This is a genomic window from Streptomyces sp. TAA040, from assembly GCF_000424845.1.
In genome coordinates this window covers 57,517-114,358 of record NZ_AUKR01000017.1, presented here as the reverse complement: position 1 = coordinate 114,358, position 56,842 = coordinate 57,517, and the positions used below count along the sequence as shown (strand labels likewise).

The window sequence follows — 56,842 nt, the reverse complement described above, 5'->3', positions numbered from 1 at the left end:
AGCCGGAGCACCGCGACGGACTACTCGGCCTCTTCCCCCTCGGGGCGGCTTTCGATCTCCTGCAAGGTGACGTGCAGGTGGTGCTCCATCGCCGCGACCGCCTGCGCCGGATCACCGGTCAGCACGGCGTCGAGCAGTTCCTCGTGCTCGGTGGCCGAGCCCGCGGGGTCGGCCCCGGTGGCGAGGTAGCGCCGGTGGCTCTCCTCCCGGCTCTTGGCGAGTGAGCGCTCCAGGGCGTCCAGGATCTGGGTCAGGCTGACGTTGCCCGAGGCCGCCACCAGCGCCTGGTGGAAGGCGAAGTCCGTGCGTATGCGGGTGGGCATGTCGAGCGGGTCGGCGCGCTGCTCGGCGATCGCCTCACGGGCACGGGCGATGTGCGGCAGGGCCTGCGGCTTCTCCGGGCCCGCGAGGCGCTGCGCGGCGAGTCGGGCGCCGTGCACCTCCAGCGCTTTGCGGATCTCGGTGAACTCGATCAGGGCGCGTTTGTCGCGCAGGAACGCGAGCGCGACGAACTCCTCCACCGGCAGCGCGTTCGGCGAGGCGACGACGGCCGGCTTGCCCTGGCGGCGCTGCACAAGGCCGCGCGCCTCCAGCGTCTTCATCGCTTCCCTGAGGACCACCCGGCTCACCCCGAACCGTGCCGCGAGCTCACCTTCCGGAGGTAGTTGGTCACCCGGTGTGACGTCCGGGCCCACGCACAGTTCCTCGATGAACTCCGCGACCTGGGCGGTCAGCGAACGCGGCTGGGCGCGCATCCCGTCGCCCCGCGCCGTCGGCAGCGCGGATGCTCCCTCCGCCGTGTCTCCCAACGTCCTCGCCCCTTAGTCGAATCGGCCTTCACCTGTGAGCTTACTCAGTGGCTTGCGCGGTGCGTACGGACCGATGCCGAGCGTAGACGTTCGCCCGCAGGTGTTGACTACGTAGCAGCTTATATTACAAGCTTTCCCCGTTCGGCGGCGTGTGGAAGACCTGTCGCCGTCCGCACGCACGTGGCGACGGAGGGCGCAGTGAACAGCACCGACCAGCAGATCTGCATGGGCGCGTGGAACGGACCGGGGGCCGAAGCCGGTGCCGTGGCGCCCCCGATCTATCAGACGAGCCTCTTCACCAAGCCGACCTTCGAGGAGTTCGTACGGCAGCAGGCCGCCGAGCACGAGAACTTCGTCTACAGCCGCGGAACCAACCCGACGGTCGCCTTCCTGGAGGAGCGTCTTGCTCTGCTCGAGGGCGGCGAGGCCGCTAAGTGCTTCGCCTCCGGCATGGGCGCGATCAGCGCCGTCCTCGCCGGACTGCTCCGCAGCGGTGACCACGTGCTCTTCGTCAACACCGTCTACGGCCCGACGACCGAACTCGCCCGACACCTCGAGCGCTTCGGGGTCGAGCACACGGTCCTCACCGACCCGGCCGCCGACGTCGAGGAGCACGTCCGGGAGAACACGGCGCTCATCTACGTCGAGAGCCCGGGAACCATGCTCATGAAAGTCGTGGACGTCCGGGCGCTGACCACGGTCGCGCGACGCCGCGGCATCCGCACCGTCATGGACAACACCTGGTCCACACCGCTCTACCAGAAGCCGCTCGCGGCCGGCGTGGACCTCGTCGTCCACTCCCTGACCAAGTACATCGGCGGACACAGCGACGTCATCGGCGGTGCGGTGATCGGCTCCCGGGACCTGGTCCGCGCACTCTTCCACCAGGGCCACCAGTTGTTCGGGGCCGTCATGTCCGCGATGGAGGCGTCCCTCGTCCTCCGCGGACTGCGGACCCTCCCGGTGCGGATGGAGCAGCACCAACGCAACGCGCTGAGCGTCATCGACCATCTGCGCGCGCGCCCCGAGGTCGTCACCGTCCACCACCCGTACGCGGACCACAGCCCGGACGAGGACGTGATCACGTCCCAGTTCAGCGGCTTCTCCGGACTCCTCAGCTTCGAACTTCGGGAGGGCACCTTCGCGCGCGTCTCCCGGTTCATCGACGCCCTGAGCCTCTTTCGGATCGGCCCGAGCTGGGGCGGCTACGAGAGCCTCGTGACGTCACCGTCGCGCTCCACCGACGACCCGGCCTCCGCCCCGTGGCCTGGCCTGATCCGGCTCTCCGTGGGCCTCGAGGGCGCGCAGAGCCAGACCGATGACCTCGACCGGGCCTTCACCCGGATCGCCCGCTGACGGCGTCGCTACGCCCTCACCCACCCTGCCCGAGAGGAAACAATGAAGTTCCCACAGGACACGGCGTCGGCCGACGAGGCTGAGAACCGTCCGCTCCCCCGACCCCGCCCGGCCGTGGCGCTCATTCCGGTGGCCCTCACCGTGGTGATCCTCGTCGGCGGCATCGGGATCATGGAGTTCCCCGCGGAACTGATGCTCGTCTTCGCGGCCATCACGTTCACGATCTTCTCCGCCTGCCACGGCGTCGGCCTGGATCAGGTCCTCACGGACATGGGCGAGAAGATCAAGCGAGCCCTGACGGGCATCCTCATCCTGCTGAGCATCGGGATACTGATCGGCACCTGGATGATCGCGGGCACTGTCCCGCTCATGGTCGACTACGGCCTCGAAATCATCGACCCGTCGTACCTGTACGTCCTGTCCTTCGTGGTCACCGCCCTCGTGGCCACGTTCACGGGAACGTCCTGGGGCGCGGCGGGCACGGTCGGCGTCGCCCTGATGGGCGTCGCCTCCACGATGGACGTCTCACTGGCGATCACCGCCGGTGCCGTGGTGTCGGGTGCCTACTTCGGCGACAAGCTCTCACCGCTCTCCGACACCACGAACGTGAGCGCGCTGGCGGCCGGCGCCAACATCTACGAGCACATCCGGCACATGCTCTACACGTCGGTGCCGTCGTCGCTCCTCGCGACGGTGGTCTTCCTGATCGCCGGGATCTCGATCGACGCGGGGTCGGTCGACCTCGACGTCATCGACGGCACCGTCGACGAGTTGCAGGGACTCTTCACCCTCAACCCGGTACTGCTCCTGCCGCCTGCCGTGGTCCTCGTGGGCTCGATCATGCGCAAGCCCCCGCTGATCGTGCTCTTCCTGTCCTCGATGACCGCCGCCGTCCTCGCCGTCCTCGTCCAGGGCTTCAGCATCGGCGACACGCTGAACGCCGCCGTCTCCGGTTTCACCACCGACATGCTGACCTCCGACGTCTCGGACCCCCTCACCGAGTTGGTCAACCGCGGTGGCCTGCAATCGATGTACAGCTCGGCGTTCTTCGTCTTCTGCGCGTTCTTCTTCGCCGCGGCGCTGGAGAACTCCGGCGTGCTCCGCGTCCTGCTCAGCAAGCTGATCGACACGTTGCGCTCGACTGGCAGCCTCGTGACGGCCACGCTGCTCTCCGGCTTCACCGTCATCAACGGCACCTCGAACGCGCTGGTCACCTACTTCCTCATCAACGACCTCTACGGCGAAGCATTCCGGAAGCGGAACCTGCACCCGACCAACCTCTCGCGGAGCATGGAGGACTCGGTCACCCTCACCGAGGTCCTCATGCCCTGGACCGTCTCCGGCGCCTTCATCGCGGGGACGCTGGGCGTGGCGAACTTCGACTTCCTGCCATGGGCCGTCTTCTGCTGGAGCGGCATCGTCTTCTCCGCGCTGCTGGCCTACCTGTCGCCCGTCACCCGCGACTTCGGCATCCGCCGGCTGGAGCCGGAGCAGGGAGCGGAACCCCGCGAGGTGCCGGTCGAGAACTGACGCGCGCGTCGCCCGCTCCCGGCCCTGTGCCCCGGGCGGCCCCGGAACCAGCCGGCCTGGGGATGGCGCTCACGTCCCTCTAGCGGTACGCCTTCGGGCGTCATGGTTCCGGGGCTCTGTCGGTGGGGCTGCGCCCAGTGCGAGTGTCGCGCTGACCAGTGAGACGGCTGCGAGGGCGAGGAAGACTGCCGGGTACCCCCCGAGGGGCCCTGCGAGCGCGGTTCCGATGAAGGGTGCGAGGCCGGTGGCGAGAGTGACGGGGGCGCTGAGGATGCCGGTGAGGTGGCCGTAGTGGCGGGTTCCCCAGCGGTCGGGGACGGCGGTGGCCTGGAGCAGGGTGAGGTTGCCGCGCACGGCGCCCGCGAGTATCGAGAGGGCGGTCAACAGGGGGACCGGACCCGGAACGAGCGCGAGAGCTGCGGTGGTGAGGCTGCCCGCCGTGATGAGGAGGGTGGTGCGGGCCGTGACGCCTGTTCGGCGGGCGACGGGGGCGTAGAAGATGCGGCCGAGGGTTTGGCCGAGTCCGCCGAGCCCGAGTGCCCAGGCTGCTTCGGTTGGCGTGGCGCCGCGTTCGGTCATCAGGGGAACGAGGCCGATGACCACGGCGTAGACCGTGACAGCTGAGAACGTGAGCGCCAGGGCGAGCATGACGAAAGAGCGTGTTCCGGCGATGGGCCTGTCGGCGGCAGGAGCCGGCCCGGTCGCGCTGGACGCGGGTGGCGGCGGAGGCCAAGACGCGCGAAGAGCCAGTGCGTGGGTGGGGACGGTGATCAAGGCGAGGAGGAGGGCCAGGACGCCGTAGGTGGCACGCCAGCTGAGCTCTTCCACGAGCGCCGAGGTCAGGGGCGCGAAGAGCGTGCTGGCCAGCCCGCCGGCGAGGGTGACGAGCGTGAGGGCGCGGAGCCGGTCGGTGCCCCACCAGCGGGTCAGGGCGGCGAAGGCCGGCGGGTAGAAGGTCGCCGCCATCGCGACGCCGGCGCCCATCCAGCCTGCGACGAAGACGGCGAAGCCGGGGGCAGTGGCGATGACGCCGAGAGAGACCGCGGCAAGAACGGAGCCGGCCGTCATCACCGCTCGTGGACCCCGACGGTCCAGTTTCCGTCCGATCGGGATACCGGCGAGTGCGGAGACGAGGAGGGCGACGGAGAAGGCGCCGGTTGCTGCGGTGGGGGACCAGCCGGTGTCATCGGTGATATGGGTGAGAAGGACGGGGAAGGCGTAGTAGAGGACACCCCAGCTGGTGATCTGCGTGACGCACAGGGCGGGCAGCACGCCACGCGGTCGCGACCGGTCACCTGCCCCCGCCGCGACCGCGGTGGTTCCGGCGGCGTTCATCGGAGTTCAGCAGCCGCCACTCGCGGACACTGCGGGCGTGGTCTGAGGGTCGGTCGGGGCGCCGCAGCGGCCGCCTTCGTCCTCCTGCGCCGTATCGGGCTCGTCGAAGAGCCCGGCGCCGCCGCAGACTCCGGTCTCGGCCAGGATCAACTCGACTCGTGCGGCGGCTTCGTGGTCGCCTGCGAGGGCGGCGGCGACGGAGCGGACCTGCTCGTAGCCGGTCATGGCGAGGAAGGTGGGGGCGCGACCGTAGCTCTTCATGCCGACCAGGTAGACGTCCTGTTCGGGGTGGGAGAGCTCCTTGGCACCGTGGGGGTAGACGGTGCCGCAGGAGTGGACGTTGGGGTCGATGAGCGGGGCGACCTCGACCGGCGCCTGGAGCCGTTCGTCGAGAGCGATGCGCAGCTCGGAGATGGGGGAGAGGTCGGGGCGGAAGCCGGTGAGGACGATGACTTCGTCGACGGGGCCGAGTCGCCGTCCGTCGTCCGCGGTCAGTACCAAGCGGCCTCCGTCCGAGGCGACTTCGGCCGTGCGGAAGCCGGTGACGGCAGTGGCGTATCCGTCGTCGACGGCTGCCCTGGCGCGCAGGCCGAGGGCGCCTCGTGCGGGAATCTGGTCGGCGTCGCCGCCACCGAAGGTGTTCCCCCCGATGCCGCGGCGCAGCACCCAGCTGGCGTGTGTACCGGGGGCTTGCTCGGCGAGGCGGGCCAGGCCGGCGAGGACGGTGAACGCGGAGGCGCCCGAGCCGACGACGGCTGTGCGCTTTCCCGCGTAACGGTCGCGTACGGCTGGGTCGTTCAGGTCGGGCACCCGGTAGGAGATCTGCCCGGCCGCCCGGCCTTCACCGAGTGCGGGAAGGCCGTCGCCGCCCAGCGGATTGGGGGTGTCCCAGGTGCCTGAGGCGTCGAGGACGGCGCGTGCGCTGACACGCTCCTCCGTCCCGTCGGCCGTGGTGAGGTGCAGGACGAAGGGTTGCCCCTCGCGGTCGGCGTCGACCACGCGGTCCCGGCCTGCACGGGAGACGCCGGTGACGCGGGCACCGAACCGCACCCGCTCACCCAGGACTTCGGCCAGCGGCTGGAGGTACTGCTCCGCCCAGTCCGCGCCGGAGGGGTAGCCGGCCCCGTCAGGGCGGCTCCATCCCGTGGGCGTCAGGAGCTCCTCGGCCACGGGGTCGATGACCTCGTCCCAGGTCGAGAAGAGCCGCACGTGGCCCCAATCGCGCACGGCGGTGCCCGCAGTGGGGCCCGCTTCCAGGACGAGGGGTTCGAGGCCGCGCTCCAGGAGGTGAGCGGCGGCGGCCAGCCCGGTGGGACCGGCACCGATCACCGCGGTCGGCAAGGGGGCGTCAGCGGACGTGGTCACGTCGCTTCTCCTCTACTTCGACGGGCATTGATCTCGCGACGCCCAGAATGACACTTGTATCGACAGGCGTCAACATAGATAGAAATCTAATCAGGGATCGGGGGTGCCCGTTGCCCGCCTCTGACGGAGCGCCCCCTCACGGCGGATGAAGCCACGCGGACTCCCGCGACGTTCACGGCGCTCCCGTCCGGCTGCGGCTGTTCTCCCGGGTCGCTTCACACCAGGTGGGGAGCCTCCCCGGAAACATCGGCAGCCCGGCCCCGCGCCAGTGCGTGGGCTTCCGCTCCATCGGCCGTCGCGAGCGCACCGGGTGCCATCGCGGGGCCCGGCAGGACGTGGCGCCGGCCGAGCGCCGCAGCGCCGTCGTCAGCTGAGCCGCTCGGTCATGTCGCGGGTGGCCTCGCGGGCGGGTCGGCCCACGCCGACGAGGGCGCGTCCGTCGATGCCGTCGGCGAGGAAGCACGGGGGACGCCCCACGTGCCGGTGCCGGTCTCCACCCGCAGCAGTCCGCCCTCGCGGTGTACGACGCGGGTGCGGGCCGACTCCTGCCTTCCCGCCGAAGGCGGTTCAGGCGCGGTGAGCGCGAGAGCCGGCGTTCACTCCGTGTCGTCCGGGCATTCGAGTCGGTAGCCCATGCCGCGGATGGTGTCGATGGTGCAGCAGCAGGAGTCGACAGTGGCGAGTTTCGCTCTGAGCCGCTTGACGTGGACGGTGAGGGTGTTGGTGTCGGTGACTTCCGAACCCCAGAGTTCACGCAGTACCTGGGTGCGCGAGACGACCTGGTTGGGATGCTGCATGAGATAGCGCAGCAACGCGAATTCACGCAGCGGCAGCTTGACCAGCCGCCCCCTGACACGTACGTGCAACCCGGCGGGATCAAGCTCGATGTCACCGACGCGCAGACGCTCGGCCGGGTCACCGGAATCGGACGTGCGGCGCAGCAGGGGGAGGAGTTCCGCGAGCCGGTAGGGGCGGGCGACGAGTGCGGTGGCCCCCGCGGACAGCGCCCCGACCGCCTCTGCGGCATGTTCTGTCCCCACGCCGATGACGACGGGTGAGGAGCTGAGCCGGAGAAGAAGCCCGGTCACGGTGGCCGCGTCCACCACGGGCAGAGGCGCCCCGAGCAGCACCATGGCCGGCCGTCCGATGCCCGCTTGCAGCAGGGCCTCGGCCCCGTCCCGGCAGACCGTCACGGATATCCCGGCAGCGGTCAGGCCGGCGGCGACCTCTGCGGCGAGCGTCTGATCCGCCTCTGCCAACAGCACTGAGGCGCCTGCCCCGACCGTTGTCCGGTGGCTGCTGCGGTTGCCGGGTTGCGGCTCGGCTTCGGGCGTCACCGTGGTCATCCTTCCCCTTTCCGAGATAAGCCGTGGGGCGTCTTCCGAGAGAAGCCGTGGGGCGTCGCCCCCTGCGGGCGCGCGTCAGCCGAACCGGCCGGTGATGTAGTCCTCGGTGCGCGGGTCGGCCGGGTTCTCGAAGATCCGCTGGGTGGTGTCGTATTCGACCAGGCTTCCGAAGCGCTGGCCGTCGTCGGCGTCGGTTCCCGCGGTGAAGAACGCGGTGTAGTCCGAGACGCGCGCGGCCTGCTGCATGTTGTGCGTGACGATGACGATGGTGTAGGAGCGCGACAGGATGTCCATCAAGTCCTCGATCCGCGCGGTGGCGATCGGGTCGAGTGCGGAGCAGGGCTCGTCCATGAGGATGACCTCGGGCTTCACCGCGATGGCCCGCGCGATGCACAGGCGCTGCTGCTGCCCGCCGGAGAGTGCCAGGGCGCTGTCCTTGAGCTTGTCCTTGACCTCGTCCCACAGCGCCGCGCCGGTGAGGGCCTCTTCGACGATGTCGTCCAGGTTCTCCTTCACGCCGTTGACGCGGGGGCCGTAGGCGATGTTGTCGTAGATGGCCTTGGGGAACGGGTTGGGTTTCTGGAAGACCATGCCGATGCGGCGGCGCACCTCGATCGGGTCGACTTCGGCGCCGTAGAGGTCCTCACCGTGGTAGGAGACGTTCCCGGCCACCCGGGCGCCCGGGATGAGGTCGTTCATCCGGTTGAAGCAACGCAGCACGGTGGACTTGCCGCACCCCGAAGGACCGATCATGGCGGTGATCTGGCGGTGGCCCACGGTCATCGAGACGTCCCGGACGGCCTGGTGGCTCCCGTACCAGATGTCGAGACCGGAGACCTCGAACACGGGATCGGCGAGGGAGGGCTCGCTGCGGGTGTGGCGGCGTCCCCCGACGGTGACGGCCAGGCCGCCGGCTTCCCGGCGGTCCGTCGCCGTCGCCGGAAGCGGGCATGCAGGCGACGTGGAAGGGGCGGTGTCGGACATCGGTGCTCCCCGGTGGGTTGCGGCAGGACCCTGCGCGGACGAGGCGGGTACGGACGGAGTGGGCATGGCAGTCACCAGCGCTTGCTGTAGCGGTTGCGGAGCCAGATGGCGGCGCCGTTCATCAACAGGAGCAGACCGAGCAGCAGGATGATGGCGGCGGAAGCCAGGTGGTGGAACTCCTCCCGGGACTGGCTGATCCAGTTGTAGATCTGCACCGGCAGCACCGTGTAGGAGCTCTGCAACCCTTCGGGGTTGAACATCACGAAGGTCACTGCGCCGAGCATGATCACGGGCGCCGCCTCGCCGATGGCGCGCGACAGGGCGAGGATGGAGCCGGTGGCCATGCCGGGGACCGCGGCCGGCAGCACCTGGCGGCTGACCGTCTGCCAGCGGGTGGCGCCCAGCGCCAGCGAGGCATGACGGATGGACTGCGGAACAGCTCTGATGGCTTCTCTGGAGGCGATGATCACTACGGGCAGTACCAGCAGCGAAAGCGTCATAGCAGCGGTGAGCACCGTCGTGCCGAGTCCGAACTGGCGGGCGAGGAGGCCGAGCCCCAGGATGCCGTAGATGATCGACGGCACCGCGGCGAGATTCTGGATGTTCAGCTCGATCACACGGTTGTACCAGCGCTCGGAGTCGGCGTACTCCTCCAGGTAGATGGCGGCCATGACGCCGGTGGGCAGGCAGAACAGAGCGGTGAAGCTGATCACCCAGATCGTGCCCATGATGGCCGACTGCGCACCGGCCGTCTCCGGCTTGGTGACGGAGGGGAAGTTGGACCACAGCCGGGAGTCCAGCCGGGGCGCTGCCTCGATGGCCACGTAGGTGAGCAGGGAGAGCAGGAAGATGACGCCGACGGAGAGGCAGCCCAGCAGGAGCCAGCGGAAGATGCTCTCCCCGGGGCGGAAGCCCGGCCCGACAAGGCTGGGCCGCCCAGTGGGCGCGGCTGCGGGTTCCTCGACGAGAGTGGGGGTGCTCATTCGTACACCTCCCGGTATTTGCGAACCAGTCGGATGCTGACCATGTTCATCGCGAATGTCGCCAGGAACAGGAGTGCACCGACCGCGAAGATCGTGTTGTACGAGATCGAGCCGACCGGTACGTCTCCGGAGGCGGCTCGGGCGATGAACGCGGTCATGGTCTCCATCTCGACCAGGGGGTTGAGGGTGAACTGGGGCTGGGAGCCGGCGGCGATCAGCACGATCATCGTCTCGCCGACGGCTCGGGAGATGCCCAGCACACAGGCGGCGACGATTCCGGAGAGAGCTGCAGGGACCACGACCCGCACGGAGACCAGCCGCTTTCCCGAGCCGAGCGCGTAGGCGCCGTCTCGTAGCGAGTGCGGGACCGCGGACATGGCGTCCTCGGTGAGCGAGGCGATCGTCGGGACGATCATCACGCCCATGACGAGTCCCGCTGCCAAGCCGTTGCGGACCTCAAGCACCCAGCCCTCGGGGAAGATGTCCCGGAGCAGCGGCGTGACGAACGCAAGGGCGAAGAAGCCGTAGACCACGGTGGGGATGCCGGCGAGGACTTCGAGGCTGGGCTTGAGCAGCTTGCGGGTCCGAGGGGCGGCGTACTCGCTGAGGTAGACGGCCGCGCCCACTCCGACGGGGATGGCGACCAGCAGCGCCGTCACGGTGATGACCAGGGTGGCCGCCACCAGGGGGAGGACTCCGAAGCTCTTGTCGGCGAAGAGCGGCGTCCAGGCCGTGTCCGTGAAGAACTCCACCGGGCTGACCAGCGTGAAGAAGTCGACGGCCGGCGGGATGAGCGAGACGACGATGCCGATGGTGGTGGCCACCGAGACCAGCGCCGCAGCCAGTAGCAGAGTCTTGATCACGGCTTCGCCGTGCCGGGGGCGGCTCCGCCGCAGGGACCGGCTCGCGGTCCCTGCGGCGGGCGCCTCGGTCGGGCTGGTCACTCGGAGGCCTTCTTCAGCGTTTCGAGGGAGTTCTCCAGCTCCTTCTCCTGCCCGGCGTTGAGCGGGATGAACTGTGCCTGCTCGGCGATGTCCGCGTGGTTGTCGACGTAGAACTCGACGAAGTCCAGGACCTGCGGCTTCTTGAGCCCGGCATCCGACGGATAGATGTAGAGCTGACGGCCGAGCGGCGCGTAGCTCCCGTCCTGGGTCGACTCCACACTGGGGGTCACACAGCCTTCGCCCCCGTCGATGTCGAGGAGCTTGAGGTTGTCGGCGTTCTCCTCGTAGTAGGAGAAGCCGAAGTAACCCATCCCGCCCTTGGAGCCGGACACGCCCTGGACGGTGACGTTGTCGTCCTCACTGCCGCTGTAGTCGGTCCGCGAGGCTCCCTCTTCACCGTTGATGGCATCGGTGAAGTAGTCGAACGTGCCGGAGTCGGTGCCCGCACCGAAGAGCTTGAGGGGCTCGTCGGGGAACTCGGGGTCGACCTGGTCCCAGTTGTTCACCTTCGAGTCGGGTTCCCAGATCTTCTTGAGCTGCTCCGTCGTGAGGCACTCCACCCAGTCGTTGTCCTTGTGAACGACCACGCTCAGAGCGTCGTTGGCAATCGAGAAGCGCTCGTACTTGACGTCGTTCTCCCCGCAGGTAGCGATCTCCTCGTCCTTGATTTCCCGGGAGGCATCCGAGATGTCCGTCTCGCCGACGCAGAACTTCTTGAACCCCCCACCGGTGCCGGAGGTGGCCACGGTGACCTGCACACCGGGCTGCTCGGCGGCGTAGATCTCGGCAGCGGCGCTGGTGAGTGGGGCGACAGTGCTGGAACCGTCGATCTGGACCTTCCCTGACAGCTCCTCACCGTCTCCGTCACCACTGCTTCCTGCGTCGTCACCGCCGCACGCCGACAGGGCGAGGGCCGTGGTGAGGGTGAGGACTGCTGCCCCGAGGGTCTTGCTGCGGCCGTGGAACACTCTCACGTATTCGATCCTTGGGCTCGGGCCGGTAGGCGCTTCCGGCGTGGAGGGGAGATGTGGGGCACCCCGCGAACACTTAGATCGAAGCCCGCCTATATGAACACGCGGTGTACGGGTCGTGTCATGAGACCAAACCATAGCCGTGTATCTATATAGACGATCACCTTTCCATGGGCGGGCCCACGGAAGGGTTCGGGAGGGTGAAAGCAAGGGCCCGCCGCCTCGAATCGAGGAGGCGGGCCCTTGTGGGGAAGTCAGCCGACGGGGTGGTCCAAGAGGTCCCGCACTGCGCGCAGGCCTTCGGGGTCCACGGAGAAGTACGACCAGGTCCCGCGCCGTTCGCGCCGGAGCAGGCCGGCGCCCGTCATGATCTTGAGGTGGTGGCTCACTGTCGGCTGACGCAAGCCGAGGCAATCCGTGAGGTCGCAGACGCAGGCCTCTCCCTCAGGCGCCAGCTGGATGAGTCTGAGCAGTTGAAGGCGAGTGGGGTCGGCGATCGCCTTCAGTCTGCTTGCCATCAACTCCGCCCGCTCGCGATCGATCAGCGAACAAGCCAGTCCGGCGACACACTCGCCGGTTTCGCTCTCCGGCGGATCCTCGACGGCGGAGGAAGGCGTGACAGTGACACTCATCTATCCAGATTACGTCGTGCAAATCGTACCTACGTCACATTTTACCCGAGTAAGGATGAGTTCACTTGGCGTTCACTCGTCTCGCTGTGTGGGTAGGGGCGGTGTCCAACGGCCACGGGCGCTCAATGCGAGGACTCCGGGGATCACGTCATGTGGAGGGGCGGAGGGGTGGAGGTGCGGTCGCTCGTCGCCGCGCCCGCACGGGCGGCGAGACTGCCCGGTGCTGCCCTATGTAGTTCGATGCATATACCGTCGAAGGCATGGGTGAGGAGTGCGTGATCGAGGGGGAGCCCGAGGTGGGCTTGCCCCGCGTCGGCGGATCGTTCTGCTGACGGTCTTCCGCAAGACGCGTATGCGTGAAGCAGCCGGGATCGAACGAGCCCATCAGGCGCAGAAGGTCTGCGAGGCCGAGCACGAGTCGGCGCAACACCTCTATGACCGCACCAGGGAGGCGTGATGAACCACAGCCAGTGGAAGACGCGTCGCACCAGGCAGCTTCTGGGTGAAGCTGCCTGGTGCGACCAGGAGTATCTCGACGCCCGTCTTGCGGGAGACCTCGGGCAGGCGGTCCACGACCGTCGTGTCGAGCTGGGTCTGTCCCAGACAGAACTGGCTGAGCTCGCGGGAATGACCCAGCCGCAGGTGTCCCGCGTCGAAGGAGGTGACACGGTGCCCACGCTCCCGCTGCTGCGTCGCCTGGCCAAGGCCCTCAACGGCTCACTCAACGTGGCCCTGGGCTCAGGTGCCTCCCGCGTCACGTTCGTTCCCGACGCGGCCTGACGTCTGCGGCTCAATGGGCGAAATGGGCAGACTTCGCTCCGGTTGTGCAGGCACTCGTGGTTGCGAAGGGCCATCTGCTGCTGCTTCCCGAAGTGTCGTCGCTTGGCTGTTTTGCTCCAGCCTTGTGATGCGTGCGCCTCCCCGAGTGGGCTGACGGCGAATCAAGGTTCGCCCTTCGTGGTCGAGGTGGGGTCGAAGCGTGGTTGCGGCTCTCGGACGTGCATACCTGCTCGCTGCGCAGGGCCCCCTTCCCGAGTGCTGCTTCGCCTCGGTCCGCGGACGGCCAGCAGGCAGATCGAGGACGGCCCTCCCAGTGCTGTGGACGTATGCTCCACGTCCTTCGCTGTGGCGTCCAAGGCTGCGGGGGATACCGCGCCGGTCTTGTGGAGGTCGCCGAACGTCGGAGCTGAGGGGCTGCTATGGATGGGAACTTGGGTTCTGGTGTCACGTGCGCGGTCCGCATTGTTCTGCCATCCGGTGAGTCGTGCGCCTCGCGAATGTCGTGCCCGTAGTGGGCCTGAGGTCAGAGCGACCAAGGGGTCTGCGGTGAAACGGTCGAGGAACTCGCCACAGGTGAAGGTGGTAGCCGTGGGTCCTTCAGGAGCGGCCGGCCTGCCTGTCGAGGTGGGTCAGGGCGGGCCGGTCGGATTGATCAGGAAGAGGTCCGGCCGTCTGGCGTGCTCTGCACCATTCGCCACAGGGCGTGGAGCTCCTGGCCTTCTTGGGGCAGGAGCTCAGGGCGGCGTGGTGCAAGGCGCCGCGCGGGCGGTGTTGAGGCGGGACGGGCCGGCGCTCCGTCGCGTCAGCGGAGGGCGGGTCGGCTGGGTGTGAAGCAGCGACCGGATCATGTCCGCGGGAGTGGCGGTCCGTTCGGTGCGGACGCCTCGCGGTCCGTACTCCCGTGGCGCGTCGGAGGGCGCGATAGGGCACGATCTGACACGGGCTCTTTGGTGGCCTGGCGGAGCGGGCGGTCCGTACCGTTTGGGACGTTGCAAGTCTCACACCCGTCCACTTCGTCGGGGTTTCGTCTGCTACGCGCCCCGCAGATGCATGATGCGGGTCACTCGAAATGCGTCTCGCTATGTGGGCAGGTGGGGCGTCCAGCGGTCACGGGCGGTCAATGCGAGGGCGTCAGGAGCTGCTCGGGTGGCTCTTGTGGCACGCGAGTGGCACGCGGGCCTTCCGCGGTGTGGGTAGCAAACAACCCCCAGGTCGCTGACCTGGGGGTTCGGGGTGGAGCGGGCGACGAGAATCGAACTCGCGCTCTGAGCTTGGGAAGCTCATGTTCTACCATTAAACTACGCCCGCGTGCGGCTGATCCTGTGCTGTATCCAGGGCGACCGACGCCGCATACTCTACCTCATGGCGGCCCCTCGGCGCACTGACCGGGGGCCTGTCAGAGGTGTCTGCGACGGTGGTTACGAGAGTCGCGGCGGAGCGCGGTGAGATCGGTGCGATTGCGTCGCCGGAGTGTGGCGCGGGAGTGCGGGGTGGCGTTCCGCAAGAGAGCTGGAGCCGTACGGTGAGTCCCGGAGTGCCGGGATAACGGGGTTGCTTTCGTCCCCTATCGTGGCTTTTGTCATCCACGATCTGGGGAGAGTTACGCGATGGAGACCACTGTCGTCCGCTGCGCCGAAGGCCATGTGTTCAGCACCGGCTCGTTCCCGATGCAGCAGTTGGGCACGGACCGGATCGGCCCGGGCCGGCTGCTGCGGTGCCCGCGCTGCGCACGTCTGCGGCAGGCGGTGCCGGTGCGGGGCCGCCAGGGCTGAGTCCCGGCCGTGACGGCGACCGTCGCACCGTCGCGGGGCGGTAGCCGCCACGGCCGGGACTCGCGAGGGGCCCGGTCCGCCGGGCGCGCACCGGCTACGCGTACTCTCGGCTCGTGCTTCTCTCAGACAAGGACCTCCGGGCCGAGATCGACACCGGTCGGGTGCGGATCGACCCGTACGACCCGGCGATGGTGCAGCCGTCGAGTATCGACGTGCGCATGGATCGCTTCTTCCGGGTCTTCGAGAATCACCGCTACCCCCACATCGACCCGGCGGTCGAGCAGTCCGACCTGACGCGGCTCATCGAGCCGGAGGGCGACGAGCCGTTCATCCTGCACCCCGGCGAATTCGTGCTGGCCTCGACGTACGAGGTGGTCTCGCTGCCGGACGACATCGCCTCCCGGCTGGAGGGCAAGAGTTCGCTGGGACGTCTGGGGCTGCTGACGCACTCCACCGCGGGTTTCATCGACCCCGGCTTCTCGGGGCACGTGACGCTGGAGCTGAGCAACGTCGCCACCCTGCCGATAAAGCTGTGGCCGGGCATGAAGATCGGCCAGCTGTGCATGTTCCGGCTGACCTCGCCGGCCGAGTTCCCCTACGGCTCTGCCCGCTACGGTTCCCGGTACCAGGGCCAGCGCGGGCCCACGCCCTCGCGGTCGTTCCAGAACTTCCACCGTACGCAGGTCTGACCGCGCTGTGAGCGCGGCGGCCGGGTCGGCGGCGGGTGAGGAGCGGGAGCGGCTCACGTACGGGCGGTTCGGTGAAGCCGTGCGCGAACTGGCCCAGGCCGTGGCGGACGACGGCTATGTTCCGGACGTCGTTCTCTCGATCGCCCGCGGCGGTGTGTTCGTGGCCGGAGGACTGGCCCATGCGCTCGACTGCAAGAACCTCCACCTGGTCAACGTGGAGTTCTGCACCGGTGTCGGCACCACGTTGGAGATGCCGGTGATGCTCGCACCGGTGCCGAACGTCACCGACTTCTCGGCGAAGCGGGTGCTGATCGCGGACGACGTCGCCGACACCGGGCGGACGCTCGAACTGGTCCACGACTTCTGCTGCGGCCATGTCGCGGAGGTGCGCAGCGCCGTGGTCTACGAGAAGGCGCAGTCACTGGTGAAGTGCGAGTACGTCTGGAAGCGCACGGCCCGGTGGGTCGACTTCCCGTGGAGTGTCGAGCCGCCGGTCGTGCGGCGCGACGGCGGAGGGGACGGCCGGGGCGAAGGCTGCCGCGGGAACCGGCGCGATGGCCGCGGGGGCCCGCGGGACCGAGCAGGACGAGGCGCGTTCGCCGTCCGTGCCGCTGCCGCTGCGGCTGCCGCTCACGGGGCCCGGCGGGGAGCGCACGCCGGTGGCGGGTCTCCGCCGCCCGGCAGGGGGCGGCGGAGACCCGTCAGAGTCCGCCGAGCTTGATCAGGAACAGCAGGGCGAGCAACTGGATCGCCGAGGCGCCGAGTGCCTTGACCCAGGGCAGGTCGTGCGAGCGGCTGACCATCGAGGTGAACAGCGCGCCCGCGGCGATCCAGGTCAGCCAGCCGACGATCTGGACCGGTGCCGCGGTGCCGCCCATGAAGACCGCGAGCAGCAGCCGGGGCGCGTCGGTGATCGACATGACCAGCATGGCGAGGCCGACGGTCGGTGCCCAGGCGCCGTCGCCGCCGAACTGGCGCGCCAGGGTGTGGGTCACCGTGCCCAGCACCAGGCTGGAGAGGACCACCGCCACGCCGGTGATCAGGACGTACGGAACGGCGTCGGAGAGGGGCACCTTCAGGACGTCCTCGCGGGCGTCCTCCAGTCCGAAGACGGCGAGCAGGCCGTACAGGAAGGTGACGAGGATCGCGGGCAACCAGACGCTGTGGTCGCGCATCTGCCAGAAGGTGGCGTTCGGCCGCAGCACGATGCCGCTCAGCAACTGCTTCCAGTGCAGCTTCGGCGCGGCGGCCGGGGTGTTGGTGCCGCCCGCGGCGTAGGTGGAGCCGTGGGTGAAGTCGCCGTCCGGACCGCCGCCGCGGGTGTGCCCGGCGCCGCCCGGCGGGAAGCCCGGCTCCTCGCCGATGCGGAACTGCTGCGTGTGGCCGGGGTTGTTGGCGTGGGGGTCCGGCCCGGAGGGTGCGGCGAAGTACTCGGGTTCACCGTTCCCGCCCGGTTGCCACGGGGTCGGGCCGCCGCCGTGCGCCGACCGAGCGTCGGCGCCCTGAGGCGGCCCCGGGCGGCCGTACGGCGGGTACGGGCCATCGGGTTGCTGCGGGGCGCCCTGAGGGGGGTACGGCGCCTGCGGTTGCCTTGTGTTGCGCGGGTCCCGGCCGCGTCCCATCCTGAATCCAGCCACGCTGTCGAACGTACCGCGTTCCCGGCTCCGGGAGCGCCACCGGGCGGCCCGATCGGGTCGCATTGTGGCCGGTTCGGTACATCCCGTAGGAGCCGGACCGTAAGGGACGTGGCTGGTCAGCGCGGCGTCCGAGCCGGGCGGCGCCGTTCACCGCGGTCCGCTGCTCCAGGCGCGGGAGTAATGGGGCGGTGGAGGAGGACGGGACGTGTGGGGCGTGTGCGGCTGTGGAGGACAGGACGGTCCTCAGGGGAGCCGGACCGCCAGGGTGACGATGGCGCCAGGATCGGCGGAGCCGATGGTCAGCCGGTCCGTCGTGAGTTGCGCGAGCCACAGGCCGCGTCCGCCGGGGCCGCCGTCGAGCCCCGGCAGCAGTTCCGGGATGACATCGGGGGAGAAGCCCGGACCGGTGTCGGTGACCTGGGCCTCCAGCTCGCCGTCGATACGGCGCAGCAGCAGTCTGCCCTCTCCGCCGGCGTGCTCGATGGCGTTGGTCGCGATCTCGTCCACCGCGAGGACGAACTCGCCGCGCCGCGGTTCGGTCAGCCCGGTCCAGGCGGCGCACTCCTCGACTCCGAAGCGCAGTTGGGGCAGCGTGCGGGCGGTGAACCGCCGCTTGAGCAACTGGTGCTCGGGGCGCCTGGAACGGGAACCGGTCTCCGCTAGCATCCGCATCCCGCTTCCCCCACGACCAGTTCGAGGCAGGGCAGGGCCTCCGCGCCGATCCTGCGCAGGGTCGCCGCCTGGGCGGGGGCGCAGCGCACCCGCAGGTGGCGGTGGGGGCTGTCCGAGGCGAGGAGCAGCAGGTCGGCGGCGCAACCGATGCTGAGGAAGGCGAGCTGGCTCAGGTCGACGGTGAAGGCATCCGAGCGCCGGCTCTGGAGAAGCCCGTCGCGCAGTGCTTCGGTGAAGGCGACCCTGGTGTTGACGTCGGCCTGGCCGATCAGCGTGATGCTTCCCTCGGCGCATACGGTGCGCAGGATGCCGAGGCCCGCGAGGACCCTGCGGGGGGACGCGCAGCACATGCCGGCCGGCACCTCCTGGAGGGAGCGACGGGCACGGCGTGCGCACGGCCCGCCGGGGCGCGGCCGCGGTGTCGGCGCGGAGTCGCGAAGCGGACGGGCCGCCTGTTCGACAGGCATAGGGGTGAGATTAGGTCTCGGCACACCGGAACCACAGATGTGAGCGATCGTCATCTCGAATATCGCGAGGAATGACCGAAACAGAGCACTCTCTGATCATCATTGGCGTCAATTATTCGACGTGTCGGTCATCGCTCCCAACCGTCCCGGACGCCGTCACCGTCCCGGACGTCCGCCGGCGAGGGCGATGGCACGGTGGCGGGCCGAGGGGCTCGCCACCGTGCCTCGGCGGACTACTTCGCCGGTTCGGGTTGCGGGGCGTCGGCGGGGGAGCCGGCGTCACCGCCGCTTTCCGGGCCGTCCTCGGGACCGGACGGGTCCGCCGGGGTGCGCACCGAGTCGAGCAGCAACTGCGCCACGTCCACGACCTGGACGGACTCCTTGGCCGCCCCGTCGTTCTTCTTCCCGTTCACCGAGTCGGTCAGCATCACGAGACAGAACGGGCAGGCGGTGGAGACGATGTCCGGGTCGAGGGCGAGCGCCTCGTCCACGCGCTCGTTGTTGACGCGCTTGCCGATCCGCTCCTCCATCCACATCCGGGCACCGCCGGCGCCGCAGCAGAAGCCGCGCTCCTTGTGGCGGTGCATCTCCTCGTTGCGCAGTCCGGGGACCTTGCCGATGATCTCGCGTGGCGGGGTGTAGACCTGGTTGTGGCGTCCCAGGTAGCAGGGGTCGTGGTAGGTGATGAGGCCCTCTACCGGCGTGACCGGGACGAGCCTGCCCTCGTCGACCAGGTGCTGGAGCAGCTGCGTGTGGTGGATGACCTCGTAGTGCCCGCCGAGTTGGGGGTACTCGTTGGCGATCGTGTTGAAGCAGTGCGGGCAGGTGGCGACGATCTTCTTCTTGGACTTCGGCACCGTCACGCCCTCATCCTCGCCGAAGGCGGCGTTGAGGTTCTGGACGTTCTCCTCGCCCAACTGCTGGAAGAGGAACTCGTTGCCCAGGCGGCGGGCCGAGTCACCGGTGCACTTCTCGTCGCCGCCCATGATCGCGAAGTTCACCCCGGCGATGTGCAGCAGTTCGGCGAAGGCCTTGGTGGTCTTCTTCGCGCGGTCCTCCAGAGCACCGGCGCAGCCGACCCAGTACAGGTAGTCGACCTCGGTGAGATCCTCGACCGTCTTGCCGACGACGGGGACCTGGAAGCCGGTCTCCTGCTCGATCTCCTTGGTCCACTCCAGCCGCTGCTTCTTGGCCAGGCCCCAGGGGTTGCCCTTCTTCTCCAGGTTCTTGAGCATCGTGCCGGCCTCACTGGGGAACGCGCTCTCGATCATCACCTGGTACCGGCGCATGTCGACGATGTGGTCGATGTGCTCGATGTCCACCGGGCACTGCTCCACGCAGGCGCCGCAGGTGGTGCACGACCACAGGACGTCGGGGTCGATGACGCCGTTCTCCTCGGCCGTGCCGACCAGGGGGCGCTCGGCCTCGGCGAGGGCGCTCGCGGGCACGTCCTTGAGCTGCTCCGCGGTCGCCTTCTCCTCGCCCTCCATGGTCTTGCCGCCCCCGGCCAGCAGGTACGGGGCCTTGGCGTGCGCGTGGTCGCGCAGCGACATGATCAGCAGCTTCGGGGAGAGGGGCTTGCCGGTGTTCCACGCGGGGCACTGGGACTGGCAGCGACCGCACTCGGTGCAGGTGGAGAAGTCCAGGATGCCCTTCCAGGAGAAGTGCTCCACCTGGGAGGCGCCGAACTTCGTCTCCTCGGCGTTCTCGTCCTCGTCGTCGAAGACCGTCTCGAAGTCGATCTCCCTGCCGCCGGAGGTCATCGGCTGGAGCGCGCCGAGGGCGGTGCCGCCCTGCGCGTCGCGCTTGAACCAGATGTTCGGGAAGGCGAGGAAGCGGTGCCAGGCGACACCCATGTTGGTGTTGAGGCTGACGGTGATCATCCAGATCATCGTGGTGCCCAGCTTCACCATCGCCCAGAAGTAGACGAGGTTCTGCAGCGCCGCCACGCTCAGCCCGTCGAAGAGGGCGACCAGCGGATACGAGACGAAATACGCCGGCTCGTAGGACTCCACGCCGTGCAGGGCGCCCTCCAGGCCGCGCAGGACGAGGATGGCGAGGCCGATGACGAAGATGACGTACTCCACGAAGTACGCCTGCCAGGCCTTCGAGCCGGTGAAGCGGGACTTGCGGCCCGCCCGGCTCGGCAGGTTGAGCAGCCGGATCACCATCAGGGTGCCGATGCCCAGCGTGGTCATCAGGCCGATGAACTCGATGTACATCTCGTACGGCAGGAAGCCGCCCAGCAGCGGCAGTGTCCAGTCGGCCTGGAAGAGCTGCCCGTACGCGTTGACGATGGTCGGCGGCAGGGTCAGGAAGCCGATCGCCACGAACCAGTGGGCGACCCCGACCACGGCCCACCGGTTCATCCGGGTGTGGCCGAGAAACTCCTTGACCAGCGTGGCCGTGCGCAGCTTCCAGTCGTCGGTACGCGTGCCGGCGGGCACGGGTTGGCCGAGCTTGACGAAGTGGTAGATCTGGGCGACGGCGCGAGCGATGAGCGCAACACCGACCGCAGTCAGGGCCAGCGTGACGATGATCGCGGCGAGTTGCATGACGGCTCCTCGAACCTGCCGGGGCGATGCCTGCGAACACAGGCTTACTAAGCGGTAACTTATCCAGTCCGTATGAGACTACCCAGTATCCGCCCGGGGCTGTAGCGCGCCATGCGGTGATCTGTGTCGCTCAGGTTCGGCTTACCCCGACCGTCCCACACCCGCCCCCGCCTGCGCTCCGCCGCCCCGCCGTCCGCTCGCGGGGCGGGCGGGGGCGCAGCCGCGGCCCCAGAGACCCCGACCGTGCAGGAGGCCGTCGGGGCGTCATGGGGTGAGGCCGTGCCGGCTCCACGGGGTGCGGCTGTCACAGTGTCACTCCTCGGGTGCGGAGCCAGTCCACCGGGTCGACGGCCGAGCCGTGGCGCGGTGTCCGGCGCACCTCGAAGTGCAGGTGCGGGCCGCTGGAGTTGCCCGTGCTGCCGGAGAGGGCGATCTGCTGTCCCGGGTGCACCCACTGCCCCGGCTCCGCCTGGAGGCGGGAGAGGTGGGCGTACTGGGTGTAGTGGCCGTCGTTGTGCCGCACCAGCAGCCGGTGGCCGAACGGTCCGCCGCAGCCCGCCGCGGCGACGACCCCGGGTCCCACCGACCTGACCGGGGTCCCGGTGGGGACCGCGAAGTCCTGTCCGGTGTGGGCGCGGGCCCAGCGCGCGCCGTGTGAGGCGTAGCCGGAGGAGAGGCGGTACCCGACGACGGGTGCCACCCACGAAGCGGGTCGGGAGCCCCGGGAACGGGGCTGCGGAGCGCCACCCCGGGCGCAGTGGCCGGGCGGCCTGCGGACGGCCGCGTCGCCGCGGCTCGCGAGGACCTCGGCCCGGGCCGCACGGACCTGCGTGCTTCGGGCCAGGGCGCCCAGGCGCCGCTGCTCGCGCCGCAGGGTGCGCAGGCGGCGGTCCGTGGCGGCCCGGCGCTCCTCCAGTTCGGCCCCGGCCCTGCGCGTCTCGGCGACCAGGCGAGCGCCGGCCCGGTGCCCGCGAGTCAGGGTGGCCCCGCGGTCGAGGAACTCCTGGGGTGAGTCCGACAGCGCGAGCCGGGCCCCCGACAGGAGCCCCCCGGCTCCCGAGCGGTACTGCCCGGCGGCGGCCGAGCCGACCGCCTGCCGCAGTTCCGCGTACGCGGCGCGTTTCGAGGCCAGCGAGCGGTGCACCCGCCGGGCGGCCTCGGTACCGCGGGCGGTGGCCTTCCGGGCGTCCTGCCAGGCCCGGAGGGCCTTCGCCGCCTCGCGGCGGGCCTGCGGAGCGGACGTCTCGGCCGGGGCCCGGGGCGCCGCCGCGGGGACGGGCGCGGCCGCTGGCCGCCCGCCGGTGCCCCCCGGCACTTGCGGAGCGCGGGGTTCCGGCGATACGACGGTGAGGCGCGAGGCCGGTGGGGCGGCGGTCTGTGCGTCCGTGCGGGCCGGAGGCGCGGCCGGGCCGGCCAGCAGCACCGCCCCGAGCAGGCCGCCGACGAGGCGCGGCAGCGGGCGTGCCGGTGGAAGGGAGTGCGGCACGGGATCGGCCCCCTGGGTTCTGGCTCGTGCGGACAGGCGGAGAGGCGGACAGCTGGGGCGGCGGGCGGCGAGCGGTCCGCTCCGTCCCGGCTGGCCTGTCCCCGGGAAGTGATCGTTAAGTGGCGCAGCACGGTAATTCCGCCCAATACAGGAAAAGACAGTCCGTATGATGGGATACCGATACGCTCGCCCGCCGCCCCGGCTTCCGCCGCCGTCGGTGCGGCGCTCCGTCCGTCCGCGGCCCCCGTCCGCGCCTGTCCGTCCGCGTCCCCGCTGCGTGGACCCGCTGCGTGGACCCGCCGGTCCGGCTGTGTGCGACGCCACGTACGCGGATGACGCCGCGGAGCACCCGCCCGACCTGCGGGAACGCTTTTTATGCGCTCCTTACCGGCCACAAACATGAGTCTGCCCCACTCAGGGCTGTTGACGGATACGCCGAAGTGCGGCACTGTTGAGCCAGTTCCACTCAAGGCTTACGGAGGATCCCGAAATGGCACGTGCGGTCGGCATCGACCTGGGTACGACGAACTCCGTCGTCAGTGTTCTCGAAGGCGGTGAGCCCACCGTCATCACCAACGCCGAGGGCGCCAGGACCACGCCGTCCGTCGTCGCTTTCGCGAAGAACGGCGAGGTCCTGGTGGGCGAGGTGGCCAAGCGCCAGGCCGTCACCAACGTCGACAGGACGGTCCGGTCGGTCAAGCGCCACATGGGCACCGACTGGAAGATCAACCTGGACGGCAAGGACTTCAACCCGCAGCAGATGAGCGCCTTCATCCTGCAGAAGCTCAAGCGGGATGCCGAGTCCTACCTCGGCGAGAAGGTCGCGGACGCCGTCATCACCGTCCCGGCGTACTTCAACGACCACGAGCGCCAGGCGACCAAGGAGGCCGGCGAGATCGCGGGCCTGAACGTCCTGCGCATCGTGAACGAGCCCACCGCCGCGGCCCTGGCCTACGGCATGGAGAAGGACGACCAGACCATCCTGGTCTTCGACCTCGGTGGCGGTACCTTCGACGTCTCGCTGCTGGAGATCGGCGACGGAGTCGTCGAGGTGAAGGCGACGAACGGCGACAACCACCTCGGTGGTGACGACTGGGACCAGCGCATCGTCGACCACCTGGTCAAGCAGTTCCAGTCCGGCCACGGCGTGGACCTGGCCAGGGACAAGATGGCTCTCCAGCGTCTCCGCGAGGCCGCGGAGAAGGCGAAGATCGAGCTGTCCTCGTCCACCGAGACCACGATCAACCTGCCCTACATCACGGCCTCCGCCGAGGGCCCGCTGCACTTGGACGAGCGGCTCACCCGCGCCCAGTTCCAGCAGCTCACCTCGGACCTGCTGGAGCGCTGCAAGACCCCGTTCCACCACGTCATCAAGGACGCCGGTATCGCGCTGTCCGAGATCGACCACGTGGTCCTCGTCGGCGGTTCCACCCGGATGCCCGCCGTCGCGGAGCTGGTCAAGCAGCTGACCGCCGGCAAGGACGCCAACAAGGGCGTCAACCCGGACGAGGTCGTCGCCATCGGCGCCGCGCTCCAGGCCGGTGTGCTCAAGGGCGAGGTCAAGGACGTCCTGCTGCTCGACGTCACCCCGCTGTCCCTCGGCATCGAGACCAAGGGCGGCATCATGACCAAGCTGATCGAGCGCAACACCACGATCCCGACCAAGCGCTCCGAGATCTTCACGACGGCGGAGGACAACCAGCCGTCCGTGCAGATCCAGGTCTACCAGGGCGAGCGCGAGATCGCGGCGTACAACAAGAAGCTCGGGATGTTCGAGCTGACCGGTCTGCCGCCCGCCCCGCGCGGGGTGCCGCAGATCGAGGTCACCTTCGACATCGACGCGAACGGCATCATGCACGTCGGCGCCAAGGACCTCGGTACCGGCAAGGAGCAGCGGATGACGGTCACCGGTGGTTCCGCGCTGCCGAAGGACGACATCGAGCGCATGATGCGCGACGCCGAGCAGTACGCCGACGAGGACTCCAAGCGCCGCGAGGCCGCGGAGACGCGGAACCAGGCCGAGCAGCTCGTCTACACCACCGAGAAGTTCCTCAAGGACAACGAGGAGAAGGTGCCCGCCGACACCAAGACGGAGGTCGAGGAGGCGGTGGCCGAGCTCAAGGAGAAGCTGAAGAGCGGTGAGTCCGCCGAGGGCGAGAACACCGCGGAGATCCGCGAGGCCTCCGAGAAGGTCGCGGCCACCAGCCAGAAGCTGGGCCAGGCGCTGTACGCGGACGCCCAGGCGCAGCAGGAGGCCGGTGCGGGTGCGGCCGGTCCGTCCGGTGCCCAGGGCGGCAACGACGAGGACGTCGTGGACGCCGAGATCGTCGACGACGAGAAGAGCGACAAGCGACAGGGTGGTGCCGCGTGACGGAGGAGACCCCGGGTTTCGACAAGCAGGAGCCCGAAGTCCCCGCCGAAACCGCGCAGTCCGACGAGACTGCGGCACCGGGTTCCGGGCCCGCCGACGAGGCGGGCCCGGAGTCCCCGGCCGGGGACTCATCCGAGCTCCAGGACGCCGAACAGCCCGTGACGGAGGGCCAGGGCATCGAGGCCGCCCTGACCGCCCAGCTCGACCAGACCAGGACGGCGCTCAACGAGCGCACCCAGGACGTCCAGCGACTCCAGGCGGAGTTCTCCAACTACCGCCGCCGGGTGGAGCGGGACCGGGTCTCGGTCAAGGAGGTCGCGGTCGCGAACCTGCTGACCGAACTCCTCCCGGTGCTCGACGACATCGGCCGGGCACGGGACCACGGTGAACTCGTCGGCGGCTTCAAGTCGGTCGCCGAGTCACTGGAGATGGTGGTCGCCAAGATGGGTCTCCAGCAGTTCGGCAAGGAGGGCGAGCCCTTCGACCCGACGGTGCACGAGGCGTTGATGCACTCGTACTCGCCGGAGGTCACGGAGACCACGTGCGTGCAGATCCTGCAACCCGGGTACCGCATCGGTGAGCGCACGATCCGCCCCGCGCGGGTCGGCGTCGCCGAGCCGCAGCCGGGCGCGCAGCCTGCCAAGGGTGACGAAGCGGCGACCGCAGAAGAGGAGAGCGGTGGCCCGGACGAGGGCTGACGTGCACGGAGAACGGAAGGAGGGGCGCCGGGGATGAGCCTCAACAGGGAAGTGCTGGAAAAGGATCTCTACAAGGTCCTCGGCGTCCCGCAGGACGCGACCGAGGCGGAGATCAAGAAGGCGTACCGGAAGCTCGCCCGCGAGTTCCACCCGGACGCCAACACCGGCGACGCCAAGGCGGAGGAGCGCTTCAAGGAGGTCGGCGAGGCGAACGAGGTCCTCTCCGACTCCAAGCAGCGCAAGGAGTACGACGAGGCGCGGTCGCTGCTGGGCGCGGGCGGTTTCCGTCCCGGGCCCGGCGCCGGCGGCAACTTCAACTTCGACCTGGGGGACCTCTTCGGAGGCACCCAGGGCGGCGGTGCGCCCGGCCCGCAGGGTGGGGGCGCCGGAGGGTTCGGCGGTGGCCTGGGCGACGTGTTCGGCGGGCTGTTCAACCGCGGAGGCCCCGGCACGCGCACCCAGCCGCGCCGCGGTCAGGACATCGAGTCCGAGGTGACGCTGAGCTTCACCGAGGCGGTGGACGGCGCGACCGTGCCGCTGCGGATGTCCAGCAGCGCCGCCTGCAAGGCGTGTTCGGGCACCGGTGACAAGAACGGCACGCCCCGGGTGTGTCCGACCTGCGTCGGCACCGGGCAGGTCAGCCGTGGCGGCGGTGGCGGATTCTCGCTCACCGATCCGTGCCTCGACTGCAAGGGCCGCGGCCTGATCGCGGAGAACCCCTGCGACATCTGCCGGGGCAGCGGCCGGGCGACCAGTTCGCGGACCATGCAGGTCAGGATCCCCGCGGGAGTCTCCGACGACCAGCGCATCCGGTTGCGCGGCAAGGGTGCGCCGGGTGAACGCGGCGGCCCGAACGGCGACCTGTACGTCGTCGTGCACGTCGATCCGCACCCGGTTTTCGGACGGAGGGGCGACAATCTCACCGTCACCGTGCCGGTCACCTTCCCTGAGGCGGCTCTCGGTGGTGAAATCTCCGTACCGACGCTCGGGGGCCCACCGGTCACGCTGAAGCTGCCGCCCGGCACCCCGGGGGGCCGTACCCTCCGGGCCCGGGGCAAGGGCGCCGTCCGGAAGGACGGCACCCGCGGCGACCTGCTGGTCACCGTGGAGATCACGGTGCCGGGGGACGTCGGCAAGCTGGGCAGGAAGGCGAAGGAGACCCTGGAGTCCTACCGCGACGCCACCGCGGGCGAGGACCCGCGCGAGGCGCTGTTCAAGGCCGCGAAGGGAGATTGACGTGGACGGCCGAGGCGGACGAAGGAGCAACCCGTACGAGCTGACCGAGGAGACTCCGGTCTACGTCATCTCGGTCGCCGCCCAGTTGTCCGGGCTGCACCCGCAGACCCTGCGTCAGTACGACCGCCTCGGTCTCGTCTCCCCGGACCGCACCGCCGGCCGGGGCCGCCGCTACTCGGCCCGCGACATCGAGACGCTGCGCGAGGTGCAGCGCCTCAGCCAGGACGAGGGCATCAACCTCGCCGGGATCAAGCGCATCATCGAGCTGGAGAACCAGGTCACCGCCCTCCGGGCGCGGGCCATCGAGCTCCAGCAGGCGTTGGAGGGCGCGGCGGTGGCGATGCAGCAGCGCGAGGCGCAGGTGCACGCCTCCTACCGCCGCGACCTGGTCCGGTACGAGGACGTGCAGCAGTCCAGCGCCCTCGTCGTGTGGCGTCCGGGCCGCGGACGCCGCACGTAGACCGCTGTACGTGGACCCCGTACGCGGGCCGCCGCCGTGCGGCGCCCGCGTCGCATCGCGCATCGAAGGGTCCGCCGCTCCACCGGAGCGGCGGACCGTTCGATGCGCGGGCCCTGTCTCGCCTGCGTCGTTCAACCGGCCGGAGTGCCTTGGTGGAAGTACAGGCGCCACCCCGTTTCCGTGAGACGCCACAGGGAGCTTCGTCGTGTGCGGCGTCCGCAGCTTTCGGCGAGGTAGGTCAGAGGAACGACACCGGGTCGAGCGCGACCCCTGACATCTCGCACACCCTGATCGGCGTGTCCTGATCCGCTGAGTCGGTGCTCGTCACGGTGAGGACCGAGGTCGCGTTCCACTGACGGCCAGAGGCCCCGAACTCGACGAACTCTGGTTCCAGCAACTCCGAGACGAGTACCGGCGAAGCACGGGCCTCCGGGGCAAGGAGCCTCCACTCGCCGTCGATGGCCGCCTGAACAGCTCGCTCGCTCCCGTCCTCCATCCCTCAAGCCTAGGGTGAGGTGCCCTCGCTTCTCCTCGGTGTCTTCGGGACGACGCGACACGGGCAGCCGTCCGTACCCTTCAGGCGCACCGGAGAAGCGGCGAACGCGCTGCTGCTCCTGCGCGTTCGTGGCGACCGACCGGTGCCTCGCCCACCTCCCGGTATGCTCCGGCCGGCGGGTTTGTCAGCGGAGGAGGGGGCCGAGGGCGAGGGGGAGGACGGCGCCGCCGGCGAGGCCGAGGACGAGGGAGGCGGCGGCTGCCGTGTAGGCGGCGCCGGCCGACCAGGGGCCCGCCGGTGCCCAGGCCCGGGGCCGGTCCCCGTCCGGCGCCGCGGGGTCGGAGCCGCCGCTCGTGTCCGGTGCCGCCTCGTCCGCCCCCGGCGAGTCGGGGCGGAAGAGGGGGGCGAGCCAGCGTAGGTAGTAGAAGAGGGAGGCCACGGTGTTGGCGACGGCGAGGATCGCGAGCCAGGCGTAGCCGCCGTCGACGGTGGCGCTGAAGACCTCCAGCTTCCCCAGGAAGATCCCGGTGGGCGGTGTGCCGACGAGGCCGAGGAGGCAGACGGCGAGGACGGCGGCGAGCCCCGGACGGTGGCGGGCCAGGCCCCGGTAGTCGGACAGTTCCCGGGCACCGGGCAGGTGGACGACCACGGCGAATACGCCGAGTTGGGTGGCGGAGTACGCAGCCAGGTAGGACAGCAGGCCCTGCTGGGCGAGGTCGCTGCGGATGGCGACGGCGACGGCCATGAGCAGGTAGCCGACCTGGGCGATCGTGGAGTAGGCGAGCAGTCGGCGTACCGAGGTCTGCCAGAAGGCGGCCAGGTTGCCGAGTGTCATCGAGGCGGCGGCGAGCACCGCGAGCAGCAGCGGCCAGTTGACGGCGGTGTCCGGCACCGCCTGGTGCAGCAGCCGATAGCAGGCGAGCAGCGCACCGGCCTTGGGGACGGTGGTGACGAAGGCGGCGACGGCGGCGGGGGCGCCAGCCGTCACGTCCGGTACCCAGAAGTGCGCCGGTACGGCGCCGGCCTTGAACAACAGGCCGGCCAGGACGGCGAGCAGGCCGACGGCGGCCAGGGCGTACGGGGCGTCGGGCAGGGCGGTGTGCAGGGCGCGGTAGCCGGTCGTCCGGCCGGCTGCGTGAAGCAGGGCGACGCCGGCGAGCGCGGTGGTGCCGAACAGGGCGCCCAGCAAGTAGTACTTCAGCGCCGCCTCGGTGCCGAGGCCGTCCTTGGCGAAGCCGGTCAGCGCGTAGGCGGGGAGACTGGCGAGCAGGTAGCCGGCGAGGAGGAGCAGCAGGTCGTCGGCCCCGACCATGACGAGGGCGCCTGCCGTCGAGAGCAGCAGCAGGACGTGGAACTCGGTCTCCCGCGCGTTGCCGCGGATGCCGTCGGCCGAGGCGGCCAGCACCAGCAGGAGCGAGCAGAGCACGATCGCCCGTCCCGCCGTGGTGGCGGTGTCGACGGCGAAGGCCGCGTGGAAGACGGTCTGTTCGCCGCCGGTGGCGGCGGTGACGGCGGTGGCGGCGAGTCCGGTGAGGCAGGCTGCGGCGGCCAGCAGGCCGACGAGGTACTGGCGGCGGCGCGGCAGCCACGACCCGGCGAGCAGCCCGACCACGGCCGCGACCAGCAGGGCGAGTTCGGGGAGCAGCGCGCCCAGGTTCTCGTTCGGCTCGGCCGCCGCGGCGAGGAGGGGACCGGCCGCGGGCTCCGGAGTGCCGAGCGGTACCGGCGTCATCGGGCCACCAGCCCGGTGAGGGTGCGGGCGGCCGGTTCGATCACGTCGAGCAGGAAGCGCGGCAGGACGCCGAGGACGGTGGCGGCGACCAGCAGCGGCACGAGGGACACCGTCTCCACCGCCGTCAGGTCGCCGAAGCCGCCCGGACGGGTGGTCTTCGGCAGCGTGAGCGGACCGGTGAACATCCGGCGCAGTGCGCGCAGGAACAGCGCGGCGGTCAGCAGCACCCCGGTCAGCGCGAGCGCGGTGGCGACCGGTCGGGAGGCGAGACTGCCGGTGAAGATCTGGAACTCGGCGACGAAGCCGGAGAATCCGGGCAGCCCCAGCGAGGCGAACGCCGCGACGGTGGTGACGGCGGCGAGTCTCGGCGCCGGTCCGGCCAGCCCCGAGAAGTTCTTGATGCGGTAGCTGCCGCTGCGGTCGTGCAGGACTCCGCAGATCAGGAACAGGGCACCGGTGAGGAGTCCGTGGCTGACCATTTGGGTGACCGCACCGGTGGTGGCCAGCGCCCGGGCACCGCCATCGGTGCCGCTGAGCACGCCGGCCGCGCCCAGCGCCAGGACGACATAGCCCATATGGGTGACGCTGGTGTAGGCGATCATCCGCTTGAAGTCGGTCTGGGCGAGAGCGACGAGCGCGCCGTACACCACGGAGACCACACCGACCACGACGATCACCGGGGCGTACTGCCGCCAGGTGTCCGGCAGGATCGGCATCGCGATCCGGACGAAGCCGTAGGTGCCCAGCTTCAGCAGCACGCCGGCGAGGATCGCCGAACCGGCCGCAGGTGCCTCGGTGTGCGCGGGCGGCAGCCAGGTGTGGAACGGGACCGTGGGCGTTTTGACGGCCAGTCCGACTCCGACCGCCAGCAGCGCGGGCGCCGCGTACGCGGCACTCCCGGCCAGGGGCGCGGACTCGGTCAGTTCGACGATGTCGAAGGTGTGCGGGTCGGCGGCGAGGTACAGCCCGATGAAGCCCAGCAGCAGCACCAACGAGCCGACGAAGGTGTAGAGGAAGAACTTCAGCGCCGCGTCCCTGGCCCGTTCTCCGCTCCCCCACCCGGTGATCACGAAGAACATGCCGACGATCGAGAGGTCGAAGAAGACGAAGAACAGGATCAGGTCCAGGGCGAGGAACACCCCCAGGCAGACCGTCTGGAGGAACAGGAACAGGCAGGCGTACGCCCGCACCCGGCGGGTCTCGCGCACCGCGTGCACGGCGACGGCCAGGAACAGCACGCACGTCAGCGCGACCAGGGGCAGGGACAGTCCGTCCACGCCCAGGTGGTAGCTCACGCCCGCCCCCGGGATCCAGCGCAGCCGCTCCTCGTACTGGATGCCGCCGCCGGGGGTGAAGCCGATCCACAGCGCGACGACCAGGACGAGGTCGGCCGCGGCCGCCGCGATCCAGACCTGCCGGCAGAACCGGTCCGGCACGTCGCCCCGCCGGAGCAGCAGGGCTCCGCAGGCGAGCAGTGGCAGAAAGGTCACGAGCGTCAGCACGGGGTTACCTCACGAGGAGAACGAGCAGGGCCAGCACCGTGAAGGCCACGGCGGCCTGGGCGTAGTAGTGGTGGAGCATGCCGGTCTGCGGGCGGCGCGCCAGCCGCCCCAGCCGGCGGGTTCCGTCGGCCAGGGCGGCGACCAGGCGGTCGACGCCGCGGTCGTCCAGCGTGCGGGCGTGCCGGGCGAGCGCGCGGGTGCCGCGGGCGGACGACCGGACGGCGCCGTCCACCACGCGGTCGTCCCCCGCTGCCAGGACCCGGGCCAGTGCCGGGACACCGCGGCCGATCCGGCGCACGCCCGCGTCCAGCACCCGGTCGTCGAAGGCGGCGAGCGCGCGGGCGGCGGCCGTCACCGGGCGTACCACCAGCAGCCGCGCCGCCGCCTCCAGCCCCCACCAGTCGCCGGCCGCGCGCCGCAGTGCGCGCGCCGGGCGCTGCGACCGGCCCGGTCGGGCCGGTCGGGCCCGGGCGGCGGCCCGGCCGCCGCCCCACCGGGCCGCCGCCATCGCGCCGGCGAGGAGCACGACGGCGGTGGAGAGCGCGACCTCCGGCAGGTTCGGGGAGGGTTCACCGCCGCTGCCGACGGCGCCGCGCAGCGCGGCGGCCGGTCCGGGCAGGGCGAGCACGCCCAGGCCCGCCGCCCCCAGCGTCAGGAGGAGCAGCGGCACCCGCGTCAGCACCCCGACCCGCCCGCGGCCCTGCCCCTCGGTCGCATGCTGCCCGGTGCCGCTCTGCCCGTCGCCGCGCCGACCGCCGCTGCTGCCCGGTCCGGCGCCGCCCGGTCCGCTGCGGCGCCGTCCGGTGGTGGCCTGTGCCGTGGCGTCGAGGGCCGCCGGGCCCGGGGCGCGCACCGCGTACGCCAGTGCCTTGACGCTGTAGAGCGCGGCCAGCGCGGCGGCCGCCAGTGCCACCGCGTGGAGCGCCGGTCCGTGGGCGGCCGCACCGGCCAGCACCAGGTCCTTCGCCGCCCACAGGGCCAGCGGCGGCAGCCCCGCCAGCGACAGCGTGCAGACCGCGAACGCGGCGCCGACCAGGGGGAAGCGACGGGCCGCGCCCCGCAGGGCGGGCAACCGCTCGGTGCCCAGCGCCGTCAGCCACGCCCCCGCGACGACGAACAGCGCCGCCTTCACCGCCGCGTGCGCCACGAACTGGGTGGTACCGGCGGCGACCGAACCCACGCCCGCCGCCAGCACCGTGAAGCCGAGCTGCGCGCAGGTGGAGGCGGCCAGCAGTTGCTTGAGGTCGCGCTGGACGACGGCGACCGCGCCGAGCGCCAGTGCGGTCAGGGCGCCCGTCCAGGCGATCAGCGGCTGGGCCCACCCGGTGGCGGCTGTCAGCGGGTGCAGCCGGAGCAGCAGGTAGGCACCGGCGGCGACCATGGTCGCCGAGTGCAGCAGTGCCGAGACCGGGCTGGGGCCCGCCATGGCGCGTGACAGCCAGAACGAGAAGGGGAGTTGCGCGGACTTCCCGAACGCGGCGAGTACGACGCCCGCCGTCGTGACCGCGAGCCACGGCGAGGACGCGGTGGGCAGGGCGTCCAGCCGCAGCGAGCCGACGCCGCCGGCCAGTGCGGCGCCGGCGGCCAGGTAGAGGCCGAGGTCCGCGGCCCGGGTGGTGAGGAAAGCGGTGTCCGCCGCCTGCGCCCGGCCGGCGGGGGTGCCGCGGCCCGGCTGCCGCCGGAAACCGATCAGAGCCCAGCTGAGAGCGCCCATCAGCTCCCAGGCCATCAGCAGCAGGGCCAGGGTGGTCGCGGTGACGGTGACCAGCATCGCCCCGGCGAACACCAGCAGCAGCCCGAGGAACCGGCTCCGCTCGCCCGTGCCCGGGGACGGGCGCCGGTCCGGTGCGCCGTCCGGTCCACGGGCCGGGGCGGCCCCCGTCTCGTCGAGCGCGAACTCGTCGAGCGCGAAGAGGAGCACGGCCGCGGTGGCGGCGGTGACGGTGACCACCATGACGGCGGACAGCCCGTCCACCCGGAGCCCGGCCTCGATACCGGCGAACAGCGGCGCACTCGCGGCGGGCCGCTGCACCGCGGCGGTGACGGCGAGCGCCAGGGCGACGGCCGCGGCGGACACGGCCAGCACCGGCGCGTACCGCTCCGTCCGCCGTCCCGCGAGCGCGAGGACGGCACCCGTGCCCGTCGGCACGCCGACGAGCAACCACAGCAGCACCGTCATCCCCGCAGGTCACCCGCCATGTCGACCATGTCCACCTGCCGGGCCCGGTACAGGGCGGTGACCAGGGCGAAGCCGAGGGCCATCTCGACGGCCATGGCCACCACCGCGACCACGATGACAACCTGCCCGCTCGCCGACGACGGCGCGAGGAACCACCAGAAGGCGGCGGCCGCGAGGACGATGCCGCCGATCATCAGCTCGACCCCCATCATGATCATCACGATGGACTGCTGGGACAGCACGCCGAACAGGCCGACCGCGAACAACCCGGCGGCCGTCAGCAGGCAGAGTTCGAAGATCATGGGCCCACCCCGCCGCCGGCCGGGTCCTGCGGACGGGGACGGTCGAGGTCGTCCCCGAAACGGTCGTAGCGGCCCCGGTGGGTGGCCAGCACGGTGGCCGCGACCATGGTGGCCAGCAGGACGAACCCGAGGACGACCATGGTCAGCATCTGCGGCCCCATCAGGGCCCTGCCGAGGTCCGCGGTGGTGTCCGCCGGGGGGCGTCCGCGCCGCTCGGGCCAGGGAACCAGGAGGACCCCCGCCGCGAGGGCCAGGAAGAGTCCGCCGCTGAGCACGAGGGCGCCCCGGGTGTTGTGCAGCATCGACATCGGCATCAGACCGGCCGGATTCATCATGTACGCGATCATGAAGACGGCCATCACGACCATCTCCATGACCATCATGAGCACCACCACCAGACCCGCGTAGGGCAGCCCGAGCAGTACCACCAGCCCGCCGACGCAGCACAGCGAGCCCAGCAGGGCGAACGTCACCCGGGCCATCGAGTCGAAACGCCAGACGAGCACCGCCCCGGTCAGCGCCGCCGCTGCCAGTGCCCAGCACAGCACCTGCGTCCCCGCGCCGAACGCGGGGGCGGACGCGGCGACCGGGAACGCGGCCCCGGTCACGGACAGTCCTTCGGACATCGGTCCTCCTCACCGAAGGTGAGCGGTTGCGGGGGAGCAGGGGCGGTACGGGGAGACGGGCCAGGACAGGGGCAGGGGGCGGGGGCGGGGGTCTCAGCCGTGGAGCACCACCACCGCGGGGACGAGGGCCTGCACGATGCCCAGGGGCAGCAGCACCACCCAGGCCAACTCCACGTACCGGTCGGCCCGTACGGTCGGCAGCCGCCGCCGGAGCCACAGCAGCACTGCCAGGACGGCCAGGGTCTTGAGCAGTGACCACACCCAGCCCGGCAGCAGCGGCCCGGCGGACCCGCCCAGGAACAGGGGCACAGCCGCCGCGGCGCCCACCACCAGCAGCAGCCGGCGTCCGGCCCGGAGCAGCAGCCGGTCCGGCCCGGAGGTCTCGCCCAGCACGCCCTCGGCGATGTCCCGTCCGGCCGGGTGGCCGAACGGGCCGAAGAAGCTGAACGCCAGCACTCCCGCCAGATACACGGCGAACGCCACCGGCATCCAGACCACGAACCACAGGCCCTGCTGCGCCGCGACGATGTCCGTGAAGCGCAGGGACCCGGCACCGGTGGCCACCGTGATCAGTGCGAACATCAGCGGCAGCTCGTACGCCAGCCCCTGCGCCACGAAGCGGTAGCCGCCGACCAGGCCGAACGCGGCGTTCGGACCCCAACCGGCCAGCCACAGGGCGGCCCAGGTCAGCACCTCCATCGCGTGGAACCAGACGATCCCGACCGAGAGGTCGGCCACCACCCGGCCGCCGAACGGCACCACCAACGCGGCCAGCAGCGCCGCCACCGGAACGGTCAGCACGCCGAGCCGCCACAGCGGCAGATCGGCCGCCGGGGTGCGGCGCGGCTGGGCGACCAGCAGTCGCGGCACCTCCAGCAGCGGACGCAGCGCCGCGCGCGCCGTCGCGGGCCGGCCGGCCGTCCGCGCGTCGAGCACGGCGTCCGCCGCCACCGCGGCCACCGCCGGTGCCAGCAGCAGGAAGGGGACGAGCAGCACCGCCCACCAGGGCGCGACCTCAACCACCGGGCACCCCCGGGGACGCGGCACCGGGGCCCGGGACAGGGGGCTTCGCGGAGGGCGGCCGGACGGGCAACTCGTCCGGGTCCGGGTCCAGGCTTGCCACGATGAGGCGGGCGGCGGCCAGCTCCGCCCCGGCGAGCAGTCCCGGCAGGACGGCCACCAGGGCGGCGGACGGGGGGAGTTCCGCGTCCAACCGGCCGCGCGGGCCCTCCAGTGGGCCGGACGGGTCGAGCGGGTCGGTGTCCGGGAGTCGGGCCAGGTCGTCCCGTACGCCGTCGAGCCAGCAGCGGTAGCGGTCCGCGGTGTCGCCGTCGGCCCGGGCAGCCGGCCCGCTCACTCCCGCCCCGGCGGCCTCGGCCGCCGACAACGGCCCGATGCCGCGCGTCATCCGGGCCAGCGTCCGGGACTGCCCGACCCGCCGGGCGAACCGCTCCGCGCGGGCGCGGACCTCGGCGGACCCGACACCGTCGAGCAGCTCGTCCCGCAGCCGACGCGCGGTGACGGCGGCGTCCGGCCACCCGGCAACGGAGAGCAGTCTGCCGAGGCTGTCCAGGTGCGCCGCCGCACGGCGCCGAGCGGCTTCCCCGGTGCTCACCGGTTCACCGGCCGCCGCCCGCCGCCACGGCGAGGTCCAGAACGGTGGGCCGGGCGGGGCGCCGTCCGCCCCGCGGCCCCGGCCCGGTGCGGACCCGGGACCGGTTACGGGCGCCGGGACGGGCGGTGCGGGGGGTGGGGCGGAGAGCCGAGCCTCGGCCCACTGGACCACGTCGCCCTGGAGCACCGTCCTGAGCGTCAGTCCGGCCGGCCAGTCGGCCAGCAGCGGACCGAGCGGGACGTGCAACCGGTCGAGGGCCAACCCGTCCCGGTCCGGCCCGACCTCGGCCATCGGCAGCCCCCCGGGCATCGACATCCCACCGTGGTGGCCGTGGTTGTCGTGGTCGTCATGGTCGGTGGGGTCCTCGTGACCGCCCGCGCCGCTGTCGTCCCCGGGCTCGTCTTCCCCGGACTCGCCGCTCTCGTGCTCGGGCTCGTGCTCCGTTCCGTGCTCGTGCTCGGGCTCGGCGGCGAGGGTGGCAGCGTGGTCGCGCTGCCGGACGGCGTCGGCCAACTGGGCACAGGCCGTCCCCAGTGCATCCGGCACCTCTCCGGCGGTGACCGCCCGGACGCGGGCACGGGGTGCGACCATGTCCTGCCAGAGCCGCTCGATCGCGGACCGCAGGTCCGGGCCGGGCGCACCGATTTCCAGGAGGATGTCGGCGTCCGCGGGGGTGAGCGCCTGCGGCAGGTCGCGGAGCCGCAGCTCCCGTTCCATCGCCAGCCGGGCCGCCGTCGCGCCGGGCGGGACGGCGGGCAGGACGTGCGGCCGGGCGGCCACCGCGCGCAGCAGCGAGCGCGTCAGGTCCATCGCAGCGCGCCCTCCCGCCAGGCGTACACCACTCCGGCCAGCAGTACCGCGAGGAAGACGAACATCTCGATCACCGCACCGGCCCCCATGGTCGAGACGACCCGGGTCCACGGGTACATGAAGACCATCTCCATGTCGAAGGCGAGGAAGAGCATCGTCACCGGGTACCACCGCACGTGGAACCGGCTCACCGCATGTTCTTGCGGAGCCAGCCCGGAGCCGAAGGGCTGGGCGAGGAGCGGCTCCGATCCCACCCGTACGGCCCAGGAGGCGAGGTACACCAGCCCGGCGCCCAGGAGGGCGACGGCGAGCAACGCGAGTGCGGCACTGACCCCGGTCATCCGGCTCCCTGTCCGATCGGTGCGTGACGGGCGGTGTCCGCCGGGCGTCCGTCGCCCGGCGGCGAGCAGCGTCACGTGTACCCGGAGAGGCCGACCCAATCCCGCGCGCTCCGCCGAATGCCCCGGCCTCCCGACGCCCTCCTGTGTCAGCGGTCGACCCGGTGCCCGCCCGGTCGGCCATCACCGTTCGGATACGGGCTTCCGCCCGATCTCGCACCACGCGATCTTCGTGAGGGTCCCGAAGGGCCCGGAGAGGACGGGGGCGTGACTCCACCGGTCGGCGACCTGCCCGAGCAGCCTCAGGCCCCGGCCGTGCTCGCTGTCGCAGTCCGGTGCTTCGTGGGGGTGGTCGGGCGGTTTCGGGCTGGTGTCCCAGACCGAGAGCCGCAGCGTCTCCTCCCGCCATCGAAGATGCAGTTCGGCCCGGCCGGAGGTGTGGAGCACGGCGTTGGTCAGCATCTCCGACACCAGCAGCTCGGCGCGATCGACGAGTTCGGGCAAGCGATGTGCGCTGAGTACCGCACGCAGGCTGGAGCGGGCGACACCCACCGCCCGTGGGTCGTGCGGCACGTTGAGCACGTAGTCGAAGGGGGGCTGGCACGGTCCGGACAGCATGAGGGAACCTCCTGAAGAAAGCGGAAGAGCGCGGCGGTTCGCACGGTGAGGCTCTCTCCGGTGGCCTGCCGCTGTCCGGCCGCTGCCGCCTGAGCAGGGCAGGGCACGTTTGGGCAGCGGTGCGCTTCCGGAATCCGGTGAACTCATTGAGTGAGCGTCGCGATACTCACGGTAGGGGCCAATGTTGGCCCTGTGTAAGCGGTTGTGGGTAGTTCGCTCGAAGGGCTGACGCGTGACACAGTGACCACGCACAGTGGAGAGGGGCTCTCGATGCCGAGGCGGAACCAACCGACCGCACGTCAGGTTCGCTTGGGAACCGAGTTGCGGCGGCTGCGGGAAAGGACCGGCATCACGGCACGGGAGGCCGCAGCGTCACTCGGCCTGGACCACGCGAAGTACTCGCACATCGAGGCCGGTCGGGCAGCGATGAGCCCCGACCGTGTGCATACCCTCGCGAAGCTCTGCGGGACGGCGGGCGGACGGCAGGAGGACGGACGGCGGCTCGTGGAAGCACTGGCCGCGATGGCGGGGGAGCGGGCTCGCGGCTGGTGGGACACCTACGCCGACCGAATCCCGCGCGGTTTCCTGGATCTGGCGGAGACCGAACACCACGCCACCGCACTGCGGACCATCGAGGTCGCCCAGGTGCCCGGGCTTCTGCAGACCGAGGCGCACGCGAGGGCCGTGTTCGGGTTCGTCGCTGCTGGGCTCTCCGATCAGGAGATCGAGGACCGGGTCGAATACCGCATGAGACGACGTTGTCTCTTCGAGCGGGCGCGGCCGCTGCCGTTCGAAGCCGTGGTCCACGAGACCGCGCTGCGCCTGAGGGTTGCCGATCGGGCCACTGCCCGGGAACAACTCGCTTTCCTGCTCGACATGTCCGAGCGTGAGGGGGTGACCATCCGTGTCATTCCGATGGATTCGGACGGCTTCGCCGCTGCCGGGTACTCCATGCTCTACGTGCGCGGGCCGGTGATGCCGTTGGACACGGTGCTGTTGGATAATGTGCACAGCGGGGTTTTCCTGGACGAGGAGTCGCAACTGAGCAGGCATCGCCTGCTGTACTCCCGTGTTCGGGAGTACTCGCTCGACCCCCGCCGGTCGCGGGCGCTGATGCTCAGGGTGGCTCAGGAGATGTAGGGGCGACGCTGTGCCTGAGACATGCGGTTGGCAGAAATCCTCGTACTCCGGTGGTGGAGACGGCAACAACTGCGTCGAGGCCAGGAGTGTCGGGGGCGTGGTGCTGTTGCGGGAGAGCGCGGACCCGGGGGCGGTGCTGGCGCTCGCACCGCGGCGGCTCGGGTCGTTGCTCGGTGCGGTGCGGGACGGACGCGTGGCCGCCCCCCGCTGACCGGCCCGCCCGCGACCCGGCGGCGGACCGGGGGAAGCCCCGACCGCAAGTGGGCTCAGCCGGCGAGGATTTCGGCCACCATGGCGGTCACGGTCGCCGGTGACTGCTCCGGGACGAGGTGTCCGGTGCCCGCGAGCGTCCGCAGCGGAACGTCCAGGCGGTTCCGGGCAGCCGGTGCGAGCCGGGACGGCGGGAGGAAGACGTCGTGCTCGCCCGTCGCCACCAGGTTCGGCACACGTCGGGCGGCCGCCAGCACGGCCTCCGGCAGCGGCGGCGGTGCCAGGCTGGACCGGCAGTGCCGGGCGACGAGGGTCATCCACTGCGCGAGTTCGGGCGCCGGTGCCGTCCCGGGGGCGGACATCTGCGTCAGCAGCCGGGCGCTGCGGTTGTCCGTGGGCCGCAGCAGCCACGGCACGGTGGCCGCCAGCAGCGGCCCGCTGAGCCCGAGTCGGGACAGTCCTGCGGTGGACAGCAGGACGCGGCCGGTCAGTTGGGGCACGTCGCAGGCGAGTGCGACGGCACCGCCGAGCGAGTGGCCGAGCAGTACCACCGGCCCGTCCACCGCGCGGGAGAGCACCTCGCCGAGCCAGCCGCCGTATGCCTCCGTCCGTCCCCGACCGTCCGGCCGGGCCGGGGCGCTGAGACCCGGCTGGCCCGGGATGTCGGGCACATACGTGGTCCAGCGTGCCGCGAGCGCCGCCACCAGCGGGAGCGAGGTGGCGGCGTTGAAGTTCGTCCCCGGCACCAGGACGACCGTGCCCGGGCCGTCGCCGGCGCGGAGCAGGTGCGTCGGCCCGAGGCGGGTGTCCAGCGTGAGCCGCTCGTGCGCGGTCTCCCAGGTGTCCAGCCGGTCCGCACACCAGCCCTGGACGAGTCGGCGGTCCGCGTCCCCGCGGTAGATGGAGTGCACCGCCTCATTCTGACAGCCCCCGCGGCCTTCGAACAGACTTCTCCCGCACCGCACGAGCTGCGCCCGCGTCCCCGCTCCGGGCCGGGCGGCGGGTTGCCGGGCAGCCCGGTAACCCGGCCGGGTGCGTGCGAGTGGCCGGGGTCTGCGCACCGCCTCACCGTGGGTGGATGGAGCGGATGGAGAAGATACGTACGCCGCTGACCGCCCTGGCGACCGTGCTGACCGTGACGGCCCTGGTCGGCGCACCGGCCACGGTGTCCGAGGCCGGTCTCCGCGGCACGGCCGCGACCCTGGACGGGATATCCGACACCGCCGGCGAGTCCTGGGGGGGCCGGTCCGTGCGCACCGTCGGCAAGCTCGTCACCGACCTGGGCGACGGGCGGATGGGAGTCTGCTCCGGCGCGATCGTCGACGCGCCGAGCGGCAGCGTCATAGCCACCGCCGCCCACTGCATACGCTCCCCGGAGCAGCCCGAGGAACCGGTCCGCGCCTGGTTCGCCCCCGGCTACGACCACGACGGGACGTCGGACGCGAGACGCACCGGCTGGCGCGTCGTCTCGTACCACACCCCGCCCGGCTGGGACGTCTCCCGCGAGCTGGAGGAGATCCTGCCGCACGACTACGCCTTCGTGACGGTCGCCGACCGGAACGGCCGGACCGTGCAGGAGACCCACGGTGCGAATCGCCTGGAATTCGCCCCCGCCGCCGACCGGTTGCGCGTCCTGCCCCTCGGCTACTCCTCTGCCCCGCCCTACGACGGCGAGTCGCTGACGTACTGCGCGGGCACCGCCGAACGCCTCACCGCGGCCACCGCCCACCGTGCGAACGTCGGCGGGATACTCCTCGAACCGTGCCTGCTCACCCGCGGAGCCAGTGGCGGCCCCTGGCTGCGGGACTACGACGCCGACTCGGGGTCGGGGACCGTCGTCGGGGTGATGTCGGTGGGCAGCGCCGACAGCCAGGTGCTGGGCCGCCCGTATCCGCGCGCCCCCGGCCGGGCGCTGTTCGCCGAGGCCGACCGCGCATGACCGCAGCGGGGCCGCCGACCGGCCCCGCCCACGGGTCCACGGGCGGGCCCGCGCCGCTCCCGTCGCCGTCCTCCCCTCGTCGCACGAGCCAGCGGAGCCGCTGCTCCCGGGAGTGTCGCGGCCCGCCGACCCGGTGAACGCCGGCAGCCGGGCTGCGTGCTCCGTTCAGACGCGGCCCATGGCGTGGTCGACGGCGATCCGGATCACGACGCGTCGTGGATTTGGCCGCGGGGTGCGCGTGTACCGCTCGGCATAGCGGACCTCGGCGTCGGCCACCGCCTCCGCGCTCCCGTCCACCGTCGCGACGCCCTCCAGAGTCGCCCAGTGGGCGCCGGCGAACTGGCAGAGTGCGACCCGGGCGCCGACCGGGCCTGCCGCACGCACGTTGCGGACCTTCTTGCTCGGACCGCTGGCGATCACTCGGGCGATCCGGGTCTCCGGATCGAAGGTGGCGCCGACCGGGACGAGGTGGGGGGTGCCGTCCGGGCGCGGTGTGGTCAGCGTGCACACGTGGCGTTGCTGCCAGAAGGCCAGGTAGTCCGGTCCGGGGTCGTGCAGATCGATCGCCATGGTCCGCAGCTTAGGCCGTCGCCCCGATCGCTTCAGGCCCTCGCTCCGGTCGGTCGGTGGGCGGCCATGGCGGCCCGGTCTTGAGTGCAGTAGACTCAACTTTGTGCACGTTCCTGGAATCAAAGAACGGGAGAGGGTGCCCGCCCCGTCCCGGGACCTCGAACGGAGACCGCGACCGACGCCGGGTCGAACCGGCCACGAGGAGGAGACCGCACGTGGATGCCGAGCTGACCAACAAGAGCCGGGACGCGATCAGCGCGGCGCACCACCGCACTGTCACGGACGGCCACCCGGACATCACCCCGGGCCACCTGCTGCTCGCCCTGCTGGGGGGCACCGACAACGAGAACATCCAGGATTTGCTGGCCGCGGTGGACGCCGACCAGGCCGCCCTGCGCTCCGGCGTGGAGCAGCTGCTCGGCGCGCTGCCCGTCGCGCAGGGCTCCACGGTCGCCAGGCCGCAGCCCGACCGGGAACTGATGGCGGTGCTCGCGGACGCCGGGGACCGCGCCAAGGAGCTGGGGGACGCGTACGTCTCCACCGAGCACCTGCTGATCGGGACCGCGGCCAAGGGCGGCCGGGCGGGCGAACTGCTGGAGCGGCAGGGCGCGACGGCGAAGAAGCTGCTGGACGCCTTCGAGCGGAGCCGCGGCGGCCGGCGCGTGACCTCGCCGGACCCGGAGGGCACCTACAAGGCGCTGGAGAAGTTCGGCACCGACCTCACCACCGCCGCCCGGGACGGCAAGCTGGACCCGGTCATCGGCCGCGACCAGGAGATCCGCCGGGTGGTGCAGGTGCTGTCGCGGCGCACCAAGAACAACCCGGTGCTGATCGGCGAGCCGGGTGTGGGCAAGACCGCCGTCGTCGAGGGGCTCGCCCAGCGGATCATCAAGGGCGACGTTCCCGAGTCGCTGCGGAACAAGCGGCTGGTCTCGCTCGACCTGGGTGCGATGGTCGCCGGGGCGAAGTACCGCGGCGAGTTCGAGGAGCGGCTGAAGACGGTCCTGTCGGAGATCAGGTCCAGCGACGGGCAGATCATCACCTTCATCGACGAACTGCACACCGTCGTCGGCGCGGGTGCGGGCGGCGACTCCGCGATGGACGCCGGCAACATGCTCAAGCCGATGCTGGCCCGCGGTGAACTGCGGATGGTCGGCGCCACCACGCTGGACGAGTACCGCGAGCGGATCGAGAAGGACCCGGCGCTGGAGCGGCGCTTCCAGCAGGTGCTGGTGGCCGAGCCGTCGGTGGAGGACTCCGTCGCCATCCTGCGCGGGCTCAAGGGTCGTTACGAGGCGCACCACAAGGTGCAGATCGCGGACAGCGCGCTGGTCGCCGCGGCCACCCTCTCCGACCGCTACATCACCTCCCGCTTCCTCCCGGACAAGGCGATCGACCTGGTCGACGAGTCGGCGTCCCGGCTGCGGATGGAGATCGACTCCTCACCGCTGGAGATCGACGAGCTCCAGCGCTCGGTGGACCGGATGAAGATGGAGGAGCTGGCGCTGGCCAACGAGTCGGACCCGGCCTCCCGGGAGCGGCTGGGCAGAATCCGCCGGGACCTCGCCGACCGCGAGGAGGAGCTGCGGCAGCTCACCGCCCGCTGGGACAAGGAGAAGCAGGCCCTGAACCGGGTCGGTGAGCTGAAGGAGCGCCTGGACGGGCTGCGCGGCCAGGCCGAGCGCGCCGAGCGGGACGGAGACTTCGACTCCGCCTCGAAGCTGCTGTACGGGGAGATCCCGGACGTCGAGCGGCAGCTCGCGGAGGCGGCGCAGGCCGAGCAGGAGGTCGCCAAGGACACCATGGTCAAGGAGGAGGTCGGCCCCGACGACATCGCCGACGTGGTCGCCTCCTGGACGGGCATTCCGGCAGGCCGCCTGCTGGAGGGCGAGACCCGCAAGCTGCTGCGGATGGAGGACGAACTGGGCCGGCGGCTGATCGGCCAGTCGCAGGCCGTCCGCGCGGTGTCCGACGCGGTCCGGCGCTCCCGCGCGGGGGTCGCCGACCCGGACCGGCCCACCGGTTCCTTCCTCTTCCTCGGCCCGACCGGTGTCGGCAAGACGGAGCTGGCCAAGGCGCTGGCGGACTTCCTCTTCGACGACGAGCGGGCGATGGTCCGCATCGACATGAGCGAGTACGGGGAGAAGCACTCGGTGGCCCGCCTGGTCGGTGCCCCGCCCGGATACGTGGGCTACGAGGAGGGCGGCCAGCTCACCGAGGCCGTCCGGCGCCGCCCGTACACCGTGGTGCTGCTGGACGAGGTGGAGAAGGCGCACCACGAGGTCTTCGACGTCCTGCTCCAGGTCCTCGACGACGGCCGGCTCACCGACGGCCAGGGCCGGACGGTCGACTTCCGCAACACCATCCTCGTCCTGACGTCCAACCTCGGCAGCCAGCACCTGATGGACCCGCTGGCGAAGCCCGAGGAGCAGCGGGAGAAGGTGCTGGGCACGGTCCGCGCAGCTTTCCGGCCGGAATTCCTGAACCGGCTGGACGATCTGGTGGTCTTCGCCGCTCTGAGTGGGGACGAGCTGGAGCGGATCGCCGGCCTCCAGGTGGAGAGCCTCCAGCGGCGGCTGGCCGAGCGCCGGCTCACGATGGACGTCAGCGACGAGGCCCTGCACTGGCTCGCGGTCGAGGGCAACGACCCGGCGTACGGCGCCCGGCCGCTGCGGCGGCTGGTCCAGACGGCCATCGGCGACCAGTTGGCCCGGTCGATCCTGTCGGGTGAGGTCCGGGACGGGGACACCGTCCGGGTGGACGTCACCGGCGGCGGGGTCGGCCCGGGTACCGGCCTCGTCGTCAGCCCGGTCCAGGAGGGCGCCGAGAGCCAGGAGGGCGACGGCACGGAGCCCGCCGGTGGGGAGGACCTGCCGCGGGAGGGTGCCGACGCCGCGGCCCAGCAGGTCCCGAAGGCCGGGGGGATCGACGGCCTCGGACGGTGACCGGGCGGGGCCGCCCGCGCCCCTGCGCCACCGCGCCCACGTCCTGCACCCGCGCCCCGCTCCTGCGCCCCGCGCCCCGCTCCTGCGCCCCGCGTTCCGCCGCGTGCGGGGGCGCGGGGGCGTGCGTGAGCGGCGCGGAGAGCGGGTACCCGACGCGGGAACCGGCCGCGGGGGTCCGGTGCGAGGGCGGTATCCGGCCAGACGGGCCGTCCCCGCCGCCCCGGGGCCGTCCGGGCTTGCCAGGACGGGGCGGGGGTGAGGGAGGATGGCCGAATCCGTATGAAGGGAACACCCACGTGAGCATCGACCCGTCCTCGATTCCGAATTTCGGGGGCCAAGAGCCCGAGCCGCAGAAGAGCGGAGCCCCGACGGGACCGGTCGTCCCGGACCAGGACCTGGTCAAGCAGCTCCTGGAGCAGATGGAGCTGAAGTACGTCGTCGACGACGAGGGGGATCTTGCCGCACCGTGGGAGGACTTCCGCACGTACTTCATGTTCCGCGGGGAGAACGAGCAGCGGGTCTTCTCGGTCCGTACGTTCTACGATCGGCCGCACCCGATCGACGACAAGATCAAGATCCTGGAGTCGATCGACGACTGGAACCGCCGCACCCTGTGGCCGAAGGTCTACAGCCACACCCACGACGACGGCACCGTCCGGCTGATCGGTGAGGCGCAGCTGCTGATCGGCACCGGCGTCGCGCTGGAGCACTTCGTGTCCAGCACGGTGAGCTGGGTGCGCGCCTCCATCGAGTTCGACAAGTGGCTGGTCGACACCCTCGGGCTGGAGAAGTCCGCCGAGGCCGCCGACGGGGAGAAGCCCGACGAGGGGTCCTCCGAGGAGAGCTGAGCCGCCCGCACCGGCCGCCGCGGGCGGGCGCAGGTCTGTGCCCGCCCGGCGTGCACCACGGGCCCCGGACCGACGCGTACCCACCGTCGGACCGGGGCCCGTCCGCGTCCCCGGGATTGCCAGGGAGCGCGGCAGCGGGGGTGCGCGTCGGACCGCGGGCAGGGCCGGGGTACGGGCACTGCCGCACCGGGAAGCCGGGGCGAAACCGGGTGGTCTCCTCGTCCCTGTCACACGGCGGCGCGGGTGAGGCGGGAAACCGCCTCGTCGAGAGTCTGCCGCTGCTTGCAGAAGGAGAAGCGCACGAGCCAGTCGGGGGAGTCGGGGCTCTGGCAGAACGCGGACGTCGGGATGGCCACCACGCCGGCGCGCTCGGGGAGGTCGCGGCAGAAGCTCAGGCCGTCCGGGTGGCCCGAGGGGCGGACGTCGGCCTGAAGGAAGTAGCCAGCCTCGGCCCGCAGGGGGCGCAGACCGGCTCGCAGGAGGCCGTCGGACAACAGGTCGCGGTGGTCGCGCAGGGTCCCGCGCAGCTCGGCGGCCCACTCCTCGACCGAGCCCAGCGCTCTTGCCAGGGCCGCCTGGTAGGGGGTGCCGGAGGCGTAGGTCAGGAACTGCTTGACCGTGCCCGCCGCCCGGACCAGCGGTTCCGGACCGCACAGCCACCCCAGCTTCCAGCCGGTGGTGTTGAAGGTCTTCCCGGCGCTGGACACGACCAGGGTGCGTTCCCGCATTCCGGGCAGGGCGGCGATCGGATGGTGCGCGGCGGGCTCGTCGTACACCAGGTGCTCGTACACCTCGTCGGTGACCACGGTCAGCTGGTGCGTGCGGCAGACCTCCGCGACGACCGCCAGCTCCTCGGCGGAGAACACCTTTCCGGTGGGGTTGTGCGGGGTGTTGAGGACGAGGACGCGGGTGCGCGGGGTGATCGCAGCCCTCAGCGCGTCGCCGTCCAGCACGAAGCGGTCGCCGTCCGGCGTGAGGGGGACGCCGACGAGCCGGGCACCGGCGAACCGGGCGTCTGCGGCGTAGGCGTCGTAGGCGGGGTCGAAGGCGACGACCTCGTCACCGGGCTCGCACAGCGAGAGCAGCGCGGCGGCGAGGCCCTCGGTAGCGCCGGTGGTGACCAGCACCTCGCCGGGGGCGCGGTAGTCGAGCCCGTAGCGGCGGAGCTGGTGGGCGGCGATCGCCTCACGTAGCTCCGGCAGGCCGGCAGCGGGCGGGTACTGGTTGTGCCCGGCGAGCACCGCGTCGGCGACGTCCCGCAGCAGCGCGGGCGGGCTCGGCAGCTCGGGCACGCCCTGGCCGAGGTTCACGGCACCGGTACGGCGGGCCAGTTCGGTCATCTCGGTGAAAACCGAGGCGCCCATGCCGCGTACCCGGGCCGCCGGCTGCCAGGCCGCCGAGCCCACCGGGCCGCGGGCGTCGCGGGTATCTGCCGGGTCCATGTGCTGCCTCTCTCGCGTCCGCCGCCGGGAGCCGCCCCGCTCCCGCGCCCTCACGATAGGCGGCGCCCCGGTCCCGGCGCTGCCCGCGACACCCTGCGGTCGATCGCAACGGCTCCGCGCGGACCGCGCCCTTGCCGGGCGCAGACCTCCTCTGCCGGGCAGCCACCGTCGTGCCGCGGCTCGGCAACTCCCGCGGGAACCCCTGGTCTTGCTCAAAACCGCTGTGAACCCCGGCTGCGTCGGGCATCCCCTCAACACGTCCTGCACGGGGGACGAGGTCCGCAGGCGTCGCCGGCCGGTGGGCGCCCGGTGGCCCGGCCGGTGGAAGAGAGGGCGGGGGAGCCATGGAGACCTTCGTGATGCTCGGCTTCTTGGCACTGGCGTTGGTGCTCCCGGCGAGGCTCGTGATCGTGGGCAGCAGGATGGCCACCCGGGAGGACGAAAGGCGGCTCCTCGGGCCATTCGTACGCGGACGGCGGGGCCGAGAGCGGTTCACGCCGGGGGCAGCGGTGGCTCCTGTGACGGCAGGGGCGACGGAGGTGGCGGAGGAGACGGCGGCGGTTGCTGACGTCTGTCACCCCTGAGGCTGTAGCTAGTTGAACAACTGACCAGCACCGCCCCCTCTGGTATGGAAACGGGCGGAAGATGGGTAAAACCGCTGTGGACGCGACGAGATCCATGATTCGGTGAAGCTGTATCCCGGACCCCACGTGGGCACGAGCCGGCGAATGAGGAATCCCGAGGTCGAGACCCAGGGGTGGGCCGGACCACCCTCCACACGTGCTTGCGGAGCCGACCCATGCTCACCGTTCTCAAGACCGCCTACACCGACAGCCGCGCCGGGGACCTCGCCTGGGCCCTCGGCCGCGAACCACTGCCGTCACTGGCCACACTGGACGTCGAACTCGACGAAGCAAAAGTGCAGTTGAGACTGCTCGGCGCCTCGCACCAGGTACTGATCGAGGAAGGGGACGGCAGTTGCTCGGAGACGGTCGCCTGCATGCCGGGCAGCAGTACCCCGCTCCCTGTCGGAGTGTCCAAACAACTCGGCGGCTGGGACTACGAGTTCGCTGCCCGCGTAGAGACGCTCTCCAGCGGCTCCTTCGCGGGACGCGCCCAGGAGCTGCTCGCTCTGGTGGCCGACCACCCCAACGGGCTGGCGGGCACGTTCCCCGGTTGCCCGCACGCCTTCACCGCGCTGCTCGTCCAGCGCGTCCAGCAGCAGGTCTGCTGGCGGACCTGGCACTCGTACCCGCAGGAGGGGCGGCTGGTGGCCACCCGTACCCGGATCGCGGTGCGCGCCCTCCGGGAAGCGCGCCTGGCGGACCACACAGCCCGGTGACGGGCGTACGACGCGACCACGGCAAACCGCACCACGCGGCCCGATGACGGCGGCCGGCGTCAGCCCGTCCCGGTGAGTCGCACCGCGCTCTCCGGCAGGTGGGCGTGGCGTGGGGCGGACGGCGACGGTGCGGGGCGGGCGGCGGCGCGGGCCCGTCCCCTGGCACCCGTCGGACCCGGCGCAGGTGCACACGTGTGGGTGACGTGACGGAGGTTTGCCGTCACGTAGCGTTCACCGCATGATCGACCAGTCGGTGTCCCTACCGCCTGCGCGGTCGGAGGAGCGCCCGCCGAAACTGCCGGTCCCGCCGGGTGTGGGCCGTTTCCTGGTGCTGGCGTCGGTGTTCGTCTGCGCCGCCTGCGGGCTGGTGTACGAGCTGGAGCTCGTCGCCATGGCCTCCTACCTGAGCGGCGACTCCGTCACCCAGGCGTCCATCGTGCTGTCCGTGATGGTCTTCGCGATGGGCCTCGGCTCGCTGTTCGCGAAGCGGCTGCGCTGCCGGGCGGCGGCCGGCTTCGGCTTCATCGAGGCGCTCCTCGCCGTGATCGGCGGGGGATCGGCGATGGCGCTGTACGCGTGCTTCGCCTGGCTCGGCCAGTCGCAGGCCGTGCTGGTGGCCTTCTCACTGGCCATCGGCATGCTGATCGGCGCGGAGATGCCGCTGCTGATGACACTGATCCAGCGCATCCGGGCCCAGGACCCCGGCGGTGCGGTCGCCGACCTGTTCGCCGCCGACTACGTCGGCGCGCTCGTCGGCGGCCTCGCCTTCCCCTTCCTGCTGCTGCCCCTCTTCGGCCAGTCGACCGGTGCGCTGCTGGTCGGGGTGGTGAACGTCTGCGCCGGCTCGGTGGTGGTGCTCTGGCTGTTCCGCCGCGACCTGTGCCGCCCGACGCGCGTGGTGCTGCTGGCCGCCGGTGCGATGGCGCTTCTGATCCTGCTGGCGGCGCTCCTGCTCGCCGACCGCTTCGAGGAGGCCGCCCGCCGAGCCGTCTACGGCGCTCAGGTCCGGGTGGTGGTGCAGAGCGACGTGCAGGAGATCGTACTCACCGAGGAACCCGCGTCCGGCCCGGCCGGGGGTCCGCCCGAGCGGACCTCCGCCCCGGGCCCGGAGTCCGGCCCGGCCGGCGGAACCGCAGGCGGTCCGGGAGCCGGTGCCCCCGGCCTGCGGCTCTTCCTCGACGGCACACTCCGGGCGTCCAGCGCGGACGAGGCCCGGTACCACCGGGCACTCGTCCATCCGGCGATGGCCGCCGGACGGCACGCCCGGGTGCTCATCCTCGGCGGTGGCGACGGCCTGGCCGCCCGAGAGGTGCTCCGCCACTCGGGGGCCCGCTCGGTCACGGTGCTGGACGCCGACCCGGCCGTCTTCGGGCTGGCCAGGGCGGACCCCGGGCTGCGGGCTCTGAACGAGGGCGCGCTGCACGACCCGCGGGTCCGTCTCGTCACCGCCGACGCCTTCGGCTGGCTCCGGGACCGGGTCGGATCCGGCAAGCCGCGGTTCGACGTCGTCGTCTCGGGGCTGCCCGAGCCGGACGTCACCGACAGCACCAAGCTGTACTCCCGGGAGTTCTACGGACTGGTCTCCCGCGCCCTGTCGGACGGCGGCCGGTTCGCCGTGCACGCCGGATCGCCCGCCGTGTCCCCCGAGGAGTTCTGGACGGTCGATGCCACCCTGCGCGCGGCCGGGCTGCACCCGGTGCCGTACCTGGTGGGCAACCCTCGCGCCGCGGGCGGCGCTGCCGCGGAGCGGCGCCGGCACCCCCGTGCGGACGGCTGGGGGGTGCTGCTGGCCGGCCGTGCAGCGGCACCGCCGCTCCGGGCGGGTGGCCAGCGGCCCGGAGCGAAGGAGCTGGCGGTGGCGCACGGGCTGGCGGAACGTCACCGCAGGGACGGTCTGCCGCCCTCCACTCTGCTGCACCCGCGGTACTGAGGTCGACACGGCTCCCCGGGGCACCGCCCGCCCGAGCGCCGGCCCCCAACCGTCCGGCCACCGGGCGTTGCTCGGGTCGGCGTGGCGGGCCGTCACACGTCGCGGAGGAAGGCGGCCACGTCGAGCATGCTGAGCTGCTCCAGGGCGGACGGCGAGAGCACGAGGCGCAGCTCCGGGCAGAACCGCTCGGTGCGCGAGCGGGCCACGAAGGACTCGACGACGGTGGTGAGCAGCGTCTCGCGGCGCCTGCTGCCGCCCCGGGCGGCGGAGCCCATGAGCGGCATCGCGACCGGCCGTGACTGGCTGTGCCGGGCGAGCGCCTCCCACAGTTGCCCGGTGCTCCGCCGCAGCTCCGCCGTGCCGGAGCGGGCGACGAGGTCGTTGCCCATCCGGCTGTACGCCACCGCGAAGATCCGACGGTCCGACGGGCGCAGCACCGCGACCGTGCCGAGGGGGTAGCGGTTGAGCTTGCCGTGCCGCTTGTCGCACCGGCGCTCCCTGGCCACCGGCGCGACGTGCCGGAGCGCGGCCCGCAGGTCGCGGTCGAGCGCGGCCCGGTCCCCGCCGTACACCCTGCGAAGCAACTGGCCCTGCACGCTCGTTCCGTCGATGACGAGGTCCCGCTCGGTGGCGGTGTCGAAGGTGTCGGTGAAGCCGACCACGAGGTCGGCGTCCGACTGGGAGAGCAGATCGCCGCGGGTCACCACGAGCGAGACCGGCGGTTCGTCGAGGTCCCGGCGCAGCAGCCCACCCAGCGGGCCGCGCACCCGCTCGCGCAGCGCGGACACCCGCGCGGCGAGCGCCGGGTCGTCCGGCCGCTCCGCGGCCATCCGCTCGGCGAGGTCGAGCGCGGCGCGTGGGCGTTTCAGCTCCTGGTGGATGCGGACCAGGTCGTGCCGGGTCTCCTCGCGCAGGCGGTTCAGCCGCCCGATCTCGGGTTGGGCGAAGGGGCAGTCCGCCGCAGCGGCCAGCGGCCGGCCGCGCCAGAGGGCCAGCGCCTCCTGTCCGAGTGCCGCCCGGTCGGCGGGGTCCGCGCGCCGGGCGCGGGCGACCAGGTCCTGGAAGCGGAAGAGGTCCACCTGCTCGCGGGGGAGGACCAGCCGGTAGGCGGAGGTCGCGCCGCGTTCGGTGCGCAGCAGTCCGGACGTCTCCCCGGGGGCGCCCGGGTCGAGTGCCCGCCGCACCTGGTGGATGCGCTTCTGCACGCTGATCCTGTCCGGTCTGCGCAGGACCGGGTCGTGCGGGCGCCACACGTCGCGGAACAGATCCGCCACCGTGACGGCCTCGCCCCCGCCGAGCAGGAGCCGGACCAGCACCGCCGCGGCCGTCGGCGGCAGGGCCGCCTCCCGACCGGCCACCCGCAGGCGCAGGGGCCCGAGCACGTCGATCCGGACGGCGCTCACCGCGGCGACCACCGGTCCCCGCCCCTCCGGGCGGCCGAACGCGGTGCGGTGCGGCGCGGGGCGCTGGGAGGCACGTCGGGAGCCGGACGGAAGTACTGCGGCGCTTTTCCGGGAAGCAGCGTCATGGGTCTCCTGGTACCGGAAGGAGCGACTGGAGGAAAGGGGCGCGGGCAGGGGGCGCACGCCGGCGCCGATCAGTGCGCTGCCGGGTCGAGCGCGGCGCAGGCACCACAGTAGCGAGCCGCGCCGGGGCAGGGGTTCGACTTCCGTGCAGACGTCGCGCGGCCGGGGTCCCGGACGGCGTGAAAGCATCCTCTCCGCGCCGATGAGGCCCGTCGGCCCGCTCCATGAGGCCGTCGGCCCGCCTCGCTCTCCCGCACTCCCGGCGGAAGGCCCCGCGGTGCTCCACGAGGGGTTCGAGGGCTGGTCTCCTTTCGGGGGAGCCGCGACGCGCGTGACCGTCCGGACGGGTACATCTTTCCCGGCCCGTGGGTAGGCTCATCGGCATGGAGCATGAGGTGTACGTTCCGTTTCCGGTCGGCTCGGTGCGGGCGGCGCTCGCGGAACCGGAGCGGGTCGCCCGCTGCGTGCCGGGATTCCAACGCGACACCGCCGCAGAGGGCGCGGCGGTGCCGCCGGGGGAGGGCCGCCCGGGGGACGCGGCCTCCCCCACCGGCACCGTTCCGGAGGCGGACGGCGCCGACGCCGAGGTGGTCGCGGGCAGGCTGCGGCTGCGGATCGCCGGACTCACCATCACCTACCGCGGCAGCATGCGGCTCACCGTGCGGGCGAATGGTTTCGCCGTGGACGGCGAGGGCGCCGAGGCCCGGGGTGGCGGCGGGGCGACGCTGCGCCTCGCCCTGCTGCCCAGGACCGCCACCCCCGACGAGAGCCGGACGGCGGGCGCCGCCCGCGCGGCGGGGCTCCCCGGCGTGGAGGAGGGCACGGTGCTGGAGTGCACGGGCTCGGTGGACGCGCACGGCCGCCTGGCGGAACTCCGTGCGGAGCAGCGCTCGGCCGCGGCCCGCCGGTTGCTGGAGCGATTCGCCGGTGCACTGGCCGAGAGCCTGGCGGCCGACTCGCCCCCGGATGACAACGAGCGGGCGATTCCGGGCATTCCCTCCCCGGACACTCCGCACGAGGGTCCCGTCGGCGAGGACCCACCTGCCGACCCCGGCACGGCTCCCGGCGCCGTTCCGGACATCGGTCCGCCCCCGGGACGCGGCGTGCCCGACCCCGGCTCCGCTCTTGATCCCGGTGCCGCTTCCGGTTCCGGTCCCGCTTCCGGTGGCGAGGGCGCCGGGACCGGCGCACCGGACGGGGACGCGGTCGCCGGACCGGACCTCCCGCCCGTTCCCTCCACTCCGGAGTCGGTCTACGACGCGGGCACGCCGCCCGAGCCGACCGGGCCGGGAGCGGAGGCGCCGGGCGTCGGAGCGGCCGGGCCCTCCGGCAGTCCCTCCCGGTCGGAGCAGCACGGCGGCCCCCCGGAGGGGGACGACGAGTATCTCGACGAGGACGACGAGGAACTGCCCGGGGTCGGACGGTCCTCGGCCGAGGCGGCGCACGCTCGGCGCACGATGATCGGCCGCAGCGCCGAGGAGGTCGACCACGCGCCGCCGCGCGGCCGGTACGCGCCGGTCCCTGGGCCGGACGGCGACTCGACCGCCCACGCGCTCCGGTGGGCGGCTCCCGCCGCCGCGGTCGCGGTCGCCACGGCTGTGGTGGTGGGCAGGCTGCTCCGCCGCCGCGGACTCTGACCGCCGCACCCCCGGCGCCGGCCCCTCAGGCGCCCCGCCACCCGGACTGTGCTCCGTTTCCCCGCCGCTCCTGCCGCCCGACACCGGGCCGCCTGCCCGTCGACGCGCACGACACCGGTCGGGACGGCCGGGAGGGTGCCGGTGGGTCCGCGGCCCGGCAGGTACGCTCGATCGGTGCCCACACAGACGACTGAAGTCCGGCTCACCGCCCCCGGGGTGGAGCTCACCGTCCAGCCCGACCAGGGATGCCGTCTCTCCTCGCTCCGGGTGCACGGCAAGGAACTGCTGCGCCAGGGAGAGAAGTACGGCTCCTTCGTGATGGTCCCCTGGTGCGGTCGCACCGATCAGGGGCGGTTCCGCAGCGGTGCGGAGCAGTACCAACTGCCGGTGGACTCCGGCCCGCACGCGATCCACGGCCTCGGACGGCGCGCCGCCTGGCGCACCGAACGGGCCGACGCGCGCTCGGCCGTGTTCACCTTCGCGCTCGGCGACCCGTGGCCGTGGGACGGCACCGTCACCCAGGTGGTGGAACTCGCCGAGGACGGCAGCGGCCTGACGCTCACCATGGGAGTGGAGACCTCCGCCGAGTCCTTCCCCGCCCAGGCGGGGTGGCACCCGTGGTTCCTGCGCCGGCTCGCAGAGGACGGCAGGGACGTCCGCATCGACTTCGCTGCCGAGTGGCAGGAGGAGCGTGGTGCGGACCATCTGCCGACCGGGTGCCGCATGGAGCCGCAACCGGGCCCGTGGGACGACTGCTTCGCGATGCCGGACGGGGTCGACGTCACCCTGACCTGGCCGGAGGAGCTGGAGCTGAGGGTCACCAGCCGCGCCCAGTGGGCGGTCGTCTACGACGAGCAGCCGGAGGCGGTCTGCGTGGAACCGCAGTCCGGCCCGCCCAACGGCCTCAACACGCATCCGCGGTTGGTCACCCTGATCGATCCGCTGGAGATCGGCACCCGCTGGAGCTGGCAGGTACCGGACCCCGCCCTTCGGTGAGCGGGCTCCCGATCCCGTCCCTCCAGCCGGCCCCCTTCCCCGGCCGCCCCGCAGCCGCTCCCGTCCCCGCTCCTGCCGCCCCCGCAGTCCGGAGTGCGGCCGGGGGTCGGGCCGGCGGCCCAGGCCGGAGCTGCGGAGCCGGCCCCGTAGGCTCGTCCGCATGAGCGATGTACGCGCGGAGCTGCTGCGGCAGATCAAGGGAAAGGCCGTGGTGCACGGCAAGGTGATCCTCTCCTCCGGGATCGAGGCCGACTTCTACGTCGACCTGCGCCGGATCACCCTCGACGGCGTGGCGGCGCCACTGACCGGGCAGGTGATGCTCGACCTCACCGCCGACCTGGACTTCGACGCGGTCGGCGGTCTCACCTTGGGCGCCGACCCGGTGGCCACGTCGATGCTGCACGCCGCTGCGGCCCGCGGGCGGCGTCTGGACGCCTTCGTGGTGCGCAAGGCAGGCAAGGCACACGGCCTCCAGCGCCGGATCGAGGGCCCGGACATCGCCGGCCGGCGGGTGCTGATCGTGGAGGACACCTCCACCACCGGCGGTTCCCCGCTCACCGCGGTCGAGGCCGCGAGGGAGGCCGGGGCGGAGGTCGTGGCGGTGGCGACCATCGTCGAGCGCGGCGCGGCGCCCGCCCTCGCGGACGCATCACTCGCGTACCGGTACGCCTACGACCTCGGGGACCTCGGACTCGACTGACGGACGCTCCCGGCTCCGCCAGGTGGGGCCGCTCCCGGGGTGCCCAGGTGTCCGGGTGGTGACCGGTGTGGCGGCTTGACCAGCCGCTTCACCGGTGCGGGCATGTTTCACGTGAAACCTCGCCCCGCAGGGCCCACGTTTCGACCACCCGCTGTCGGTACCGCACGGCTGGAGCATTCGGCGGCTTCTGGGAAGATGGGTCCGACGATGACGTCGCCACCCACAGGTCAGGGCTGAAGCTTCACGGTTCGAGTGATCACCCAAGCGTTCAACCCATCCGGATACCCGCACGTCTCACAAGGAGCGGACAGATGCCCATCGCAACCCCCGAGGTCTACAACGAGATGCTCGACCGGGCGAAGGCCGGCAAGTTCGCCTACCCGGCCATCAACGTCACCTCGACGCAGACCCTCCACGCGGCGCTGCGCGGGTTCGCCGAGGCCGAGAGCGACGGCATCGTTCAGATCTCCACCGGCGGGGCGGAGTTCCTGGGCGGTCAGTACAGCAAGGACATGGTCACCGGCGCGGTCGCGCTGGCGGAGTTCGCACACATCGTCGCCCAGAAGTACCCGGTCAACATCGCCCTGCACACCGACCACTGTCCCAAGGACAAGCTGGACGGCTATGTCCGGCCGCTGATCGAGGTCTCCCGGGAGCGCGTCGCCGCCGGGCGGAACCCGCTCTTCCAGTCCCACATGTGGGACGGCTCGGCGGAGAACCTCGCCGACAACCTGGAGATCGGTCAGGAACTGCTCGCCGCGGCGGCCGCCGCCAGGATCATTCTCGAGGTCGAGATCACCCCGACCGGTGGCGAGGAGGACGGCGTCACCCACGAGATCAACGACGAGCTGTACACCTCGGTCGACGACGCCCTCCGGACCGCGGAGGCGCTGGGCCTGGGGGAGAAGGGGCGCTACCTGCTGGCCGCCTCCTTCGGCAATGTGCACGGCGTCTACAAGCCGGGCAACGTGGTGCTCCGTCCGGAGATCCTCAAAGAGCTCCAGGCGGGTGTCTCGGCCAAGTACGGCAAGGAGAGCCCGTTCGACTTCGTCTTCCACGGCGGCTCCGGCTCCACCGATCAGGAGATCGCCACCGCGCTGGAGAACGGTGTCGTGAAGATGAACCTGGACACCGACACCCAGTACGCCTTCACCCGGCCGATCGCCGACCACGTGTTGCGCAACTACGACGGCGTGCTGAAGATCGACGGCGAGGTCGGCAACAAGAAGGTCTACGACCCGCGGAGCTGGGGTAAGAGCGCCGAGGGTTCGATGGCCGCCCGGGTCCAGAAGGCCTGCGGCGACCTGCGCTCCACCGGCACCAAGCTCGCCTGAGCACCTGCGCCGCTCCGGCCGGCCTGTACCGGGCCGCCCGGAGCCGTACCGGGCTCCTGCCGGCACGCACCGCAAGTCAGCGCACGGTGGTTCCGCTGTCACCGACCGTCCGTCCCCGCGGGGGCGGACGGTCGGTGCATGCCGGAGGCAAGGCACACTGGGACCTATGGTCAATCACGAGAACCTGCTCGGGGGACCGCCCCCGACCCATCTTCCGGACGACCCGGAACCGCGCGAGCTGCTCGCCGGCGGCACGGCACCCGCCGACGTCGCGGCGAAGTACCCGACCTCCTCGCTGGCCTGGGCGCAACTGGCCGACGACGCCTTCGAGGGCGGACGGGTCGTGGAGTCCTACGCGTACGCCCGTACCGGCTACCACCGGGGGCTGGACTCGCTGCGCCGCAGCGGCTGGAAGGGCTACGGCCCGGTGCCGTTCGAGCACGAGCCGAACCGCGGCTTCCTCCGCGCCCTGCACGCCCTGGCCCGCGCCGCGCAGGCCATCGACGAGCAGGAGGAGCACGAGCGCTGCATGACCTTCCTCAAGGAGAGTTCACCCACCGCAGCCGAGATCCTCACCTGAGGGCCCGCGGGGACACCTCGCGGTTCCCCGCACCGGCTCAGGGCCTCCGGCTCCCCTCGGCAGCCGGTCCGGTGTGCGCGAAGCGCCCCGGGCTGGTGCCGAGCACCCGCTTGAAATGGCGCCCGAGGTGGGCCTGGGCGTAGAAGCCCTGCCGCGCCGGCCACCTCGCCGGCCGGCATCCCCGCCACCGGCGGCCGACAGGCTCTGACCTGCGGATATGCAGAACTCTCGGGATGCACGCGCCGACAAGGAGCGTACAAGACGGCGGTGGTGCGGGCCGGAGAGGATTCCGGCACGGAGAACGACGCGAACCCCTCCCGGTTCGACACCAGGATCGCGGTGCCGCTCCGCGGCGACCTGGAGGCCTGGCAACGGCTGAATGCGACGGCCTTCCTGGTCAGCGGCAT

The 56,842-nt window shown here is 71.7% G+C and carries 50 protein-coding genes, 1 tRNA gene and 3 pseudogenes (1 of these 54 cut by a window edge); 25 read left to right on the top strand and 29 right to left on the bottom strand.

What is annotated here, in order from left to right:
* Positions 1-20: 20 nt before the first annotated feature.
* Positions 21-809, bottom strand: a complete 789-nt coding sequence (locus H300_RS0116605) for a FadR/GntR family transcriptional regulator (RefSeq protein ID WP_028428328.1) — start codon at positions 807-809, stop codon at positions 21-23.
* Positions 810-1,007: 198 nt separating this feature from the next.
* Between H300_RS0116605 and H300_RS0116600 the strand changes: the two genes are divergently transcribed.
* Together H300_RS0116600 and nhaC are read left to right on the top strand one after the other, a co-directional pair.
* A complete protein-coding gene (locus tag H300_RS0116600) occupies positions 1,008-2,165 on the top strand; it encodes an aminotransferase class I/II-fold pyridoxal phosphate-dependent enzyme (RefSeq protein WP_028428327.1) in 1,158 nt (385 codons plus the stop codon).
* Between the two features lie 42 nt (positions 2,166-2,207).
* The gene (gene nhaC, locus H300_RS0116595; protein ID WP_028428326.1) at positions 2,208-3,695 is read left to right on the top strand and encodes a Na+/H+ antiporter NhaC; all 1,488 of its coding nucleotides are present in this window, start codon (positions 2,208-2,210) and stop codon (positions 3,693-3,695) included.
* Between the two features lie 69 nt (positions 3,696-3,764).
* On the opposite strand, the gene H300_RS27325 is transcribed toward nhaC, so the two are convergent.
* The 8 genes from H300_RS27325 to H300_RS0116550 all read right to left on the bottom strand — a co-directional run bounded on the left by H300_RS27325 (position 3,765) and on the right by H300_RS0116550 (position 12,255).
* Positions 3,765-5,030: an MFS transporter gene (locus H300_RS27325; protein WP_051270110.1), complete on the bottom strand. Its 1,266-nt coding sequence runs from the start codon at positions 5,028-5,030 to the stop codon at positions 3,765-3,767.
* A 6-nt stretch (positions 5,031-5,036) separates the two neighbouring features.
* Positions 5,037-6,395, bottom strand: a complete 1,359-nt coding sequence (locus H300_RS0116585; RefSeq protein ID WP_028428325.1) for an FAD-dependent oxidoreductase — start codon at positions 6,393-6,395, stop codon at positions 5,037-5,039.
* A gap of 596 nt (positions 6,396-6,991) precedes the next feature.
* Positions 6,992-7,732: a response regulator transcription factor gene (locus tag H300_RS0116575; RefSeq protein WP_051270118.1), complete on the bottom strand. Its 741-nt coding sequence runs from the start codon at positions 7,730-7,732 to the stop codon at positions 6,992-6,994.
* A gap of 84 nt (positions 7,733-7,816) precedes the next feature.
* Positions 7,817-8,725, bottom strand: a complete 909-nt coding sequence (pstB, locus tag H300_RS0116570; protein ID WP_078516068.1) for a phosphate ABC transporter ATP-binding protein PstB — start codon at positions 8,723-8,725, stop codon at positions 7,817-7,819.
* A 71-nt stretch (positions 8,726-8,796) separates the two neighbouring features.
* Positions 8,797-9,708 (bottom strand): phosphate ABC transporter permease PstA, encoded by a 912-nt coding sequence (pstA, locus tag H300_RS0116565; RefSeq protein ID WP_028428322.1) that lies wholly within the window; start codon positions 9,706-9,708, stop codon positions 8,797-8,799.
* A complete protein-coding gene (gene pstC / locus H300_RS0116560) occupies positions 9,705-10,652 on the bottom strand; it encodes a phosphate ABC transporter permease subunit PstC (protein ID WP_028428321.1) in 948 nt (315 codons plus the stop codon). The genes pstA and pstC overlap by 4 nt, the downstream gene beginning before the upstream one ends.
* Positions 10,649-11,626 (bottom strand): PstS family phosphate ABC transporter substrate-binding protein, encoded by a 978-nt coding sequence (locus tag H300_RS0116555; RefSeq protein ID WP_028428320.1) that lies wholly within the window; start codon positions 11,624-11,626, stop codon positions 10,649-10,651. Before H300_RS0116555 ends, pstC begins: the two co-directional genes overlap by 4 nt.
* Before the next feature lie 251 nt (positions 11,627-11,877).
* Complete coding sequence (locus tag H300_RS0116550) at positions 11,878-12,255, bottom strand: metalloregulator ArsR/SmtB family transcription factor (RefSeq protein WP_078516066.1); 378 nt, start codon at positions 12,253-12,255, stop codon at positions 11,878-11,880.
* 301 nt (positions 12,256-12,556) lie between these two features.
* On the opposite strand from H300_RS0116550, the pseudogene H300_RS30355 reads away from it, so the two are divergent.
* Both H300_RS30355 and H300_RS0116545 read left to right on the top strand, forming a co-directional pair.
* Positions 12,557-12,712, top strand: a pseudogene (locus H300_RS30355) (type II toxin-antitoxin system RelE/ParE family toxin); the annotation flags it as partial.
* Positions 12,712-13,035, top strand: a complete 324-nt coding sequence (locus tag H300_RS0116545) for a helix-turn-helix domain-containing protein (RefSeq protein WP_028428318.1) — start codon at positions 12,712-12,714, stop codon at positions 13,033-13,035. The pseudogene H300_RS30355 and the gene H300_RS0116545, both read left to right, overlap by 1 nt.
* A gap of 1,234 nt (positions 13,036-14,269) precedes the next feature.
* Here H300_RS0116545 and H300_RS0116540 read toward each other — a convergent pair.
* Positions 14,270-14,343 (bottom strand) — tRNA-Gly (locus H300_RS0116540).
* Between the two features lie 299 nt (positions 14,344-14,642).
* On the opposite strand from H300_RS0116540, the gene H300_RS31900 reads away from it, so the two are divergent.
* The 3 genes and pseudogenes from H300_RS31900 to H300_RS27320 all read left to right on the top strand — a co-directional run.
* Complete coding sequence (locus H300_RS31900; RefSeq protein ID WP_199779201.1) at positions 14,643-14,807, top strand: hypothetical protein; 165 nt, start codon at positions 14,643-14,645, stop codon at positions 14,805-14,807.
* A 113-nt stretch (positions 14,808-14,920) separates the two neighbouring features.
* Positions 14,921-15,496 (top strand): dCTP deaminase, encoded by a 576-nt coding sequence (gene dcd / locus H300_RS0116530; protein WP_028428317.1) that lies wholly within the window; start codon positions 14,921-14,923, stop codon positions 15,494-15,496.
* Positions 15,497-15,503: 7 nt separating this feature from the next.
* A pseudogene (locus H300_RS27320) lies at positions 15,504-16,007 on the top strand (phosphoribosyltransferase); the annotation flags it as partial.
* Positions 16,008-16,197: 190 nt separating this feature from the next.
* On the opposite strand, the gene H300_RS0116520 reads toward H300_RS27320, so the two are convergent.
* From H300_RS0116520 to H300_RS27315, 5 genes are all read right to left on the bottom strand, one after another.
* A complete protein-coding gene (locus H300_RS0116520; protein ID WP_028428316.1) occupies positions 16,198-17,133 on the bottom strand; it encodes a Yip1 family protein in 936 nt (311 codons plus the stop codon).
* Positions 17,134-17,376: 243 nt separating this feature from the next.
* Positions 17,377-17,805 carry an ATP-binding protein gene (locus tag H300_RS0116515; RefSeq protein ID WP_106966856.1) on the bottom strand — a complete coding sequence of 143 codons (429 nt, stop codon included), beginning with the start codon at positions 17,803-17,805 and terminating at the stop codon, positions 17,377-17,379.
* A complete protein-coding gene (locus H300_RS0116510) occupies positions 17,793-18,155 on the bottom strand; it encodes a hypothetical protein (protein WP_028428314.1) in 363 nt (120 codons plus the stop codon). The genes H300_RS0116515 and H300_RS0116510 overlap by 13 nt, the downstream gene beginning before the upstream one ends.
* A 350-nt stretch (positions 18,156-18,505) precedes the next feature.
* Positions 18,506-20,827, bottom strand: coding sequence for a (Fe-S)-binding protein (locus tag H300_RS0116505; RefSeq protein WP_028428313.1), 2,322 nt, complete (start codon positions 20,825-20,827; stop codon positions 18,506-18,508).
* 304 nt (positions 20,828-21,131) lie between these two features.
* Positions 21,132-22,313: a M23 family metallopeptidase gene (locus tag H300_RS27315; protein WP_051270109.1), complete on the bottom strand. Its 1,182-nt coding sequence runs from the start codon at positions 22,311-22,313 to the stop codon at positions 21,132-21,134.
* Between the two features lie 490 nt (positions 22,314-22,803).
* Between H300_RS27315 and dnaK the strand changes: the two genes are divergently transcribed.
* The 4 genes from dnaK to H300_RS0116480 are packed head-to-tail and all read left to right on the top strand — an operon-like array spanning position 22,804 to position 27,078.
* Complete coding sequence (dnaK, locus tag H300_RS0116495) at positions 22,804-24,684, top strand: molecular chaperone DnaK (RefSeq protein ID WP_028428312.1); 1,881 nt, start codon at positions 22,804-22,806, stop codon at positions 24,682-24,684.
* A complete protein-coding gene (gene grpE / locus H300_RS0116490) occupies positions 24,681-25,382 on the top strand; it encodes a nucleotide exchange factor GrpE (protein ID WP_028428311.1) in 702 nt (233 codons plus the stop codon). The genes dnaK and grpE overlap by 4 nt, the downstream gene beginning before the upstream one ends.
* 33 nt (positions 25,383-25,415) lie before the next feature.
* On the top strand, positions 25,416-26,618 hold the full coding sequence (dnaJ, locus tag H300_RS0116485; protein WP_028428310.1) for a molecular chaperone DnaJ: 1,203 nt from the start codon (positions 25,416-25,418) through the stop codon (positions 26,616-26,618).
* A 1-nt stretch (position 26,619) separates the two neighbouring features.
* Positions 26,620-27,078, top strand: coding sequence for a heat shock protein transcriptional repressor HspR (locus tag H300_RS0116480; RefSeq protein WP_028428309.1), 459 nt, complete (start codon positions 26,620-26,622; stop codon positions 27,076-27,078).
* 238 nt (positions 27,079-27,316) lie between these two features.
* On the opposite strand, the gene H300_RS27310 is transcribed toward H300_RS0116480, so the two are convergent.
* The 10 genes from H300_RS27310 to H300_RS0116430 all read right to left on the bottom strand — a co-directional run bounded on the left by H300_RS27310 (position 27,317) and on the right by H300_RS0116430 (position 37,296).
* Positions 27,317-27,574 (bottom strand): hypothetical protein, encoded by a 258-nt coding sequence (locus tag H300_RS27310; RefSeq protein WP_486583912.1) that lies wholly within the window; start codon positions 27,572-27,574, stop codon positions 27,317-27,319.
* Positions 27,575-27,758: 184 nt separating this feature from the next.
* Positions 27,759-29,306: an NADH-quinone oxidoreductase subunit N gene (locus H300_RS0116470; protein ID WP_078516064.1), complete on the bottom strand. Its 1,548-nt coding sequence runs from the start codon at positions 29,304-29,306 to the stop codon at positions 27,759-27,761.
* Positions 29,303-30,808, bottom strand: coding sequence for an NADH-quinone oxidoreductase subunit M (locus tag H300_RS0116465; RefSeq protein ID WP_028428307.1), 1,506 nt, complete (start codon positions 30,806-30,808; stop codon positions 29,303-29,305). Before H300_RS0116465 ends, H300_RS0116470 begins: the two co-directional genes overlap by 4 nt.
* A 4-nt stretch (positions 30,809-30,812) precedes the next feature.
* The gene (locus H300_RS0116460) at positions 30,813-32,987 is read right to left on the bottom strand and encodes a proton-conducting transporter transmembrane domain-containing protein (protein WP_028428306.1); all 2,175 of its coding nucleotides are present in this window, start codon (positions 32,985-32,987) and stop codon (positions 30,813-30,815) included.
* Positions 32,984-33,289 carry an NADH-quinone oxidoreductase subunit K gene (locus H300_RS0116455; RefSeq protein WP_028428305.1) on the bottom strand — a complete coding sequence of 102 codons (306 nt, stop codon included), beginning with the start codon at positions 33,287-33,289 and terminating at the stop codon, positions 32,984-32,986. The genes H300_RS0116460 and H300_RS0116455 overlap by 4 nt, the downstream gene beginning before the upstream one ends.
* Positions 33,286-33,915, bottom strand: a complete 630-nt coding sequence (locus H300_RS0116450) for an NADH-quinone oxidoreductase subunit J (protein ID WP_078516063.1) — start codon at positions 33,913-33,915, stop codon at positions 33,286-33,288. The genes H300_RS0116455 and H300_RS0116450 overlap by 4 nt, the downstream gene beginning before the upstream one ends.
* Before the next feature lie 93 nt (positions 33,916-34,008).
* Positions 34,009-34,938 carry a complex I subunit 1 family protein gene (locus tag H300_RS0116445; protein WP_028428303.1) on the bottom strand — a complete coding sequence of 310 codons (930 nt, stop codon included), beginning with the start codon at positions 34,936-34,938 and terminating at the stop codon, positions 34,009-34,011.
* On the bottom strand, positions 34,931-36,340 hold the full coding sequence (locus H300_RS27305; protein ID WP_486583911.1) for a hypothetical protein: 1,410 nt from the start codon (positions 36,338-36,340) through the stop codon (positions 34,931-34,933). Before H300_RS27305 ends, H300_RS0116445 begins: the two co-directional genes overlap by 8 nt.
* Positions 36,331-36,681 (bottom strand): NADH-quinone oxidoreductase subunit A, encoded by a 351-nt coding sequence (locus H300_RS0116435; RefSeq protein WP_028428302.1) that lies wholly within the window; start codon positions 36,679-36,681, stop codon positions 36,331-36,333. The genes H300_RS27305 and H300_RS0116435 overlap by 10 nt, the downstream gene beginning before the upstream one ends.
* A gap of 180 nt (positions 36,682-36,861) precedes the next feature.
* Positions 36,862-37,296, bottom strand: a complete 435-nt coding sequence (locus tag H300_RS0116430; RefSeq protein WP_028428301.1) for an ATP-binding protein — start codon at positions 37,294-37,296, stop codon at positions 36,862-36,864.
* Positions 37,297-37,566: 270 nt separating this feature from the next.
* Between H300_RS0116430 and H300_RS0116425 the strand changes: the two genes are divergently transcribed.
* Positions 37,567-38,436, top strand: coding sequence for a Scr1 family TA system antitoxin-like transcriptional regulator (locus H300_RS0116425; protein WP_028428300.1), 870 nt, complete (start codon positions 37,567-37,569; stop codon positions 38,434-38,436).
* Between the two features lie 10 nt (positions 38,437-38,446).
* Positions 38,447-38,647: a DUF397 domain-containing protein gene (locus H300_RS0116420; protein ID WP_028428299.1), complete on the top strand. Its 201-nt coding sequence runs from the start codon at positions 38,447-38,449 to the stop codon at positions 38,645-38,647.
* A 55-nt stretch (positions 38,648-38,702) separates the two neighbouring features.
* Here the strand turns inward: H300_RS0116420 and H300_RS0116415 are convergent, their stop codons facing one another.
* A complete protein-coding gene (locus tag H300_RS0116415; RefSeq protein WP_028428298.1) occupies positions 38,703-39,557 on the bottom strand; it encodes an alpha/beta fold hydrolase in 855 nt (284 codons plus the stop codon).
* A 176-nt stretch (positions 39,558-39,733) separates the two neighbouring features.
* Here H300_RS0116415 and H300_RS0116410 point away from each other — a divergent pair, with 176 nt between their 5' ends.
* A complete protein-coding gene (locus tag H300_RS0116410) occupies positions 39,734-40,585 on the top strand; it encodes a trypsin-like peptidase domain-containing protein (protein WP_028428297.1) in 852 nt (283 codons plus the stop codon).
* Positions 40,586-40,750: 165 nt separating this feature from the next.
* Here H300_RS0116410 and H300_RS0116405 read toward each other — a convergent pair whose 3' ends face one another.
* Positions 40,751-41,155: a TIGR03618 family F420-dependent PPOX class oxidoreductase gene (locus H300_RS0116405; RefSeq protein ID WP_028428296.1), complete on the bottom strand. Its 405-nt coding sequence runs from the start codon at positions 41,153-41,155 to the stop codon at positions 40,751-40,753.
* Positions 41,156-41,370: 215 nt separating this feature from the next.
* Between H300_RS0116405 and clpB the strand changes: the two are divergent.
* Both clpB and H300_RS0116395 read left to right on the top strand, forming a co-directional pair.
* Positions 41,371-43,947 (top strand): annotated as a pseudogene (gene clpB, locus H300_RS27300) (ATP-dependent chaperone ClpB); the annotation flags it as partial.
* A 449-nt stretch (positions 43,948-44,396) separates the two neighbouring features.
* Positions 44,397-44,948: a type III secretion system chaperone family protein gene (locus H300_RS0116395; RefSeq protein ID WP_028428295.1), complete on the top strand. Its 552-nt coding sequence runs from the start codon at positions 44,397-44,399 to the stop codon at positions 44,946-44,948.
* A 227-nt stretch (positions 44,949-45,175) separates the two neighbouring features.
* Here the strand turns inward: H300_RS0116395 and H300_RS0116390 are convergent, their stop codons facing one another.
* Positions 45,176-46,390, bottom strand: a complete 1,215-nt coding sequence (locus H300_RS0116390) for an aminotransferase class I/II-fold pyridoxal phosphate-dependent enzyme (protein ID WP_078516059.1) — start codon at positions 46,388-46,390, stop codon at positions 45,176-45,178.
* Between the two features lie 344 nt (positions 46,391-46,734).
* Here H300_RS0116390 and H300_RS0116385 point away from each other — a divergent pair, with 344 nt between their 5' ends.
* From H300_RS0116385 to H300_RS0116375, 3 genes are all read left to right on the top strand, one after another.
* Positions 46,735-46,974, top strand: coding sequence for a hypothetical protein (locus H300_RS0116385; protein ID WP_028428293.1), 240 nt, complete (start codon positions 46,735-46,737; stop codon positions 46,972-46,974).
* Positions 46,975-47,189: 215 nt separating this feature from the next.
* On the top strand, positions 47,190-47,732 hold the full coding sequence (locus tag H300_RS0116380) for a DUF2617 family protein (RefSeq protein ID WP_028428292.1): 543 nt from the start codon (positions 47,190-47,192) through the stop codon (positions 47,730-47,732).
* Positions 47,733-47,970: 238 nt separating this feature from the next.
* Positions 47,971-49,662 (top strand): spermidine synthase, encoded by a 1,692-nt coding sequence (locus H300_RS0116375; protein WP_028428291.1) that lies wholly within the window; start codon positions 47,971-47,973, stop codon positions 49,660-49,662.
* A 92-nt stretch (positions 49,663-49,754) separates the two neighbouring features.
* Here H300_RS0116375 and H300_RS0116370 read toward each other — a convergent pair whose 3' ends face one another.
* On the bottom strand, positions 49,755-51,077 hold the full coding sequence (locus H300_RS0116370; RefSeq protein WP_051270108.1) for a macro domain-containing protein: 1,323 nt from the start codon (positions 51,075-51,077) through the stop codon (positions 49,755-49,757).
* 494 nt (positions 51,078-51,571) lie between these two features.
* Here H300_RS0116370 and H300_RS0116365 point away from each other — a divergent pair, with 494 nt between their 5' ends.
* The 6 genes from H300_RS0116365 to H300_RS27295 form a co-directional block, all read left to right on the top strand.
* Positions 51,572-52,825, top strand: coding sequence for a hypothetical protein (locus tag H300_RS0116365; RefSeq protein WP_028428289.1), 1,254 nt, complete (start codon positions 51,572-51,574; stop codon positions 52,823-52,825).
* A gap of 174 nt (positions 52,826-52,999) precedes the next feature.
* The gene (locus tag H300_RS0116360; RefSeq protein ID WP_028428288.1) at positions 53,000-53,821 is read left to right on the top strand and encodes an aldose epimerase family protein; all 822 of its coding nucleotides are present in this window, start codon (positions 53,000-53,002) and stop codon (positions 53,819-53,821) included.
* 160 nt (positions 53,822-53,981) lie between these two features.
* On the top strand, positions 53,982-54,521 hold the full coding sequence (locus tag H300_RS0116355) for an orotate phosphoribosyltransferase (RefSeq protein WP_028428287.1): 540 nt from the start codon (positions 53,982-53,984) through the stop codon (positions 54,519-54,521).
* 311 nt (positions 54,522-54,832) lie between these two features.
* Positions 54,833-55,855 (top strand): class II fructose-bisphosphate aldolase, encoded by a 1,023-nt coding sequence (gene fbaA, locus H300_RS0116350; RefSeq protein WP_028428286.1) that lies wholly within the window; start codon positions 54,833-54,835, stop codon positions 55,853-55,855.
* Positions 55,856-56,021: 166 nt separating this feature from the next.
* A complete protein-coding gene (locus H300_RS0116345; RefSeq protein ID WP_028428285.1) occupies positions 56,022-56,435 on the top strand; it encodes a DUF3151 domain-containing protein in 414 nt (137 codons plus the stop codon).
* Positions 56,436-56,702: 267 nt separating this feature from the next.
* Positions 56,703-56,842, top strand: the 5' end (the start) of a protein-coding gene (locus H300_RS27295; protein WP_051270106.1) for a DUF2000 family protein. The gene runs 175 nt beyond the window's last position; only the first 140 of its 315 coding nucleotides appear in the window; its start codon is at positions 56,703-56,705; its stop codon lies off the right edge, out of view.

What these genes read in the sequence shown, in the direction of transcription:
- nhaC (WP_028428326.1), top strand. Translation starts at nt 2,208, where the DNA reads ATGAAGTTCCCACAGGACACGGCGTCGGCCGACGAGGCTGAGAACCGT.
- H300_RS27325 (WP_051270110.1), bottom strand. Translation starts at nt 5,030, where the DNA reads ATGAACGCCGCCGGAACCACCGCGGTCGCGGCGGGGGCAGGTGACCGG.
- pstB (WP_078516068.1), bottom strand. Translation starts at nt 8,725, where the DNA reads ATGTCCGACACCGCCCCTTCCACGTCGCCTGCATGCCCGCTTCCGGCG.
- pstA (WP_028428322.1), bottom strand. Translation starts at nt 9,708, where the DNA reads ATGAGCACCCCCACTCTCGTCGAGGAACCCGCAGCCGCGCCCACTGGG.
- H300_RS0116550 (WP_078516066.1), bottom strand. Translation starts at nt 12,255, where the DNA reads ATGAGTGTCACTGTCACGCCTTCCTCCGCCGTCGAGGATCCGCCGGAG.
- H300_RS0116545 (WP_028428318.1), top strand. Translation starts at nt 12,712, where the DNA reads ATGAACCACAGCCAGTGGAAGACGCGTCGCACCAGGCAGCTTCTGGGT.
- H300_RS31900 (WP_199779201.1), top strand. Translation starts at nt 14,643, where the DNA reads ATGGAGACCACTGTCGTCCGCTGCGCCGAAGGCCATGTGTTCAGCACC.
- H300_RS0116515 (WP_106966856.1), bottom strand. Translation starts at nt 17,805, where the DNA reads ATGCGGATGCTAGCGGAGACCGGTTCCCGTTCCAGGCGCCCCGAGCAC.
- H300_RS0116510 (WP_028428314.1), bottom strand. Translation starts at nt 18,155, where the DNA reads ATGTGCTGCGCGTCCCCCCGCAGGGTCCTCGCGGGCCTCGGCATCCTG.
- H300_RS0116505 (WP_028428313.1), bottom strand. Translation starts at nt 20,827, where the DNA reads ATGCAACTCGCCGCGATCATCGTCACGCTGGCCCTGACTGCGGTCGGT.
- dnaK (WP_028428312.1), top strand. Translation starts at nt 22,804, where the DNA reads ATGGCACGTGCGGTCGGCATCGACCTGGGTACGACGAACTCCGTCGTC.
- dnaJ (WP_028428310.1), top strand. Translation starts at nt 25,416, where the DNA reads ATGAGCCTCAACAGGGAAGTGCTGGAAAAGGATCTCTACAAGGTCCTC.
- H300_RS27310 (WP_486583912.1), bottom strand. Translation starts at nt 27,574, where the DNA reads ATGGAGGACGGGAGCGAGCGAGCTGTTCAGGCGGCCATCGACGGCGAG.
- H300_RS0116470 (WP_078516064.1), bottom strand. Translation starts at nt 29,306, where the DNA reads ATGACGCCGGTACCGCTCGGCACTCCGGAGCCCGCGGCCGGTCCCCTC.
- H300_RS0116460 (WP_028428306.1), bottom strand. Translation starts at nt 32,987, where the DNA reads ATGACGGTGCTGCTGTGGTTGCTCGTCGGCGTGCCGACGGGCACGGGT.
- H300_RS0116455 (WP_028428305.1), bottom strand. Translation starts at nt 33,289, where the DNA reads ATGATCTTCGAACTCTGCCTGCTGACGGCCGCCGGGTTGTTCGCGGTC.
- H300_RS0116450 (WP_078516063.1), bottom strand. Translation starts at nt 33,915, where the DNA reads ATGTCCGAAGGACTGTCCGTGACCGGGGCCGCGTTCCCGGTCGCCGCG.
- H300_RS27305 (WP_486583911.1), bottom strand. Translation starts at nt 36,340, where the DNA reads ATGGACCTGACGCGCTCGCTGCTGCGCGCGGTGGCCGCCCGGCCGCAC.
- H300_RS0116435 (WP_028428302.1), bottom strand. Translation starts at nt 36,681, where the DNA reads ATGACCGGGGTCAGTGCCGCACTCGCGTTGCTCGCCGTCGCCCTCCTG.
- H300_RS0116430 (WP_028428301.1), bottom strand. Translation starts at nt 37,296, where the DNA reads ATGCTGTCCGGACCGTGCCAGCCCCCCTTCGACTACGTGCTCAACGTG.
- H300_RS0116425 (WP_028428300.1), top strand. Translation starts at nt 37,567, where the DNA reads ATGCCGAGGCGGAACCAACCGACCGCACGTCAGGTTCGCTTGGGAACC.
- H300_RS0116410 (WP_028428297.1), top strand. Translation starts at nt 39,734, where the DNA reads ATGGAGAAGATACGTACGCCGCTGACCGCCCTGGCGACCGTGCTGACC.
- H300_RS0116405 (WP_028428296.1), bottom strand. Translation starts at nt 41,155, where the DNA reads ATGGCGATCGATCTGCACGACCCCGGACCGGACTACCTGGCCTTCTGG.
- H300_RS0116390 (WP_078516059.1), bottom strand. Translation starts at nt 46,390, where the DNA reads ATGGACCCGGCAGATACCCGCGACGCCCGCGGCCCGGTGGGCTCGGCG.
- H300_RS0116385 (WP_028428293.1), top strand. Translation starts at nt 46,735, where the DNA reads ATGGAGACCTTCGTGATGCTCGGCTTCTTGGCACTGGCGTTGGTGCTC.
- H300_RS0116380 (WP_028428292.1), top strand. Translation starts at nt 47,190, where the DNA reads ATGCTCACCGTTCTCAAGACCGCCTACACCGACAGCCGCGCCGGGGAC.
- H300_RS0116375 (WP_028428291.1), top strand. Translation starts at nt 47,971, where the DNA reads ATGATCGACCAGTCGGTGTCCCTACCGCCTGCGCGGTCGGAGGAGCGC.
- H300_RS0116365 (WP_028428289.1), top strand. Translation starts at nt 51,572, where the DNA reads ATGGAGCATGAGGTGTACGTTCCGTTTCCGGTCGGCTCGGTGCGGGCG.
- H300_RS0116355 (WP_028428287.1), top strand. Translation starts at nt 53,982, where the DNA reads ATGAGCGATGTACGCGCGGAGCTGCTGCGGCAGATCAAGGGAAAGGCC.
- fbaA (WP_028428286.1), top strand. Translation starts at nt 54,833, where the DNA reads ATGCCCATCGCAACCCCCGAGGTCTACAACGAGATGCTCGACCGGGCG.
- H300_RS0116345 (WP_028428285.1), top strand. Translation starts at nt 56,022, where the DNA reads ATGGTCAATCACGAGAACCTGCTCGGGGGACCGCCCCCGACCCATCTT.